Raw genomic sequence first — 55,446 nt, 5'->3', positions numbered from 1 at the left:
CGGCGGGGATGCGGAAGAACAGGTTGGCCTTCGCCACCACCGCATCCGGCCGCAGCACGAAGCGCCAGATCTCGCAGGACCGCGTCATCGCCACCATGAGATGCGTGCCGGCGCGGTTCATCACCAGCCCGTTCGGGCTCGGCCCGTTGCCGATCAGCTTGTCCATCCGCCCATCCGGATGCAGCCGCCAGACGCGGCCCGTCGGGTCCTGCAGCCCGGTCTGCCCCTGGTCCGTGAAGACCACGCCGCCATCCGGCAGCAGGATCAGGTCATTGATGCCCCGCAGCCCCTCGCTGAGGATCGTCTCCAGCAGCGGCGCCATGGCGCCCGTCACGGGATCGAGCGTCAGCAGCCCGTGGCGGTAATCCGCCACCAGCAGGTCCTCGCCGCGCGCCGCCAGCCCGTTCGGCCAACCCTCGTATTCCGCCACCACCTCCCAGTGCGAACCGGCCACGCGGAAGACGCGGCCATGCGGGATATCGGTGCAGTAGAGGTTCCCCGCCGCATCGAAGCAGGGCCCCTCGAGGAAGCTGTCCACCGCCTGGCCGGCGCGGTTGGCATCCGCCCAGGCGGTCGGCCGCAGGCGGCGCAGCGCCTCCGGCAGGCGGGAGAGGAGGGAGGGCTGGATGAGGCGGGGCGGGTCGGTCCACATGCCGCGCACCCTGCCCCGCACCCCTCTTGCCGTCCAGCGGGGCCGGGGCCAAGGTCCGGCCATGGGAAGAACGCTGTTTCAGAAGATCTGGGATGCCCATCTCGTGCATGCGCGCGATGACGGGCTCGTGCTGCTCTACATCGACCGGCACTATTTCCACGAAGGCAGCTTCCACGCCTTCAACATGCTCCGCGCCCGCGGCATTCCCGTGCGGCGCCCGGACCTGACCTTCGGCTTCGGGGACCACTACGTCCCCACCAATGCGCGGCGCACCGACGCGGTGCAGGACCCCGAGATCCGCGGCATCATCGAGACCTTCGAGCAGAATGCCCGCGCCAACCGCATCCGCGCCTTCGACCTCGCCGATCCCGACCAGGGCATCGTCCATGTCGCCGGCCCCGAACAGGGCCTGACCCTGCCGGGCATGACGGTGGTGTGCGGGGACAGCCACACCTCGACGCATGGTGCCCTCGGCGCGCTGGCCTTCGGCATCGGCGCCAGCGAGGTCGCGCATGTGCTGGCGACGCAGACCATCTGGCAGTCCCAGCCCCGCCAGATCCGCGCACGCTTCGAAGGCCAGCTTCCCGCCGGCACCACGGCCAAGGACATGGCGCTGGCCCTGATCGCGACGATCGGCACCGGCGGCGGCCTTGGCGGCGCCATCGAATTCGCGGGCAGCGCCGTCCGCGCGCTGTCCGTCGAGGGCCGCCTCACCCTCTGCAACATGGCGATCGAGGCCGGCGCCCGCACCGGCATGGTGGCGCCGGATGCCATCACCGCCGCCTGGCTCGCCGGCCGGCCGCACGCCCCCGCGCAGCCCGACCCGGCCTGGGCGACGCTCGCCAGCGATGCGGACGCCGCCTTCGACCGGGAGGTGATGCTCGACGCCGCCGCCATCACCCCCATGGCGACCTGGGGCACCAGCCCCGAGGAAGCCGTGCCGCTCGCCGCCCGCGTCCCCCGGCTGGAGGAGGCCCCCGACGAGGCCCGCGCCCGCGCCTGGAAGCGGAGCCTCGACTACATGGGCCTGCAGGGGGGCGAGGCGATGGCGGATGTCCGCGTCGATCGCGTCTTCCTGGGTTCCTGCACCAATTCGCGGCTGGAGGACCTGCGCGCCGCCGCCGCCGTGCTGAAGGGGCGGAAGATCGCCGTGCCGATGCTGGTCTCCCCGGGTTCGTCGGCCACCAAGCGCGCGGCGGAGGCCGAGGGGCTGGACCGCATCTTCCTGGAAGCCGGCGCGCGGTGGGAGGAGAGCGGCTGCTCGCTCTGCGTTTCCATGAACGGGGAAAGCGTCGGCGAGGGCGAGCGCTGCGCCTCCACCTCCAACCGCAATTTCGCCGGCCGCCAGGGGCGCGGGGCGCGGACGCATCTGGTGTCTCCCGCCTCCGCCGCGGCGTCGGCGCTCGCCGGGCGCCTCATGCAGGCGGAAGGGTGATCCACCATGCCTGAGCCCTTCACGACCCTGACGGCCATCGCCGCGCCGCTCGACATGCCGAATGTCGATACGGACCAGATCATGCCCGCCCGCTTCATGCGGCGGCCGCGGGATGAACGCTACGTCGCCTATGGCTTCCACGACCTCCGCTTCACCCCGGAAGGTGCGACGCGGCCCGACTTCATCCTCAACCAGCCCCCCTTCAACGGGGCCGGCATCCTGGTGGCCAGCCGCAACTTCGGCGTGGGGTCGTCGCGCGAAGCGGCGGTCTATGCGCTGCTCGCCATGGGCTTCCGCGCCGTGGTGGCGGAGAGCTTCGGCGACATCTTCTTCAGCAACGCGCTGAAGAACGGGCTGCTGCCGGTGAAGCTGCCGGAGTCGATCGTGAACGCGCTGCGCCAGGCCGTGGCCGCCGCCCCCGGCGCCACCATCACGGTGGACCTGCAGCGCCAGGTGCTGACCGCGCCGGACGGCGCGGAGCACCCCTTCACCGTGCCGCCCTTCGCGCGGGACTGCCTGCTGCGGGGCCTCGACGAGATCGGGCTGACGCTGACGCTTGCCGACCAGATCACGACCTTTGAGAATGCAAGGGCGCCACTCGCCGCCGGGTAGTAACATTCACGAAACTTGACGCGCGGATGGCGAGGCGCCCAGAACCGATCCAATCGTCGGATGGTGCCCATGCGTCTTGCCCGCCTCGCCGCGCCCAGCGCGGCCCTCCTGCTTCTCCTCTCCGGCGCGCCCGCGCTGGCGCAGCCCGGGCCGGGCGGGCCGCCCGCGGTCGGCGTCGTCACGGTCGAGCGGCGGCCGGTGACGGAAAGCACCGAATTCGTCGGCCGGGTGGAGGCGCCGGAGCGCGTGGAACTCCGCGCTCGCGTCACCGGCTTCCTGCAGGAGCGCCTGTTCCGCGAGGGCCAGGAGGTGAAGGCCGGGGAGGTGCTGTTCCGCCTGGAACGCGCGCCCTTCGAGGCCGAGGTCGCCCGCGCCCAGGCCACCGTCGCCTCCGCCGAGGCCGAGCTGCAGAACGCCAACATCGCCCTGGCCCGCGCGCGGGAGCTGGTCCGCACCTCCGCCGGCACGCAGGTGCGCGTGGATGACGCGACGGCGGCGCAGCGTTCCGCCCAGGCCTCCCTGCTCGGCGCCCAGGCGCAGCTGCGCGTCGCGCAGATCAACCTCGGCTACACGGAAATCGCCGCGCCGATCGATGGCAAGATCGGCCGCTCCACCTTCTCCGTCGGCTCCGTCGTCGGCCCCAGCAGCGACCCGCTGGCGACCATCGTCAGCCAGGATCCGATGCGCATCGCCTTCCCCGTCAACCTCCGCACCGGCACCGAATTGCGCGACCGCTACGCCAGCCGCGGCGGCGCGGATGCCACGCGGGTGCGCATCCGCCTGGTGACGGGCGCCATCTACGGCCAGGTCGGGCGCATCGACTTCATCGACCCGCAGGTGGACCGCAACACGGATACCGTGCTGGTCCGCGCCGTGATGCCGAACCCCGCGCGCGGCGCCTCCCCCGGGCCGGAAGGCGGGGTGGACCGCGAATTGATCGACGGCATGTTCGTGAACGTCTTCGTGGAGGGCGCGGAGCCCGTGCCCACCGTGGTGATCCCGCGCAGCGCCGTGCTGCAGGACCAGCAGGGCAACTACGTCTTCGCCCTCGACGCGGAAAACAAGGCCGCCCGCCGCCCCGTGACGCTCGGCCGCAGCATCGCCGACCAGGTGGTGATCGAGCGCGGGCTCGAGGGTGGGGAGCGCGTGGTGGTGGAGGGCGTGCAGCGCGTGCGCCCGGGCCAGCCCGTGCAGCCCGGACCGGCCAACGCGCCGCTGCGCAGCCCCGGCCGGGGCTGATCCGCCATGATCTCTTCCGTCTTCGTCGACCGGCCCCGGCTGGCGATCGTCATCTCCATCGTGATGACGCTGGCCGGCGCGCTGGCCATGCTGCGCATCCCCGTGGCGCAGTTCCCGGACATCGTGCCGCCGCAGGTGCAGGTCAGCACCTCCTACCCCGGCGCCTCCGCCACCGTCGTGGAATCGACGGTCGCGCAGGTGATCGAAAGTGCCGTGAACGGCGTGGAGGGCATGATCTACATGTCCTCCAACAGCGCCAATGACGGCACCTATGCGCTGAACGTCTCCTTCGCCCTCGGCACCAATGCCGACATCGCGACGGTGAACGTGAACAACCGCGTGCAATCCGCGCTGGCCCGCCTGCCGCAGGAAGTGCAGCGCCAGGGCGTGACCGTGCGCAAGCAATCCTCCGCCGTGCTGCAGTTCCTGACCGTGACGTCGTCCAACGCGGCGCATGACCCGCTCTATCTCTCGAACTACGTCACCATCAACATGCTGGACCGGCTGGCGCGCGTGCCCGGCATCGGCCAGGTCTCCATGTTCGGCGCCATGGACTACTCCATGCGCATCTGGTTCGAGGTGGACAAGCTCATCAGCCTGAACCTGACGCCGTCCGACGTGGTGGCGGCGATCCAGGCGCAGAACGTGCAGGCCGCGGTCGGCCGCATCGGCGCGCGGCCGATCAGCGACGACCAGCAGTTCCAGTTCAACCTGCAGACCCAGGGCCGGCTTTCGACGGCCGAGGAATTCGGCAACATCGTCATCCGCGCCAATGCGCAGGGGTCGCTGCTGCGGCTGCGGGACGTGGCGCGGGTGGAACTGGGCGCGGCGCGGATGGACACGGAAAGCCGCCTCAACGGCCAGCCCGCCATCACGCTCGGCACCTACCTGGCACCCGGCGCCAATGCGGTGGCGGCGGCGTCGGCACTGAAGGCGACGCTGGAGGAGATGAACCGCCGCTTCCCCGAGGGGATGCGGACGGACGTGTTCTACGACACCTCCACCTTCGTCACCGACACGATGCATGAGGTGATCAAGACGCTGCTGGAGGCCTTCGTCCTGGTGGTGATCGTGGTGCTGCTGTTCCTCGGCAGCTTCCGCGCCACCATCATCCCGGTCATCGCCGTGCCGGTCAGCCTGATCGCGACCTTCGCGGTGCTGCTGGTGGTGGGCTTCTCCGCCAATACCGTCTCGCTGCTCGCCATGGTGCTGGCCATCGGCATCGTCGTCGATGACGCGATCGTGGTGGTGGAGAATGTCGAGCGGGTGATGGAGGAGGAGCCGCACCTGACCCCCGCCGAGGCCACGAAGAAGGCCATGGCGGAGATCACGGCGCCGATCATCGCCATCACCCTGGTCCTGCTCTCGGTCTTCGTGCCCGTGGGCTTCATCCCCGGCCTGTCCGGCGCGCTCTTCGCGCAATTCGCGGTGACGGTCTCCGTCGCCATGGTGATCTCCGCCATCAATGCGCTGACGCTCTCCCCCGCGCTCTGCGCCGTCTTCCTGCGGCCGCATCACGGGCCGCGGAAGGGCGTGCTGGCCGCGGTGATGCGCGGCATCGACTGGGTGCGGGACGGCTATGGCAACATCGTCGCGCGCCTGGTGCGGCTTTCCATCCTCTCGCTGCTGCTGACCGCGGTCTTCATGGGCGGCATCGCCTTCCTCGCCGGCCGCACGCCGCAGGGCTTCCTGCCGGAGGAAGACCAGGGCGCCTTCTTCGTGCAGATGCAGCTGCCCCAGGGCGCCTCCCTGTCCCGCACCCGCGCGGCGGTGGAGCAGGTGGAGCAGATCATCCGCCCGGTGCCGGGGGTGGAGCGCGTGCTGGCCATCGTCGGCTTCAGCCTGATCGATGGCGGCGCGCAGTCCAACGCCGCCTTCATCGTCGTGCGCATGAAGCCCTTCGCGGACCGCACCACGGCGCAGGAAAGCGTCTTCAGCGCCATCCGCACCGTCTTCGGCGCGACGCAGCAGGTGCGGGCGGCCAACACCTTCGCCTTCAACATCCCGCCCATCATCGGCCTCGGCACCGGTGCCGGCTTCCAGTACCAGCTGCAGAATTTGGAAGGCCGCCCGCCGGAGGAGATGGCGAGCGCCATGCTGGGCGTCGTCGTCGCCGCCAACCAGGATCCGCGCCTGCAGGCGGTGTTCTCCACCTTCGCGGCCAACAACCCGTCGCTCTTCCTCGATGTGGACCGCGACAAGGCGCAGGCGCTGGGCGTGCGCATCAGCGACATCTTCACCGCGCTGCAGACCACGCTGGGCGGCTTCTACGTCAACGACTTCAACTATTTCGGCCGGTCCTGGCAGGTGAACATCCAGGCGGAATCGACGGACCGCGACGACATCCCCGACATCTGGCGCATCCATGTCCGCAACGCGGCCGGGGAGATGGTGCCCCTGCGCAGCGTCGCCGATATCCGCGTGGTGCTCGGCCCGCAGACCATCAGCCGCTACAACAATGTCCGCACCGTCTCCATCAACGGCGCGCCGCGGCCGGGCATCTCCTCCGGCGATGCGCTGGTCGCGATGGAGCAGCTCTCGGAGCGGGTGCTGCCGCAGGGCTATGGCTATGAATGGACCGGCACCGCCTTCCAGGAGCGGCTGGCGAGCGGGCAGACGGGCGTCATCCTCGCCCTCGCGCTGCTCTTCGCCTACCTCTTCCTGGTGGCGCTGTATGAGAGCTGGGTGATCCCGATCCCGGTGCTGACCTCCATCGCGGTCGGCGTGCTGGGGTCCTTCGCGGCGATCGGCATCGCGGGCCTCTCGCTCGACGTCTATGCGCAGATCGGGCTCGTGGTGCTGATCGCCCTCGCCGCCAAGAACGGCATCCTGATCATCGAATTCGCGAAGGAGAAGCGCGAGGCCGGGATGTCGATCCAGGAAGCGGCGGTGATGGGGGCGCGGCTGCGCTTCCGCGCCGTGATGATGACCTCCATCGCCTTCGTGCTCGGCCTGGTGCCACTGATCATCGCGACGGGCGCGGCCAGCGCGTCCCGCCGCGCGGTCGGCATGCCGGTCTTCGGCGGCATGCTCGCGGCCTCCATCATCGGCATCTTCATGATCCCGATGCTCTACGTCGTGTTCCAGACCATGCGGGAATGGGTGAAGGCGCGCTTCGCGGGCACGCCGAAGCCGGCGCCGCATGGCCGCTGATCCCGACGGCATGATGGCGTGACCTGCGGCCGGCGAAGCCGGCCGAGGCCGCGGACGCGGCCCGCCGGCAGTCCGGCGAGCCAAGGCCGCGGATGCGGCCGCCCGGCGATTGAGGGCGGTAAACGCATACCAACGAGCCGCTGCAAGCGGCCGTTGGTATGGGGCTACCGGCGGTAGCCCCAGATCGCGAAGACGCGGTGCGGGACCGGAAGCGGGTCCTGCCCGAAGCGCTGGTCGAGCAGCGTGGCGAGTTCCTGATCGAAGCGCGCCACCGCATCGCCCCCCAGCGCGCCGCCCACGCCGGCGGAGGCGCGGATGCGGCCGCGCCAATCCTCCCGGCTGTAGAGCGCGTCATGGTCGAAGCCCGCGAAGCCGATGTCGCGGAAGCCAGCCAGGGAGAGGTCGCCCGCCCAGGCCGGGTAGAAACCCGTGCTGCGGCCCATGCGCCAGCGGGGGTTATGCGCCTCGATCAGCCATTCGGTGGCATGCGCCACGCTGCCGGGCAGCGGCAGCCAGTCATAGTGGCAGATCACCAGCGCGCCGCCGGGCTTCAGCACGCGCCAGGCCTCCGCCGCCGCCAGGCCGCGGTCGAACCAGTGCCAGGACTGTCCGGCGATCACCATCTCGAAGGCCTCGCCCGGCTGGCCCGTGCGCTCCGCCAGGCCTTCCTCGAAGCGCGCGCGGCCGGTGAGGCCTTCCTCCGCCGCCAGGCGCCGGGCCTGCGTGATCTGGCCGGGGGCGGGGTCCAGCCCGAGCACGGTGGCGCCCCGCGCCGCCAGGCCGCGCGCCAGCGTGCCCGTCCCGGTGCCGAGGTCGAGCACCGCCATGCCCGGCGCCAGCAACCCGTCGCGTTCCAGCTGGTCCAGGAAGCGCGGCGGGAATCCCTGGCGGTGCCGGGCATAGTCGGCGCTGGTGCGGCTCCAGTCGGGGCTTGTCATCGATGATGCTTCCTGAGGGCCGCCAGGTCGGCGGCGGTATCGACGTCTCGCAGCGTGCGGAGCCGGGCCAGCCGGCGCCCGGCGAAGTTCCGTTCCGTATCGGCCAGCGCATGGCGGCTGGACCAGCGCACGGCGGCGAAGGGGGTGGCGGGGCGGCGCGGGCCCAGGCCCACCAGCCAGTAGCCGCCATCCATGGCCGGGCCGAAGACGGCATCCGCGCGGCCGAGTGCCCGGAAGGCCGCCGCGATGTCGCGGGCGGCGATGCCGGGGATGTCGCTGCCCACCAGCACGCAGCGGCGATGCGGCCGCATGGCGCGCAGCATCCGCTGGCCGAGGTCGCCCCGCCCCTGCCCGATTCGCGGCGCGGCCACCGGCCAGCGCGCCGGCGCCTGGTCCGGCGTCACGGCCAGCACGGTGCGCCAGCGTCGGTCCCGCGCCGTGGCGCGCAGCACGGCGGAAAGCTGGCCGCGATAGAAGCGCAATGCCGCCAGGGCACCGATTCCCTTCGCCAGCCGCCGCTTCACCGCGCCGAGCCTCGGCGCGCGCGCGAAGACCACCAGCGTGTCGCCCCTCATCCCCGTCCCCGATAGATCCGCTGGATGGTGGCGGGGCTGACGCCGGCGAACCAGAGGGCGAGGCAGGTCAGGTTGCGGGCGGAACGACGGAGATAGCCTTCCCGCCGGAAGCGCGCGGCACTCGTCACCGCCGGGACGTCCAGCGCGCCGATCCGCGCGCGGCCGAGGCGGCGGACCAGATCCACATCCTCCATCAGCGGCAGGGGGCGCATGCCGCCGACGGCGTCCAGCAGGTCCCGGTGGATCAGCAGCCCCTGGTCGCCATAGGGCAGGCCGAGGATCCGGCAGCGCCAGGCGACGGCGCGTTCCAGCCGCCGCGCGGCGGCCGATCCGTCATCGAGCGCGAAGCGGAAATGCCAGGCGCGGGAGGCGTCGCGCATCGCGCCGCGGACAGCGTCCTGCCACCCCGGCGCCAGGCGGGTGTCGGCGTGCAGCAGCAGCAGCCAGGGGCCGGCGGCTGCCTCGATCCCCGCGGCGATCTGGCTGCCCCGGCCGCGCGGCGCCTGCACCACCTGGGCGCCGGCGGCCACCGCCACAGCCACGGTGCCATCCGCGCTGCCGGCATCGGCGACGACGATGTCCTGCGGGCCGAGCGCCGCCAGCGTGCCGGGCAGCGTCGCCGCGGCCTCCAGCACGGGGATGACGATGGAGAGGCCCTCAATTCGCATTTTGTTCTTGACGCACTGCCCGGGGATACCCCACCTTCCGTGAGAACAAACCAGGAAATCGAAGGACCGGACGATGCCTGATGGGGGAGCCTCCGCGATGCCCTCCCTGGCCCGCAAGGGCCGGGGCGCCGTCACCAATCCCGGCGTGCGCTATGAAAGCACGCGGACCGAGGCGTGGGATGATGGCTGGGGCACGCTGGCCGCGGAATTCGCGGAAATGCCGCCGCTGCCGACGACGCTGACGCGGGATCACGCGAAATCCGCGCTGTCCTGGAACGACAGCCCGGATATCGGCTTCGACCGCTCGCTGAACCCCTATCGCGGCTGCGAGCATGGCTGCGTCTACTGCTATGCCCGCCCGGCCCACGCCTATGTCGGCATGTCCCCCGGCCTCGATTTCGAGACCCGGCTGATGTTCAAGCCGAACCTGCCCGAGTTGCTGGAGAAGGAGCTTTCCAAGCCAGGCTATGAGCCGAAGCCGGTGGCGCTGGGGGCGAATACCGACCCCTACCAGCCGGTGGAGCGCACGCTCGGCATCACGCGGCGCACGCTGGAGGTGCTGGAGAAATTCGGCCATCCCGTGACCATCGTGACCAAGGGCGCGGGCGTGGTGCGGGATATCGACATCCTCCAGCGCCTGGCGGCGCGGAACCTGGTGCATGTCTGCCTCTCCGTCACCACGCTCGACATGAAGCTGGCGCGGGTGATGGAGCCGCGGGCGGCCTCGCCCCTCAAGCGTCTCGGCGCCATCACGGAGCTGGCGAAGGCCGGCATTCCCGTGGGCGTGCTGGCGGCGCCGATGATCCCGGGGCTGAACGACGCGGAGATGGAGCGCATCCTGGAAGCCAGCGCCCGCGCCGGCGCGACCCGGGCGGGTTATGTGCTGCTGCGCCTGCCGCTCGAGATCAAGGCGATGTTCGAGGCCTGGTTGGCGGAGCACCACCCGGAACGCGCCGCCCGCGTGCTCGCCTTGGTGCGGGAGACGCGCGGTGGGCAGCTCTATGACAGCCGCTTCGGCGCGCGGCAGACCGGTACCGGCCCCTATGCGGAGCTGCTGGCGCAGCGCTTCAAGCTGGCGCTGCGGCGCTTCGGGCTGGATGGCCGCGGCTATACCGGCCGCGGCGTCCAGAACAGCTTCAGCGCCTCGCTCGACTGCACGCAGTTCAAGGTGCCGGGCGCGATGGCCGCGCGGCAGCTGGAGCTGCTGTAGGGGTCACGCCTTCCGGCGCCGGAAGGCCGTGACCTGCAGGGCGGAGGCATGGACATGCACCACCGCCGGCACGGACCTCGGCGCCAGGGCAGCGTCGAGGACCGGGGCGATGTCGTCCTCCGTCCGGATGGTGAATCCCTCCGCCCCGAAGGCGCGGCCCCAGGCGGCGAAATCGGGGTTCACCAGGTCCGCGGCATTGGCGAAGGGCCGGCCCGGGTAGCGGTTCTCGTGGTGCATGCCGATGGAGCCATAGGTCCGGTTGTCCGGGATCAGCAGCACCGGCGCGGCGCCATGGCGCATGGCGGTGGCGATCTCGTTCCCCGTCATCAGCGCGCCGCCATCGCCCGCCACCGCGATCACCTGGCGGCCGGGGTGGCGGATGCTGGCGGCGACCGCCATCGGCATGCCCGCCCCCATGCCGCCGACGGCGGAGCCCAGGAAGATCTGCCCCGGTTTGAAGGGGATGTGCCGGTGCACGAAACTCGTGAAATTGCCGGCATCCGTCGTCAGCACGGCATCGGCGGCCATGCGTTCCGCGACGCCCACGCAGACGGCGGCGAAGTTCACCCCATCCGGCGCGGCCTCCCAGCTCGGCACCGTCAGCTCCCGGTGGATGGCGTGCAGCCGCGCGATCCAGGCGCAGCGGCCGGAGGGATGCGCCGGCTTGCGTTCCAGCAGCGCCGCCACCACCGCGGCGGGATCGGCGCAGATGGCGAGGTCCGCGCGCCAGACGCGGTTCAGCTCGCTCGGGTCCGGCCAGACATGCACGAAGGGCATCTGCGGGTCGGGCGCGGTCGGCCAGGTCCAGGACTGGCTGACCACATCGGTCATGCGCTCGCCCAGCGCCACCAGCAGGTCAGCCTCCCGCATCTCCGCCATCAGCCGCGGCTGAACCCGGTTGCCGACATAGCCGGCATAGTGCGGGTGGTGGCTGTCGAAGAGGTGCGGCCGGCGATGGGTGGGGGAGACGGGAAGGCTCCAGGCCTCCGCGAAGCGCTTCAGCGCGGCCAGGGTCTCCGGCGGGCCATCCATCGCGCCGCCCACCAGCACCAGCGGGCGCTGCGCGGCGGCGAGGCGCCGCGCGAGTTCATCCATCTGCGCGGGTGAGGGTCCGGGCGTGGCGCGGGGGCGGGGCCTGGCCAGCGGCAGGTCATCCGCGGCCTCGTCCAGCACATCCTCCGGGAAGACGACGGCGACGGGGCCGGGCGTGCCGGATTCGGCGAGGTGGAAGGCGCGCGCGACGGCCTCGCTGGCCTGGGATGGCAGGTCCACATTGATGACGGCCTTGGTGATGTCGGCCAGCAGCTTGCCGTAGTCATGTTCCTGCAGCGCCTGGCGGCCGCGCTCGCGGCGCTCCACCTGGCCGATCAGCAGCACCATCGGCACCGCGTCGTGATGCGCCGTGTGCAGCCCGATCATGGCGTTGGAGACGCCGGGCCCGCGGGAGACGAGGCAGACGCCCGCGCGCCCCGCCCGCATGCGCCCATCCGCCACCGCCATGTACGCCGCGCCGCCCTCATGCCGGCAGACGACGAGACGCAATTGCGGCACATCGACCAGCGCATCCGTGAGCCCAAGAAAACTTTCGCCCGGCACGCAATACATCAGGTCGACGCCCTGGGCGGCGAGGCTTTCGGCGACAAGGCGCCCGACGCTGCGCCCCATCACTCCGCCGCCTGGCGCGTGGCCTCGGCGCCATAGACCGGCGTCAGCCAGTGCCTGTACTTCTCGACCTTGCCGCGCACCACGTCGAAGTAGAGCTTCTGCAACTGCTTCGTGATGGCGCCGGGCTTGCCATCCCCGATCGCGTAATGGTCGATGGAGGCGATGGGCAGCACCTCCGCGCCGCTGCCGCAGAAGAAGGCTTCCTCGCAGACATAGAGTTCGGAGCGGTCAATGTCGCGCTCCACCACCGTCAGGCCGAGTTCGCGCTCCGCCAGCTCCATCACCGTCTCCCGCGTGATGCTCTCCAGGATATCGGCGGTGACGGGCGGCGTGATGAGCTTGCCGCGGCGGACGATCATGATGCAGGCGCCGGGGCCTTCCGCCACCTTGCCCGCGGCGTTGAGCATGACGGGCGGGCCGAAGCCGTTCAGCCGCGCCTCCACATAGGCCAGGCGCGAATTGTGGTAGTTGCTGCCGGCCTTGATGCGGGATGGCGACGCCATGTCGCTGTTGCGCCGCCAGGTGCTGACGCAGGATTTCACGCCCGTCTCGATGGTCGGCTTGGACGGCATCGGGAAGGCGAGGATGAAGAAGCCCGTGCGGATCTCGCTCGGCAGGTAATGCGTCAGCTCGCCTTCCGCGAAATAGACGACGGGGCGGTAGTGGATCGTCTCCCGGTAGCCGCAGGCGCGGATGAGGTCGAGGGACGCGGCCTCGATCTGCGCATCCGTGTAGGGCACTTCCATGCGCATGATATGGGCGCCCTGGCGCAGCCTAGCGATGTGGTCGGCGTGTCGGAAGGTGTAGAGCTGGCCTTCCTCGGCGTTCCAATAGGCGCGGATGCCTTCGAAGACATTCTCGCCGCGCAGCACCGCCTCGGTCGAGATATGGATGGTGGCCTCGGCCCAGGGGACCAGCCTGCCATCGAGCCATGCGTGGCTGGCGGATTTGGTCATGCGGCGTCTCCTGCGAGGTCGATGATGATGTTGCCGTGGCTGTCGGCCATGAAGGTCGCGTCGGGGCCGATGACGATGGTGGATTCGCGTTCCTCCACCACCGCCGGTCCTGCATGGCGTTCTCCCGGGCGCAGCCGGTAGCGGTCATGCACCCGGCAGGGCGCCATGCCGGTCTCGGGGAACCAGACGGGGCGCTCGCCCTTCAGCGACTGGCCGTCGCCTGCCGCGCTGGATTCGGGCACGGAGGGGCGGGAGGCGGTGGCGTTGAGGCGCCAGGACAGCACCTCCATCGGCACGCCCGTGATGCGCCGGTCGAAGAGGCGCTGATAGGTATCGAGGAAGGCGGCCTCGACGCTGGCGGCATCGATGGCGTCGGGCAGTGGCACGGCGATGTCGAAGCCCTGGCCGGCATAGCGCATGTCCACGCTGCGGCGGAACGTCACGTCACCGGGCGCGGCGCCCGCATCCTCCAGCATCGACCGCGCCTCCGCCTCCATCGCCGCGAATTTTTGCGCGACGCCAGACCACTCCACGGCGTTCAAGCGCTGCACGCCGCTTCGCACCAGGTCGATCGCCGGCGCGGCGACCAGGAAGCCGAGCGCGGAGGCGACGCCAGCCCCCGCTGGCACGATCACGCGCGGCAGCTTCAAGAGCTTCGCCAACCCATAGGCATGCACGGGCCCCGCCCCGCCGAAGGCGAGCATGGCGTAGCGGCGGGGGTCGCGCCCCTTCTCCGCCACATACATGCGCGTCGCGGCCGCCATGTTCTCGTTCACGATGGCATGGATGCCGGCCGCGGCCTCCAGCACCGTGATGCCGAGCGGCTTCGCCAGGTGCTCCTCCATCGCGCGTTCCACCGCGCCACGGTCCAGCGCCATCTCGCCGCCGAGGAAGTATTCCGGCGAAAGGTAGCCGAGCAGCAGGTCCGCATCCGTCACGGTGGGGTGCGTGCCGCCGCGGGCGTAGCAGACCGGGCCGGGGACGGAGCCCGCGCTTTCCGGCCCCACCGTCAGCAGCCCCATGGCGCTGACCTGCGCGATGGAGCCGCCACCGGCGCCGATCTCGATGAGGTCGATCACCGGCACCTTCAGCGGCAGGCCCGATCCCTTGCGGAAGCGGCGCACGCGGGCGGCTTCGAAGACCGAGGCATGCTCGGCCTCCCCCTTCTCGATCAGGCACATCTTCGCGGTGGTGCCGCCCATGTCGAAGGAGATCATGTCGGCCACACCAGCGATGCGGCCGTGATGCATGGCCGCCGTGGCGCCGGCCGCGGGGCCGCTTTCGATCAGCTGCACGGGGTTGGCGCGGGAATAGCCGACCGTCGCGATGCCGCCGGCGGAGAGCATGAGATGCAGCGGGCCGCCGAGGCCCTTCGCCTTCAGCGCGGCCTCCAGCACCGCGAGGTAGCGGTCCATCAGCGGCGTGACATAGGCGTTCACGCAGGCGGTGTTGGCGCGTTCGTATTCGCGGATCTCCGGCGCCACGTCGGAGGAGAGCGTGACGGGCAGGCCGGGCAACTCCTCGGCCAGGATCGCGGCAGCGCGGCGTTCATGGCTGGCATCGAGGTAGCTGTGCAGGAAGCACACCGCCACCGCCTCCACCCCCTGCGCCTTCAGCGCGCGGGCGGCGTCGCGCACCTCATGCTCCGCCAGCGCCAGGCGTTCCGTGCCATGGGCATCGTGGCGCTGCGTCACCGCGTGGCGGCGCGGGCGCGGCACCAGCGGCTCCGGCTTCTCCAGGAACAGGTCATAGAGGTCGTAGCGCATCTCCCGCCCCATCTCGAGGCTGTCGCGGAAGCCGCGCGTGGTGATCAGGCCGATCCTCGCGCCCTTGCGCTCGATCACGATGTTGGTGACGAGCGTCGTGCCGTGGACGATCTGCCGGACATCGCCGATGCCGACACCGGCTTCCGCCAGCAGCCGGTCGAGCCCTTCCAGGATGGCGCGGCCGGGATCGTCGGGGGTGGTCAGGCGCTTGCCGGTCAGGACGCGCGATCGCGCCTCATCCACCAGCACGAAGTCGGTGAAGGTGCCGCCGACATCGACGCCGATGCGAACCGAAGGCGAGCTCATTCAGGCTTGATCCCCGCGGCCTGCACCACCTCACCCCATCGGCGCGTCTCGGATGCCAGCAGGGCACGGAACTCGGCGGGGCCAAGAGCGAGGCGGTTAAGGCCAAGGGAGGGCAGCCGCGCCGCCATCGCCTCGCTGGCCATGGAGGCGTCGATCGCGGCGACGAGTTGCGCCAGCACCGGCTCCGGGATGCCAAGCGGGCCGAGCACGCCCCACCAGAAGCCGGAGACGAGGTCGATGCCCTGCTCCTTCAGCGTCGGCACATCGGGCATGGCGGCGATGCGCTGTTCGGACGCGACGCCCACCACGCGGATCTGCCCGGACTGCACGAGGGGCGCCGCCGTCGCCAGCGCCATGATCGTCGCCTGCACGGTGCCCGAGAGCACGTCCTGCACCGCCGGCGCCGCGCCGCGATAGGGCACATGCGTGACGCGCACGCCGGACCGCATCTGCAGCAGTTCCAGGATGAGATGCGTGGAGCTGGCGACACCCGCCGAGGCGAAGTCGATCGCCGCCGGATTGGCGCGTGCAGCGGCCAGCAATTCGCCGAGCGTGCGATAGCGGGACTGCCCGCCGACCACGACCAGCGCCGGCGCGATGGCGAGCGCGGACACCGCCGTGAAATCCCGCGCCGCGTCGAAGGGCGCGGGGCGTCCGCCCGCGACCTGCACGGCGGGAATGGTGGCGAGCGGCGTATCGCCCAGCAGCAGCGTCGTGCCATCCGGCGCGCTGCGCATCACCGCCTCCGCCCCGATCTGGCTGCCCGCGCCGGCGCGGTTCTCCACCACCACGGGCTGGCCGAGACGCTCGCTCAGCGGCACGGAGAGCAGGCGCGCCAGCGTGTCCGATCCGCCGCCAGCGGCGAAGGGGACAATGAGGCGCACGGGCCGCGTGATCTGCGCCCGCGCCACGGCGGGCGCGGCCAGCACCAGGGCGGCGAAGGCACGGCGCGTGATGGTCATCATGGCGTCACCCCGTAATCCCGTTGCGCCCCCTCGGGCGAGACATAGCCATCCTCGACATCGCGCCGCACCGCGGCCGGATCGCGCGCCCGCGGGTCGCCATAGCCGCCACCGCCGCCGAGATGCATCAGCAGCCGGTCGCCGGGCTGCAGCGTGCTGCGCGACTTCGGATGCGGCTTGCGGCCATCCTGCAACTGCACCAGTGCCGGCGCGCCCGCCTGGCCGCCATCGAGGCCCCCGGCCGGATGCTTCATGCGGTCGGCGATCAGGGAGAGGCGCACGCTTTCCTGCGTCATCACCTCCAGCTCGATCTCCTGGCCCAACCCGCCGCGGAACTGCCCGGGCCCGCCGCTGTCCGGCATCAGGTCCTTCTTCCACACCAGGATCGGTGCCGAAGCCTCGAAGGCCTCGATGGAGCCGGAGCCGGAATTGGTCGGGAAGGCGGTGGTGTTGAGGCCATCGCGATGCGCCGCGGCGCCCATGCCGCCGCTGCCGAACAGCACCTGGCTGAAGCGGTCGCCATTGTTGTCACGGCCCGTATAGACCGGCCGCGGCGCGGGGCTCGCGCTATCCGCCACCACGATGCCGGGCACGATCTGCGCCAGGCACTGGTAGAGCGCGCCGGAGAGGAACAGCCCCGTCAGGTGCCGCGCATTCACCGCCGCCGGCCAGCGCGGGTTGAGGATGCTGCCCTCCGGCGCCGTGACCTCCACCGCGCGATAGCTGCCCTCGTTCCGCGGTGTCAGCGGATCCAGCGCGCATTTCAGCGGATAGACGGTGTAGGCGTAGGTGTAGTTCATCACGCTGTTGAGGCCGCGCGCGATCTGCGGCGAGGTGCCGGCATAGTCCACCGAAAGCCGGTCGCCCGCGATGGTCAGCGCGCATTGGATGCGCGTCTCCTGATCCTCGTAGCCATCCGCGTAGACCGTGCCGTGCCAGGTGCCGTCCGGCAGCGCCGCGATCGCCTTGCGCATCGCCGCATCGGCGCGGGATTGCAGCGTGGCCGACAGCGCGCGCAGGTCCTGCAGGCCGGTGTCATCGAGGAATTCCAGCACGCGCCGCGCGCAGACGCTGGTCGCCGTCACCTGCGCCTGGATGTCGCCCATCACCTGGTCGGGCACGCGGACATTGCCGCGGATGATGCGGGCGAGTTCGCGATTCTCCCGCCCCTCGATCAGGAACTTCGCGGGCGGGATGCGAAGGCCTTCCTCAAACACCTCCGTGCAATCCGCCGACCACAAGGTGCCGCCGATATCGGGCATGTGGGAGGTGGCGCCGGCGAAGCCCACCAGCGTGTCGCCCCGGAAGATCGGCTGGGCCATGGTGATGTCCAGCAGATGGCCCGTGCCCATCCAGGGATCGTTGGTGATGAGGCAGTCGCCGGGCCGCAGCTCCTCGCGGGGGATTTCCGCCAGCATGTGGCGCAGCGTCTTCGGCAGCAGGCCGACGAAGCTCGGGATGCCGATGCTGTTCTCCGCCAGGCTGTTGCCCTCCGCATCCATCAGCACCGTCGCGAAATCGTTGGATTCGCGGACGATGGTGGAGAAGGAGGTGCGCAGCAGCGCGGCCGCGGCCTCATCGGCGATGGAGATCAGCCGGCTCCAGAGGATCTGGAGCGTGACGGGATCGAAGCCGGGGGCCGGGGCGGTCATGCGGCGTCCTTCGTGGTTGGGCGCAGTCTGGGGCGGGGATGGCGGGGCGGAAAGGCGCGGGATAGGCTCGCCAGCCATGAGTTCAGCTCAAGGCATGGCCGGGTTGCCGCTGCAGGCGCTGCGGGCCTTCGATGCGGCGGCGCGGCACCTCAACATGGCGCGCGCGGCGGCGGAGCTTGGCGTGACGCAGGGCGCCATCAGCCGCCAGGTGAAGGCGCTGGAGGAGCGGCTGGCCGAGCCCCTCTTCACCCGCGGGCCGCGCGGCTTGCGGCTGACGGAGGCCGGCGATGTGCTGGCGGATTACGCCAGGCGGGGGCTGGAGACGCTGGAGAGCGGGCTGTTCCGCATCGGCCAGCCGCGCAGCCGCACGACCCTCGTCGTGAACGCCGCGCGCAGCTTCGCCATGCGCGTGCTGGCGCCGCGCATCGGCGATTTCGCCCGCGCCCATCCCTGGATCGACCTGCGGCTGGAGACGCATCGCTACTTCGCGCAGCTGCATGGCGCGGATGTCGATGTCGCGATCCGCACGGGGAATGGCGACTGGCCGGACTATGTCGTGCGGCGCCTGACGCGGGAGCAGATGCTGCCGGTCTGCACGCCCGCCTTGCGCGCCACCCTGCCCGACTCCGCCGCCGCCGCCCTGCCCCGCGCGACGCTGCTGCACTATGCGGAACGCCCCTATTGGCGCGCCTGGGCGGAGGCCGTGGGGATCGACCCTGCCCTCGTCGCGCCCGGCCCGCGCTTCGACGAGACGGCGATGGCGCTGGCGGCGGCGGAGGCCGGCCAGGGCATCGGCATCGGCTGGGGCGTGCTGGTGCGGGACGCCATCGCGGAAGGGCGCCTGGTGCGCGCCTTCGATGGCGTGATGGAGGACGGCACGGGCTACCACCTGGTGATGACGGAAATGGCGGCGCGGCGATCCACCGTGCAGGCGTTTTCGGAATGGCTGGCAAAGGCTCTCACGGCCTAGCGCAGCGCCGTATTCGCCGGCGCCTCCGCCGGCCAGAGATGCCGGCGCCAATGCAGCGCGATCGCCCCCGTGCAGATCAACCCAAGACTCGCATACATCGTGATGGTGCGGGCAAAACCCATCCATTCGATCAGCGGCCCCGCCACCAGCAGCCCGAGTGGCAGCCCATAGACGGCCAGGATGCGCAGCCCCATCACCCGCCCGCGGAACCGTTCCTCCGCGCAGCGCAGCAGGATCACGGACATCGGCACCAGGGCGAAACTCTGCACGAAGCCCGCCAGGCCCATCAGCACCAGCCCGGCGCGGGGATCGGTCACGGCGGCGAAGGCGATCAGCAGCGGGAACCAGATGGCGCAGGCCACCAGCATCACCCGTCCCGGAAAGGCCACGCCGCCGCGCCCGATCATCACCAGCGACCCCAGCAGCCCGCCCCCCGCGAAGCAGGCGATGAGGTAGCCGAGCACGGTGCGGTCCACGCCATAGACCTCCCGCGCCACATAGGGCAGCAGCCCGCCGGAGACGGGATAGGCCAGCAGGTTGACGAGGAAGGCGAGCAGGATCGCCGCCATCAGCGGCGGCGTGTCGCGCAGATGGCCGAAGCCGTCGCGCAATTCCCGCAGCGGCGAGGCCGGCGCCGCCGCGACGCGACGCACCGCGGGCACCGCCAGCGTCAGGCCGAGGCTGACCAGGTACAGCAGCACCACGATGGCATAGGTCGCGCCGATGCCGAGCGCCGCGACCAGCCCCGCCCCCGCCAGCGCGCCCATCACGCGGGCCGTATCGGCGGTGGTGCGAGAGATGCCCATCGCCGCCGGCATCTGCGGCGCCGGCACGCTGGCCGCAATCAGCGCGTTGCGCATGCCCATGTCGGAAGGCCGCACCAGCCCCGCCACGGCCGCCACTGCCATCACGGCCAGCGGCGACATGGTTCCCGTCAGCGCCATCACGCCGATGACGGAGGCCAGCACCGCATAGAGCCCGCGCATCACGCAGAGCACGCCGCGATGGCCGAGCCGGTCGCCCATCACGCCGAACATGGGCGAGACCAGCGTGCCGAGATACTGGACGGAGGCGAAGGCCGTCAGCCAGACGACCGATCCCGTGCTGACCAGGATGTACCAGCCCAGCACCAGGGTCTCCATCTCGAAGCCCCAGGAGGTCGCGATATCGGCGGGAAACTGCCGCCGGAAGCCCTTCTGGCGGAAGGGCGCAAGGCCGGCCAGGCGCCTCATGCGCGCGCGGCGCCGCTGGCGCGCCCTGCCCTATCCGTTTCCTCCGTCATTCCGCGCAGTATGCGGGAATGGCGGCGCGCGCCTACCCCCCGAGGAAGTCGCGGATCGCCGCGTCGTAATGGGGCTCCCGCTGCAGCCGCTTCATCGTCGCGGCATCGGGCAGGCCCGGCAGGTCCTTCGGCGCCACGCCATCGCGCAGCGCCTGCAGCGTGTCCCGCATGGCCTTCACCGCGGCGGGGAAGGTGTGGTGGCCCTGCAACGCCACGCGCGCGCCATGCGCGGCCAGCACCGGGGCACCACCGATCCCCGCCCTGGCGCTGCCGACCAGCAGCGGCAGGCCCGTGGCGTCCCGCAACGCATCCAGCTGCGCCAGGTCCGACAGCCCCGTGACGAAGATGCCGTCCGCGCCCGCCTGCGCATAGGCCCGCGCGCGGGCGATCGCGTCAGCGGTCGAGGTGACGCCGAGCGCGCCGGTGCGCGCCACCACCACCAGGGATGGATCGCTCCGCGCCGCCAGCGCCGCGCGGATTTTTCCGAGCCCCTCCTCCAGCGGCAGCAGCGCGGTGGCGTCGGGCCCGTAGGGGCGGGGCAGCAGCGTGTCCTCGATGGTCAGCGCGGCGACGCCCGCGGCCTCCAGCTCCTCCACCGTGCGCATGACGTTCAGCGCATTGCCGAAGCCGTGGTCCGCATCCACCAGCAGCGGCGGCGCGCCCGCCCGCGTGATGCGCCGCACCAGGTCGGCCAGTTCCGTCAGCGTCAGGATGATGTGGTCCGGCGCGCCGAGCACCGCCTGGGAGGCGACGGAGCCGCCGAGGATCGCCGTCTCGAACCCGATCTCGGCGGCGATGCGGCCGGAGATGGCATCGAAGACGGAGGCCGGGTGCACGCAGGAATCACCCGCCAGGATGGCGCGGAAGGCCTGGCGGCGTGCTGTGGCATTCATGGTGGTGGACATTCCCTGCATCGCGTTCGGGGCGGGGCGGCGGCAGGTCGGAAACGGCGCGAGGGGGCCGCGCAGGATCGCCGCGCCCCCCTCACCCGATCCTCTCCCCCTCCCCGGGGGGAGAGGGCTCATCGATCTGTCGCGGTCACCCTGCCATTCGACGGCCAGGGTAGCGGCGAAGACCGCGCGGCCGGAACCCCATCAGCCCGCGTTCAGCGGCAGGGCGATGAAGGCGCGGCCGCCGTCCCGCGCCACCTGCAGCGCGATGGCCGGGCGCCCCGCGCTGCGGGCCGCGGCGACGGCCTGGCTGACATCCTCCGGCCGGCGCACCTCGCGCTCACCCGCCCGCAGGATCACGTCGCCCGCCTGCAGGCCCCGCGTGGCGGCGATGCTGCCGGGCTCCACCGCGGCCACCGTCACGCCATCGCCCGCCTTGCCGGTGGACAGGCGCAGGCCGAGCGAGGCCTGGCGCGGCGCCTCCGCCCCGCCGGCGCGGGCCTCCTGCCGCGGGGCCTCCCGCTGGCCGAGCGTCACGGCCTGCTCCACCCGCTGGCCGTCGCGCAGCAGGGTGAGCGTGGCCGTGGAACGCGGCGAGGCCTCCGCCACCGCCACCGCCAGGTCCCGCGCCACGGCGACCGGGCGGCCATCGATGCCGACCACCACGTCCCCCGCCTTCACGCCGGCGGCGGCGGCGGGGCTGCCGGGCTCCACCCCCGCCACCAGCACGCCCCGCGTATCCGGCAGGCGCAGCGCGCTGGCCAGTTCCGCGTTCAGCGGCTGCATGGAGACGCCGAGCCAGCCGCGGGCCACGCGGCCATCCTGCTGCAGGTCCGTGATGACATGGCGCGCCATCCGCGCCGGCACCGCGAAGCCGATGCCGACATTGCCGCCCGCCGGCGCATAGATGGCGGTGTTGATGCCGACCACCTCACCATTCGCATTGAACAGTGGGCCGCCCGAATTGCCCGGGTTGATCGGGGCATCGGTCTGGATGAAGTCGTCATAGGGCCCGGCGCCGATCTGCCGGCCGCGGGCGGAGACGATGCCCGCCGTCACGCTGCCGCCCAGGCCGAAGGGATTGCCCATGGCCACCACCCAGTCGCCGACGCGGAGCTGGTCGCTATCGCCCCAGGTCACGGCGGGCAGCGGGCCGCCCGCTTCCACCTTCAGCAGCGCCAGATCCGTCTGCGGGTCCGTGCCGATGACACGGGCGGGCAGTTCGCGTCCATCGGTCAGCTCCACCTTCACGGCGGAGGCCTCCCCCACCACGTGGTTGTTGGTGACGATGTAGCCGGCGGCATCGATGATGAAGCCGCTGCCCTGGCCGACGCTGCGGCGTTGTTCGCCCCGCTGTTCGCCGCGCGGCGCGCGCTGGCCACGCTCGAACTGGCGGAAGAACTGTTCCAGCGGCGTGCCGCGCAGCTCCGGCGGGATCTCGACGGAGGCTGGCGTCGCCTCCACCTGGCCGGTCACGGTCACGCGCACCACGGAGGGCGCGACGCGGGCGGCGAGGTCCGCGAAGCCCTGTGGGCCGCGCTGATGCGGCAGCACCACGGCCGGGGCGCCCGGCGCCGTCGTCTGGGCGCTGCCGGCCATCGGCAGCGTCGTCAGCGCCGTGGTGCCCAAGGCCAGGGCCAGGAAACCGGCGGCCCAGAAATGCCGCTTCCCGCCGGGGGCCTTGCGGGCGGGCTGGGACTTGTCGCTCATGGTGTATCCCTCTGCGAAGCGTCCCTCCCTGAACGGGAAGGCGTGTCGTGGAGGTAGCGGGCCGCCCTCTCGGGCTGCTCGCGGCAGGCATACGGATCGGTAAGGTCGAAGGGGGCGCGGGTTGCGGATCCTGCTGGTGGAGGATGATGCGGGCACGGCCGCCGACATCGCCCGCGCGCTGGGTGCGGCGGGGCACCTGGTCAGCCATGTCGCCGATGGCAGGCAGGGGCTGATGGAGGCGATCGGCGGGGGGTTCGAGGTGCTGGTGGTGGACCGCATGCTGCCGGGCCTGGATGGGCTCGGCCTGGTCCGCGCGCTGCGCGCCGCCGGCATCGCCACCCCCGCCCTGATGCTGACCGCCCGAGGATCGTTGAACGACCGCGTGGAAGGCCTGGATGCCGGCGCGGATGACTACCTCGCGAAACCCTTCGCGCTGCCGGAGCTGCTGGCGCGCGTGCACGCGCTGGGCCGCCGCCCCGCCGCCATGGCGCAGGAGGCGACGGCGCTGCGCGTGGCCGACCTGGAGATGGACCTGCTGCGCCGCACCGTCACGCGCGCGGGCCAGCGGATCGACCTGCAGCCGCGCGAATGGCGGCTGCTCGAATACCTGCTGCGCCATGCCGGGCGCGTGGTCACGCGCAGCATGCTGCTGGAAGGCGTCTGGGACATCCATTTCGACCCGCGCACCTCCGTGGTGGAGACGCATGTCAGCCGGCTGCGCGCCAAGCTCGGGGAGCCGCATCTGATCCAGACGCTGCGCGGCGCGGGCTACACCATCCGGCCGCCCGATCCATGACCGCGCTGCGCCGCTGGGCCGGCACCACGGGCTTCCGCATCACGCTGCTGCACCTGGCCCTCACGCTGCTCGGCACGGCGCTGCTCGCGGGCATCGGCTACTGGGCGACCTCGCGCTTCGCCGTGCGGCAGATCGCGGCCGAGATCGAGCGCGATGTCGGCGTGCTGCTGAACGCCGCGCGGCTTGGCGGCGTGCCCTCCCTCGCGCTGTCGATCGAGGCGCGGATCGCCGCCGACCGGGGCGGCACGCAGTTCTTCCTGCTGTCGGGCCCCGATGGCGGGCGCATCGCCGGCAACCTCGCCGTGGCACCTCGCCAGGCCGGCTGGTCGAGCATCGAGGTCGATACGGCGCGGGAGGACAGCGTGATGCTGGCCTTCGGCACCGCGCTCCCCGCCAACCACTTTCTTCTGGTGGGCCGCGACCTGGCGCCGGTCAGGGCTCTGGAGGCGCAATTGCTGGGCGCCGCCGGCTGGGTGGGCGGCGCGGCCATCCTGCTGGCGCTGGGCGGCGGGCTGCTGGTGGGCCGCGGCGTCGCCCGCCGCGCCGCCAGCATGGAACGCGCCCTGGCGCAGGTGGAGGAGGGGCGGATGGAGGTGCGGCTCGCGGCCCGCCCCGGCGGCGACGAGTTCGACCAGCTGGCGCGGCGCGTGAACGCGACGCTGGACCGCCTGCAGCTCACCATGGCCGCGCTGCGGCAGGTCAGCGACGACATCGCGCATGACCTGCGCACGCCCCTCACCCGCCTGCGCCGCCGGCTGGAATCGATGGAGGGGGCGGAGGAAGCCGTCGCGGAATGCGACCGCATCCTCGACATCTTCGCCGCCCTGCTGCGCATCGCGGAGGTCGAGAGCGGCGCCCGCCGCGCGGCCTTCGCGCCGGTGGCGCTGGATGAGGTCTGCGCCACCGTCGCCGAACTCTACGCCCCCGCGGCGCAGGAGCGCGGGCAGATCCTGGTGGCGCGGATCGACCATGGCGCGGTCATCCAGGGCGACCGTGAATTGCTGGTGCAGATGCTGGCCAACCTGGTGGAGAACGCCATCCGCCACGGCCGCGCGGATGGCACGGTGCGCCTGGCGCTGGAGGATCGCGCGATCACCATCGCCGATGACGGGCCGGGCATCCCGGCGGAGGCGCGCGGCCAGGTGTTCCGCCGCTTCCATCGCCTGGATGCCGCGCGGGCCACGCCGGGCACGGGGCTCGGCCTTGCGCTGGTGGCGGCGGTGGCGGAGCTGCACGGGATGCGCATCGCGCTCGAGGATGCGGCCCCGGGCCTGCGCGTGCGCCTTACGTGGTGAGCGGCGGGTCCTGCTGCGCCTGCGCCAGCCGCAGCAGGTTGCGGTTTTCCGCCGGCACCGCCAGGAAGTCGAAGACGCCGGGCAGGCGATCCGCGCGCAGGAAGCGGTCCTTCACCCGCAGCGGGTTGCCGATGATGTCGAACAGCGCGTAGCGCCGCGCCTCGAACCAGTCGAAGACCGCGGCGGGATCGACGCCATAGGCGCCATAGGCGCGGCGGCCGAATTCGAAGCTGATGGCGGGGCGGTGGCGGTCCAGCAGCCCCTGCGCCCCCCGCAGCGCGTCGAACTCGCCGCCCTCGATGTCGAGCTTGATGTAGGCGAGGCCCGGCAGGTGCGGCAGCAGCCAGTCGAGCCGCACGGTGTGCACGCCGATGCGCCGCGTGGTGACATCGGGCTGGTCGTAGTCCCGCTGGCGCAGGCCGCTATAGCCCGGCGTTTCCACCGCGATGATGAATTCGGCGATGCCGTTCTCCGCCGCCGCCGCGCATTCATGCAGCATGACGAAGGACAGCGCGGGGTCGGCGGCGATGCGCGCGCGCAGCCCGGCCGCCATGTCCGGGTTGGGCTCGATCGCGTGCAGCGCGGCACCGGGGCCGGCGATGGCGGCGGCGATGGGGAAGGTGTGCTTGCCCTTGAAGGCGCCGACATCGATGGCCGTGTCGCCCGGCTTCAGGAAGCCGGTGTAGAAGCGGCGCAGCAGCGCCTCGAAATCCGGCGGATCGCCGGCCTGGCGCCGGTCCCGCAGCGCGCGGTACTGCTCCGCCAGCGACGCCATCAGGGGAAGACCACGTTCACCAGCTGGCAGGTGTCCACGGCGCGGCGTTCCTCCGGCCGGCCATCCATCCAGACGATGCGGATATCGTTCACGCAATCGCCCTGCGGCAGCTGCACGGGCAGGTGCTGGCCGATGGGCAGCGTGTTCTGGCCCAGGCGATCCGGCCCCCAGTCATTGTCCCGGGCGGAGGAGACGTAGATCTCCCGGATCGCGGCCCGGCCGCGATTCACCAGGTTGAAGGACGGGTTGCCCCCCGGGTTCGGCGATGCGCCCGCCTGGGGCGCGCGCGGCGCGGCGGTGCCGAAGACCATCTCCGTGATCGCGCAGGTATCCTGGTTGCGCCGTTCCTCCGGCCGGCCATCCGCATAGACCACGCGGATATCCTGCCGGCAGCCGGCGGAGGGCGCGATGCGCACGGGGAAGCTCCGCCCATTCGCCAGGGTGGACTGGCCCAGCAGGTCGCGGCCCCAGTTCGGCTCCCGCGTCGGGGAGACGTAGATCTCGTTGATCACCTGGCCGCTGCGGTTGACCAGGGTGAAGGACGGGTCGCCCTGCTGCGCCTGCGCCTGCGCCGGCGGCACGGCCAGCAGCAGCAGCGGCAGCAGGGCGGCCAGTCGGCGCAGCAGGGACGGCATCATGGTCGGCATCCGGAGCGGTCTCGGGCCGGAAAGCTAGCCCGGCCGCCCCTCACACCGCCAGGGTGCGCGCCAGCATGCCGGGCTGCGCGGGGCCCGACCAGCCGGCCATGTCCTCCAGCGCCTCCCGGTCCAGGATCTCGAGCCGCCCCTTGTTCAGCGTCGCGATCCCGTCCTTCCGCATGGCGGCCAGCGCCCGGTTGGCGTGTTCCACCGAGAGGCCCAGCGCATCCGCCAGATGCGCCTGCTTCAGCGGCACGGCGGCGCCGCGGGCATCCGCCCCGCCGCGGCGCGCCAGCCGCCCGTGCAGTTCCAGCAGCAGATGCGCGACGCGCCCCGCCGCATCCCGCCGGCCGAGGCTGGTCAGGCGTTCGCGCATCCGGGCGCGGTCGCGCGTCAGCCCCTCGGCGTAGGACAGGGCGAGGCCCGGGTCGCGGCCCATGAACTCGCACAGCCGGTCGCGCGCGAGGATGCAGAAGGAGGCATCGGTCAGCGCCTCCACCTCCGCGCCATCCTCGCTGCGCTCCACCAGGTCGCCGGGCAGGTGGAAGTCCAGCACCTGGCGGCGGCCATCGGGCGTCGCGGTCCAGGAGAAGGCCCAGCCGGCATAGAGGGTGAAGACGCTGTCATGGATCGCTTCCCCGGCCCGCACCAGGCGCACGCCCGACCGGACCTTCGCGATCTCACCGACCCGGGCCTGCGGCACAACCCTGAACAGGGCGAAGGGTCGCACGGCACAGGCGGCGCAGGAGCCAGGCAGAGGCGTCAGGCTCGCATTTCTGGTCATTGTTCCCCGTCGATCAGGCACCCCGCCGGCGCCATCCAACGCTTGCAGGGTAGCCGCGCGGGAACTTGATTGGAATGGTGATTTACTTCATGCAGAACGCTCCCGGAATGGGAAAGTCGTTGCCATGGCTCAGGCTTGCGCTTGATCCGCGCCGGGCCCATGCCACCCTTGCAAGCACCGCGGAGGAAGCCCCATGTCCGGATTCGCATCGGCGAACGACCTGGCCGAGAAGACCGTCTCATTCGACGAGCTGGGCCCGGGCCTCTTCGCCTATACCGCCGAGGGCGATCCCAATTCCGGCGTGATCGTGGGGCCCGACGGCGTGGTGGTGGTGGATGCGCAGGCAACGCCCGCCATGGCGCAGGACGTGATGGCCCGCATCGCCACCGTCACGCCGCGCCATGTCGGCCAGGTGGTGCTGACGCATTACCACGCGGTCCGCGTGCTCGGCGCCTCCGGCTACGGCAACCCCGTCATCATCGCCAGCGAGGCGACGCGCGACCTGATCGTGGAACGCGGCCGGCAGGACATGGACAGCGAGATCGGCCGCTTCCCCCGCCTGTTCCGGGGGAAGGAGAGCATCCCCGGCCTCACCTGGCCGACGCACAGCTTCGACAAGCGCATGACCCTGTGGCTGGGCGACCGGGAAGCGCAGATCATCCATGTCGGCCGCAGCCACACCGCCGGCGACACGGTGGTCTGGCTGCCGAAGGAGAAGGTGCTCTTCGCCGGGGATACGGTGGAGTTCGGCGCCACCCCCTATTGCGGCGACGCGCATTTCGCGGACTGGTCGAGGACGCTCGATGCGGTCGCGGCGCTGGGGGCGGAGCGGATGGTGCCCGGCCGCGGCCGCGCGCTGATGACGAAGGATGATTGCCGCGACGCGATCGAGGGCACGCGGTCCTTCACCACGGACCTCTTCACCCGGGTGCGCGAAGGCGTGGCCAAGGGCTGGGGGCTGAAGGAGATCTACGACGACACCATGGGCTTCATGCGCCCGAAATACGGGTCCTGGGTGATCTTCGAGCACTGCATGCCCTTCAACGTGACCCGCGCCTTCGACGAGGCGAAGGGCCTGGACCATCCGCGCATCTGGACGGCGGAACGCGACGTGGAGATGTGGCGCGCGCTGGAACACGGCACGGCGATGAAGAGCGCGGAGGTGCATGGCTGAGGCGCCATGCCCACCCACGCCAACCCCCGCTACGCCGCGCCGCCGCCGCCCGCCGGCCCCGAAGCCCGCGGCGTCGTCGTGGTGGGCGCCGGGCTGGTCGGGCTGACGCTGGCGCTGGACCTGGCGCGCCACGGCATCCCCGTGACGGTGCTGGATGATGACGACACCGTCTCCACCGGCTCCCGCGCCATCTGCTTCGCCAAGCGGACGCTGGAGATCTATGGCCGGCTCGGGCTCGGCGAGAAGCTCCGCGCCAAGGGCGTGACCTGGAAGACCGGCCGCGTCTTCCACCGCGACCAGGAAGCCTATGAATTCGACCTGCTGCCGGAGCAGGGCCATGAATACCCGGCCTTCGTGAACCTGCAGCAGTACTACGTCGAGGAATGGCTGGTGGAGGCCTGCGTGGAGGCGGGCGTCGATCTCCGCTGGAAGCACCGCGTGGCCGGCATCGAGCCCGGCGCGGACCGCGTCGCGCTCTCGGTCGAGGCGCCCGGCGGCGCCTACACCCTCACGACCGATTGGCTGCTGGCCTGCGACGGCGCCCGCTCCCCGCTGCGGGAGGCGATGGGCCTGCCCTTCACCGGCCAGGTCTTCCGCGACCGCTTCCTGATCGCGGACGTGGTGATCAAGGGCGACGTGGCCTTCCCGACCGAACGCTGGTTCTGGTTCGACCCGCCCTTCCATCCCGGGCAGTCCGTGCTTCTGCATAAGCAGCCCGACGATGTCTGGCGCATCGATTTCCAGCTGGGCTGGGATGCCGATCCGGAGGCCGAGAAGCATCCCGACCGCGTCATCCCCCGCGTCCGCGCCATGCTGGGCCCCGACGTGCCCTTCGAGCTGGAATGGGTCAGCGTCTATACCTTCCGCTGCCGGCGCCTCGAGAAATTCCGGCATGGCCGCGTGATCTTCGCCGGCGACAGCGCGCACCAGGTCAGCCCCTTCGGCGCGCGTGGCGGCAATGGCGGGGTGCAGGATGCCGACAACCTCGCCTGGAAGCTCGCCGCCGTGCTGCGGGGGGCGGCGCCGGAGCGGCTGCTCGACAGCTACGATGCCGAACGCGTGCCCGCGACGGACGAGAACATCCTCAACTCCACCCGCAGCACCGACTTCATCACGCCGAAATCGGAGGGCGCGCGCGCCTGGCGGGACGCCGTGCTGGAACTGGCGCGGGACCACGCCTTCGCCCGCCCGCTGGTGAATTCCGGCCGCCTGTCCCGCCCCGCGACGCTGGCGGGCAGCCCGCTGAACAGCGCGGATTCCGGGCATTGGGGCGGCGGCGCGGTGCCGGGCGCGCCGGCGCCGGATGCGCCGGTGATGCGGGACGGCCAGCCGGACTGGCTGCTGCGCCATCTCGGCCGCGATTTCTGCCTGGTGGTCTTCGATGCCGTCTGGGCACCGACGCTGCCCGGGCTGCGCACCCTGTTCGTGACGGCGGAGGAGACGCCCGGCGCGCTCTGGGACCATAGCGGCCTGGCCGCCGCGCGCTACGGCGCGCCGCCCGGCGGCGCCGTGCTGCTGCGGCCGGACCAGCACATCGCGGCCCGCTTCGCCGCGCTCGACGAGGCCTCGGTCAGCGCCGCGATCGACCGCGCGATGGGGAGATCACCATGAGCCTCGACACCTCACCCCGGCTCCAGGACCCGGACGGCTTCCTCGCCCTGGTCATGGAGGCGCATCGCGGCCTGGATGCCGAGGCCGCGCGGCGCTTCGATGCGCGCCTCGCCCTCATCCTCGCCAACCATGTCGGCGACATGGCGGTGCTGCGGGAGGCGATCGCCCTCGCCCGCGGGATGCGCTGAGCCGCCCATCCGCCGCAGCCAGGCGGGCCAGAGGGGCGGCGGCAGGGTCATTGCCGCCATGGTCAGCGCATCGCGCTCAGGCGCAGCGCCGGGCCGGGGCCGATGGCGGGGGCCGCCTGGTCCAGCCGCACGCCCGTCACCTGCCAGCGCGGGGCCAGCCCCTCCTGCTTCAGCTCCAGCTGCAGCGTGATGGGGGAGGCCGCGCCATGCAGCGGCATCTCGAACCGGGTCAGGCCGACCGGCGCGGCGCGGCGCAGGCCCTCCGCCGTGGTGCCGGGGCGGACGCCGCGGGCGCGCGCCACCTCGGTCAGCGCGGCGGGGGTGGCCCAGCCGGCGGCGATGTCATCGGCCATGGCGGTGAGGAAGGCGTGCGCCTGCTCGCCTTCCGCCACCGCGGGGTTCAGGGCGGCGCGCACCGCGCCCTGCAGGGCGACGGGGTCCAGGTGGCGCGCCAGGCCGGCATGGTCCCGCCCCTCCAGCGCCGCGGCCAGGTGCCAGGCGGTGGCATAGGGGGCGCCGAGCCAGGCCAGCGCCGCCAGGGGCAGCACGGCCCAGGCCATGGCGCGGCCGAGCCGGGCGCCGATCCGCGGGCCGGCGGAAGCCGGGGCGGGGTCCGCGCCGAAGGAGGGGCGCGGGGGCAGGGAAGCGGGCGCAGGCGGGGGCGGCGGCGCGGGGTTGCGCGCGTCATACTCCCTCCAGACCTGGTCCCACTCGGTGTCCGACATCATGGCCCGCCGCCGCGTGTTCATCGCCCGATCCGCACGTTAAAGTTGTGCTAACGGCAATCAAGGCCATTAACGCAACTTTTTGGTGTAGTTCCCGGCGCGATACATCCCGTGGCGATCCGCGGGGCGGGTCGCGCAGGGGGCCGTTCTGGCGGCGTCAGGAACGAGACAGGACGCGGTCCTGTTTCTCGACCTGAGATTGCGCAGCGATTTCTGGGAAAACCGTTAACGCGAGATGGCGGACCGTCTCAAAGTCGAGAATCACGCCATTTCGCGAAACCACGTCTCACGAGGCGCCGGGCCGCCTGGCCGCGACCCGCGCGATCACAGATTCGGGAGCGCTCAGCGCGGCAGGACCAGCCGCGCCTCCAGCTCGGCGAAGGCCCGGCCCAGCGCCACCTCCATCGCCTGCGCCTGCTGCGGCGGCGTCGCACCGGCCGGCACGGGCGCTGTGCCGGTCGCCTCCAGCGTGGCGAGGACGCGGGAAGCCAGGCGTTCCTCCCGCAGCAGTACCGCGGCGATGGCGGCGCGCGCCTCCCCGGCCTGGCCGGCCTGGGCGGGGGGTGCGGTCTCCAGCACCGTGAGCTGCGATTCCAGCACGAAATCCGCATCCGCCCGCGTGCCCGCCTGCACCACCGCGGCGAAGCGGCCGCTGGCCTGCAGCCAGGCGCGCAGCGCGGCATCGGCCAGGTCGGCCGGCGGCGCGATCCATTCCTCATAGGGCAGGAATTCGTAGGCGCCGTCCGGCCGGGCGCGCCGCAGGCCGAGGTCCTGCAACCCCGGCACCGCCCGCATCCGCCGCTGCAGCAGCACCGGCGCACCGCGCGGGGCATCGAGCGTGGCCGGGCGGCGCGGCGCCAGCGCGTAGCGGCGGACCGGCACGTTGGGCCGTTCCGGCAGGATGCTGCACGCGCCCAGCAGGACGGGGGCAGCCAGCAGGAGGCGCCGCCTCATCGCCGGCGCAGCGGCGTGGACGCTCATCGCCGGCGATCCGGCGTCGGCGGCGCGCCGAACAGCGCCTGGGAGGGCGAGGCCCGCAGCTGGTCCGCCATGGCCCGCAGGCTGGCCGTGGTGGCCCGAAGGTCGATCAGGATCGGCAGCAATTCGGCCTGCACATCCACCGTGGTCTCCCGCGCCGCGCGCATCGTCCGTTCCATTCCCTCCACCGCGCCGGGCAGGCGCTGGGCGCTGCGGCGCAGCTCCACCGCGGCCGCGCCGGCATTGGCGACGGCGCCGCGCAGCTCCGGCCCCGCCAGCAGGTTGCGCGCATCGGTCGCCGCGGCGCGCAGCTCGCCCAGCGCGCCGGCGAGGTCGCTCTCCTCCAGCGCGCCGCGCACCAGCGTCATGGACCGCGCGAATTCGCGCAGCGCCGTCGCGGCATCGCCATCCCCGGTCTGCCGGTTGAGGTTGGCGAGCAGCGCGGCCAGGTCCGCCGCCATCTGTTCGATCGGCAGCCCCTGCAGGCGCTGCACCATGAATTCCGCCGCGCTCGTCACCTGCGCGACGGTGGAGGGGATGGCCGGCAGCACCGGGTTGCGGGGCTGCCAGGGCAGGTCGGGCACCGGGTAGCGCTGCGGGTTGGCGAAATCGAGCTCCACGTAGTTCACCCCCGTGATGCCCTGCGCCCGGATGCGCGCGCGCAGGCCGAGCCGCACGGCATCCGCCAGCGACGGCGTCTCCCCCACCAGGTTGGGGTCGATGCCGAAGCGGACGAAGACCAGCTGGAAGCCGCTGCCGTATTCGACGCCGGGCGGCCGCCGGTATTCCGCCGCCACCAGGCCGATCTGCGTCACGCGCCCGACCGGCACGCCGCGGTAGCGCACGGGGGCGCCGACATCGAGGCCCTGCACCGATTCCTCGATATAGGTCTCGAACACCTCGGTCGCCTGCAGGCCGCGCCCGCCGGCCAGGAAGATGACGAAGCCGACCGCCAGCGCGATACCCGCGATGGCCAGCACGCCGACGCCCAGATAGAGCCCCCGCGCCGCCATCACGCGGCTTCCCGGCGGAAGAAGGCGCGCACCGTGGGATGCGTGCTGTGGTCCCGCAGCTCGCGCGGGTCGCCCTCCGCGATCATTCCCTTGGCCTCCCGGTCCAGCATGATGCAGCGGTCTCCGATGGCGAGGATCGAGGCCAATTCGTGCGTCACCACGACGAAGGTGGTGCCGAGCGAGCGCGACAGGTCCCGGATCAGCTCATCGAGCCCCGCCGAGGTGATGGGATCGAGCCCGGCCGAGGGCTCGTCCAGGAACAGGATGGCGGGATCGAGAGCCAGGGCGCGGGCGATCCCCGCCCGCTTCAGCATGCCGCCCGAGACCTCCGACGGCAGCCGCGCCGCGGCTTCCGAGAGGCCGACCAGGCCGAGCTTGGCGCGGGCCACCTCCTCCCGCGCCGCTTGCGGCAGGGTGGTGTGCTCCGCCAGCGGCATCATCACGTTCTCCAGCAGGGTCTGGGAGCCGAACAGCGCGCCCTGCTGCCACATGACGCCGATGCGCTTCAGCAGCGCGAGCCGCGCCGCGCCCTCGGTGGACCAGACATCGGTGCCGAGGATGGAGACGGTGCCCTCGGCCGGCGGCACCAGGCCGATCATCAGCTTGAGAAGGCTCGACTTGCCGCAGCCCGAGCCGCCGAGGATGACGAAGACCTCGCCCCGCTTCACCTCGAAGCTGACGTCGCGGAACAGCGTGTTGGTGCCGAAGCGCGCGGTCAGGTGCGCCGCCACGATGACGGCGGGGCCGAAGGCGGGCGCTTCCGGCTTGGGCGCTTCCGGCTTGGGCGCTTCAGGCGTGGGGGCCTCCCCGGGGCGGCGCAGCAGGGTGGGCGGCGGGTCCGTCACAGGCCGAGCTTCTCGTAGATCACGGCGAAGGCGCCATCCAGCAGCACGATGGCGACGATGCCGCCCACCACCGCCGCCGTCGCGGCATCGCCCACCGCCCGCGGCCCCCGCCCGGCGCCGAGCCCCGCGCGGCAGCCGATGGCGGCGATGGCGAGGCCGAAGAACAGCGCCTTGAACAGCCCGCCCAGCAAATCGCCGAGCGTGATGGTCGAGGTCAGCTGCTGCGTCACCGTCGTCAGCGGGAAGCCCAGCATGCCCATGATCAGCGCCATGCCGATGAGGCCCGCGAGCGTCAGCAGCAGGGAGAGCACCGGCATCACCAGCATCCCCGCCAGCACGCGGGGCAGCACCAGCAGCGCCATGGGATCGATGCCCATGATGCGCAGCGCGGCCACTTCCTCATTCACCGTCATGGTGCCGAGCTCGGCGGCATAGGCGGAGCCCGTGCGCCCGGCCAGCACCACCCCCGCCATCAGCGGGCCGAGCTCCCGCAGCAGCGAGATGCCGACGAGGTTGGGGACGAAGATCTCCGCCCCGAAGCGGCGGAGCGGGATGGCCGACTGGAAGGCCAGGATGACGCCGAGCAGCGAGCCCAGCAGCACCGCGAGGCCGAAGGCGCGCGTGCCGGCCTCATCCAGGTGGCGCAGCAATTCGCGCAGGCGCAGACGGTGCGGGCGGATGATCGTCGCCAGCAGCACCACCAGCAATTCGCCGACGAAGCCCACCGCGTCCAGCGCGGTATGGCCCGCATTCACCACCCGCCGGCCGATGCCGCTGATGGGGGAGAAGCTGTAGGCCGCGGGCTTCGGCCGCGGCGCGGCCAGCGCCGCCCGCACCCGGTCCAGCACGGCCACGACCGGCGGGCTCGCGCCCTCGATCCGCGCGCCGGCGGCGGATTCCGCGCTCAGCACCAGCGTCGCGCCGGTGGTGTCCACCGCCTCCACGCCCGAGAGGTCCAGCACCAGGCCCTCTCCCTTCCGGGCCTCCGCCATCAGCGGTTCCCAGAGGCGCGCGGCGGCTTCCGTATCGACGCGGCCGGAGAGCAGGGCGGCGCGGCCCGCGCCATCCCCCCGCATCTCCAGCCCTGCCGCCGCCTGCTTCGCCATCACCCCGCCAATGCCGCCATCGCGCGCCGACCCGCCCCCACCCCGGACCGCCAAGCCCCGCCGACGGTGCCGGCCATGCCCTGGTCCGTGGCCTCTCCCGCCAGGCAGAGCCGGCCGTCCGCGAGCGGCTCGGCCAGGATGGCGCGCGCGGCGGCGCGACCGATTCGCGCATAGCTGTACACGCCGCGCGACCACGGGTCCCGTCCCCATTCCGAGACGATCGGGCCGGGCACGAGACAGCGCAGCGCATCCGCGCCGAAGCGGGTGGCGATCTCCGCGCGCATGAAGGCCGCGACCGCCGCATCGCCCTCGGCCTCCAGCGCCGCCGCCGCATCGCCGCCGACATGGCAGGAGATGACGGGCCGCCCGAAGGGGAAGAGGCTCATCGCCACCAGCGGCTCGCCCGGCGCGACCAGGCGGTCCACGGAGCTGAAGGGCGGCAGGCCGAAGCGCTCCCCGCCCGCCACCCGGAATCCCGCCTTCACCACCTGGCCCAGCGGCAGGTCGTGCGCGGCCTGCAGCACCGCCGCCGGCAGGGGCGGGTCGAAGCGGATCGCCTCCGCGGCCAGCAGGCTGGCCGGGATGGTCACGACCACGGCGCGGGCGCGCAGCGTGCCGAAGGGGCCTTCCGCCACCGCCTGCCGCCCGCCCCAGGCGAGGCGCGTGACGGGGGCATCCAGCACCACCGGCAGGCCCTCCGCCAGCCGCGCCACCAGCGCGCCGAAGCCGCCTTCCGGCAGGCGGTTGCCGCCTTCCAGCGCATTGGCGTGGAAGTCGTGCAGGCTGACGCGCCCGGCCGGGGCGGCGGAGATGATGTCGCCCTGCCAGCCCTCGATCGCCGGTGCCCAGGGGCCGGTCGCCCCCATGCCCTCCGCCAGGCTGCGGTCGGGGCCGCCATCCGTCGCGGCGGCCTCGATCCGCGCCTCCGCCGCGGTCCAGGCGGCGGCATAGGCGGCATCCTCCTCCGCCGTCAGGGCGCGGGCGCCGACCTGGCTGCGTTCGCGCCGCAGCGCGTCCGAATCATGCAGCGTGACGCCAAGCGCCTGCGCCAGCGGCACCAGCGGGTTGGTGGCGGCCTGGTGCAGCCAGGTGGCGCCGAGGTCATAGGGCAGGCCGAGCCGCGCGGTATCCGTCACCGCCCGCCCGCCGACCCGGCCGCGGGCTTCCAGCACCACCACGCGGTGGCCGGCTTCGAGGGCGGTGCGGGCTGCGGCGATGCCGGCGGCACCGGCGCCGATGACGAGGAGGTCGGGATCAGCGGGGAGGCGAGGCATTCAGGGTCCATGTAGGCGGGGCGGCGGCGCGGCCACCGACGCGTGACGCAGGCGTGATCGTCTTGCCCGCCCCGGCGGCCGGAACAAGGCGCCGGCCCGTGACATTGAGGCCACTAACCCCTTTTAGCCGTTTATGCCGATTTAGGCGATTTAGCACCGTTTTCGCGGGGTGCCGGACACGCAAGGGGCGGCGGCAGACTGAACATAGCAGGAACGGAGGCCCGATCGCCAGCCCTCAATCGAGGCGCGCGCCGCTGATCTCCACCAGCCGGCGCCATTGCGGGCGCTCCCGCTCCACCAGCTCCGTCAGCGCGGCGGGGGTGGGGCTGGTGACGGTGCCGTAGCCGAGCGGCCGCAGCCGGTCCCGGAAGGCGGCATCGGCGGCGACGGCCTGGATGGCCTGGTGCAGCCGCGCCACCACCGGGGCGGGGGTGCCGCCCGCCGTCATGATGGCGTTCCAGTTGACCAGGTTGTGCCCGCCCAGGCCGAGATCGGCGAAATCGCCCATCCCCGGTACCTCCGGCAGGATGCCGAGCCGCGCCTGGCTGCTGACGGCGAAGGCCAGGAACTTGCCGCTTTCGACATGCGGCATGAGGGCGGGCATGACGTCGAACATCATGTCGATGGTGCCGGCCAGCAGGTCGTTGATGGCGGGGCCGCCGCCGCGATAGGGCACGTGCAGGATCTTCGCCTGGGCGAAGCGGTTGATGGCCTCGATGTTCAGGTGGCTGTTCGTGCCGGGGCCGGAGGAGCCCATCTTCACCTGCTCGGGGTTGGCGCGGCTCCATTCGATGAGCTTGCGGAAATCGGTCCAGCCGTTCCGCCGCGCCGTCTCCGCATTCACCACGCAGAGCAGCGCGCCATCGGTGATCTGGCTGACCGGCGCCAGGTCCCGCGCCGGGTCGAAGGGCATGCGCGCCGTCATGTACTGCACGGCGCAAAGGGTGGTGACGCTGATGACGCCGAGCACGGTGCCGTCCCGGTCCCCCTTCGCCACCGCATCGGCGCCGAGCAGCCCGCCCGCGCCGCCGCGGTTGTCCACCACCACGGCCTGGCCGAGCACGGGGGCGAGGCGTTCGGCGATGAGGCGGGCGAGGATGTCCACCGCGCCGCCCGGCGGGAAGGGCACGATGAGCCGCACGGTGCGCCCGCCCGCCACGGGCTGCGCCAGCGCCGGGGCGGCGAGCAGCGCGCCGGTGGAAGCGAGGATGGTGCGTCGGTTCAGCATGTTGGTGCCCCTGCCCTGCCCGGTTTCGGAAAGGGTGCGCCGGTTGGGCAGGGGCGGGCAAGTCACGCGGGCGGGGTTGGCGATGCCTCCGCCTTCGCCGCCGCCTCGGCCTTCGGCATCCCCATCGCATGGATCAGCACCGCCGCCGCGACCGAGACGTTCAGGCTCTGCACATGGCCGCTGCCCGGCAGGGTCACGCGGTGGGCGCAGGCGGCGATGGTGAGGCCGGGGAGGCCCCGTTCCTCATTGCCCAGCACCAGCACGAACGGCTTGTTGCGGGGCAGGTCCGCGGGGGCCATGCCGCCGGCGGCGACCGCGGCCACCGTCGTGAATTTCGGCGCCAGCGCCCGCAGCGCGATGGCGGGGTTGGCCAGCTTCATCAGCGCCAGGTGCTCCAGCCCCCCCTCCGCCGTGCGATAGGCGGCGTCCGACAGCCCCGCCTGGCGCGGGTCCCCCGACAGCAGCATGCCCGTGCAGCCGAAGAAGGCGGCGGAGCGCGCGATGGCGCCGAGGTTGTGCGGGTTGCCGATGCCGTCCAGCAGCGGCAGCACCGGCGCGGCCAGCAGGGCCGGGGGGAAGGGCCCGGCGCCGAGTTCCGGCACCGCCCGCGGCACGGCGATGGCGCAGATGCCGCCATGATGCTCCGTGCCGGCGATGCGGATCATCTCCTCCGGCGAGACCTCCCGGTAGGGGCGGCGGTTCTTCGCCATGATGGCGCAGACCGGCCCGGCCTCCCGCTTGCGCGTCTCCGTGTAGAACAGCCGCAGCACGGCATCGGGCCGCACGGCGAAGGCGGCCGTGACGGCGGCGGGGCCGCAGAGGCGGTCGAGGTCGCTGTCCCGCCAGCCACCCTCCGGCGGGCCGCCGGGGTTGGGGCGCGGGCGGGGCGTCAGGCCGGCGGCGGGGCCGCCGGGGCCGTAGCCGCGGCCGCTGGCATGGCTGCCCTCCGGCGGCAGGCGGCGTTCGGCCCAGCCCTCCGGGCCGCGCTCGTCACGCTCGAAATCGCCCCTCACGCCACGGGAGAAGGAGCCTCGGCTGCCTCGGCCAGGGGGGGACCCGGGCGGGCCGCGTCGTTCGTCACCAGGAATTTTGCACCCTCCTCGCGGATCGCCGCGGCCTCGTCATCATACAGGAAAGGCAGGAAGGCGTATCGCCGCCCCGCCGTCACCGGCCGGGCCTCATGCAGCAGGGAGCAGGAAAACACCACAGCCCCGCCCGCCGGGGCCACATAGGTCTTCGGCCCGAATTCGGGGAAGGACAGCTCGCCCCCCTCATACTCCCCGGTGTTCAGGTTGATGGTGACGGCGAAGCGGCGATGGGCGGTGGCCCTGGTGGTGTTGTCCCGGTGCGCGCGGAAGAAGCCTTTGTCGGCGCTGTCGTAGCAGGCGACGATGTAGCGTTCGAGGCGCGTGACCTTGTACTGGAAGGCGCGCTGGATCTCCGGCACCAGGCGGGCGGTGAGCCGGGCGCGGATGGCGGCCTTCAGGGCCTCATCCTCGATGACCGCATCCTTGCGGCGCTTGTGGCCGGGATCCATCACGCCGACCGTCTTGCCGCCCTCGTCGCGCATGAAGCCGCTCTCGCCCCCGCCCTGCGTCTCGTAGAGGTCGATGAGGCGGCGGCAGAAGGCGGGCTCGAACAGGCGGGGGACGATCAGGACGGGCGCGTGCAGGGGCACGCCGGCGTGGTCGGCCGGGTCCGGCAGGGCGGCGAGCGTGGCCATCGCCTCCGCCCCCTTCTCCAGCGGCCAGAGGGCGAAGACGCGGAGGCCGGGGTCCAGCAGCACCCAGCCGGTGCGGAGGGTGCCGTCGGGCTCCGTGGCGCGGAAGGCGCGGCGGGCGGCGCCGTCATCATCCCACAGCACGCGGCGGCCGGTGCCATCGCGCAGCCGGCCCAGCCGCTCATCCTCCGGATCCGTGCCGATGACGAGCATGTAGGCGCGCACCGCGTCCAGCACCCTGGCATGGGGGCCGACCATGGCGGCCAGGCGATCCGCCAGGCCGGGCTGCCCGAGCGAGCCCGGGATCAGCACCATCATCCAGCGCCCCGCGGTGGTGTCGAAGGCGAAGCGGGGATTGGTGCTGGACCGCGCATGGAAGGCGGGGATGGGCTCGCCCGGTGTATAGGCGGGGGGGGTATAGGCGGGGATCGGCATGGCGGGTCCTCGTCTCGTCAGCCGGGGGATGCCGCATCGGCGGCCTGGCCGGCAAGGCCGCGCAGCGTGGCGAGCAGCGCCTCCGGCACCTCCACCCCCTCATCCCCCGCCCGGGCGGCGAGTGCGGCGCGGCGGCTGCCGGGCAGGCGGACGCCGGGATCGGCCTGCATGGCGGCCAGCAGGAACTCCACCCGGTCGAGAAAGGCCCCCTGCCCCGCCAGGGCGCCGGGGTCGATGGCGATGAAGGCCTGGCCGAGGCGGGGGCGGTTGCCCTCATCCTCGAAGAAGCCATCGGCCTCGAAGCCGAAGGCGCTGCCGGTCAGGGCGCAGCAGAGGAGTTCGACGATCAGCGCCAGCAGCGCGCCCTTGGTGCCGCCCATGGCCAGCATGGCGCCACCCAGCGCGGCCTTGGCGTCCGTGGTGGGGTTGCCTTCCGCGTCCAGCGCCCAGCCCAGGGGGATGGGCTTGCCCGCCTTGGCGGCGACCATGATCTTGCCGCGCGCCACTTCCGACAGCGCCATGTCGATGACCAGCGGCGCGGCATCCCGGCGCGGGAAGGCGGCGGCGACGGGGTTGGTGCCCATGAGGGGACGCCGGCCGCCCGGCACCGGCATGGCGGCGGGGGAATTGGTGAAGGCCAGCGCCACCAGCCCCTGCCGGGCCAGCGCGGCCACGGGCAGGCCCATGGCGCCGGCATGGTGGCTGTTGGTGATGCCGGCGAAGGCGATGCCGTGGGACCGGGCCCGCGCCGCCGCCTGCTCCACCGCCAGCGCCACGGCGGGATAGGCCAGGCCGTGGCGCGCATCGATCAGCACGGCGCCGCCGCGTTCCGCCACCACCGCGGGCTCCGCCGCGCCATCCGCCCGGCCATTGGCCAGGAAGGCGGCGTATTGCGGCACGCGGGAGAGGCCGTGCCCCGCCTGGCCCTCGGCCTCCCCGCCCGTGAGCGCCTCCGCGGTCAGCCGCGCCATGGCGGGGCTGGCGCCGGCGCGGGACAGGGCGGCTTCGGCCAGGGTGCGGGCTTCGGCGAGGCTCAGGCGGGGCATGGCGGACCTTCAGTCGGTTTCAGGCATCGGGCCTGATCTGCGCCTCCGTCACAAGACTGGCCCAGCGATCCGTCTCCGATTGCACGAAACGGGTGGACCGGTTGCTGTCCCAGCCCAGCACCTGGAAGCCCGCCTCCTCCGCCCGGCGGACCATGTCGGGGTCGCGCATCACGGCCAGCACGTCCTGCTCCAGCCGCGCCTTGAGGGGGGCGGGGACGGCGGCCTGGGTCAGCACCGCGGTCCAGTTGGTGATCTCGAGCTGCGGCATGCCGAGTTCGCGTACCGTCGGCACCTCCGGCACCAGCTTGTGGCGCTCCGCGCTGGTGATGGCCAGCGCGCGGAGGCGGCCGCCGCGGATCTGCGCCAGGCATTCCGGCAGGTTGGAGACCATGACATCCAGCGTCCCGCCCGCGAGGTCCGTGACCGAGGGCGCGCCGCCGCGATAGGGCACATGGGTCAGCCGTTCCCCGGCGCCGGAGACGCGGCGCAGCAATTCCAGGCCGAGATGCGGCGGTGATCCGTTGCCGGAGGAGCCGCCGCTCATCGGCGTGGTCCGCATCAGGGCGAGGAGCCCGGCGAGGTCGCGGGCCGGCGATTTCTCCGCGTTCACCACCACGACCAGCGGCAGCGAGCCCAGCATCGAGATGACGTGGAAGTCGCGCCGGAAATCATAGGGCGCGTTGGGGAAGAGCGTGGCGTTGACCGCATGGGTCAGCGTGATGGCGAGCAGCGTGTGGCCATCGGGTGGGGCCTTGGCGGCGATGTCGGCGCCGATCAGCGCATTGCCGCCCGCGCGGTTGTCGATGACCACCGCCCTGCCCCAGGCCTCCGACAGCTTCTGCGCGACGAAGCGCGCCATGATGTCGGTCAGGCCCCCCGGCGGGAAGGGCACGACGTAGCGCGGGTTGCGGTCCGGGAAGGGCGCCGGGGGGGCGCCCTGGGCCCGGGCCAGGCCGGGCAGGAGGAGTGCGGGCACGGCCAGGGCCGAGCGGCGGCGGATCATGGAACCTCCCCATCCTTCTTCGATCTTGGGGGAAGTCTGGCGCCTGCGGGCTTCGCGCGTCCAGCACGCGATGGGGCGGGTGAACCACAACGGTGCGGGCGCGTTCCGGATGGCGCAGCGCTGCCCAAGGATCGTCCAAGCCCCGATGCCCGAATTTCCCGCCTCCGCCCGCCGTCGAATTCCCGCGGCCGGCGTGCCGACGGATGGGGCTGCCATCGCGCAGGCCGCCCTCGTCATCATCGCGGTGCTCTATTTCGCGCGGGACCTGCTGGTGCCGCTGGCCCTGGCCATCCTGCTGTCCTTCATCCTGGCGCCGATCGCCCGCGCGCTGCGGCGCTGGGGCATGCCGCGGGTGCCGGGCGTCATCCTCTCCGTGCTCGCGGCGGTGATGGTGCTGGCCTCGCTCGGCCTGGTGATGGGGCGGCAGCTGGCGGACCTCGCGGCGGAACTGCCGGCCTACCAGGCGGAGGTGACGCGCAAGCTCTCCTCCATCCATGCCAGCGGCGGGCTGGTGGAACGCGCGCAGGAGATGCTGCGCGGCCTGTCCAACGGCGTGGCGCGGGAGCCGCGGGAGGTGCCGCCGCGCGGGTTGCAGGCGGAGGCGGTGGCGCCCATCCCGGTGGAGATCCGCCAGCCCGACCCGGCGGCGCTGGAGACGCTGCAGGGCGTGCTGGCGCCCATGCTGCATCCGCTGGCCACCATCGGCATCGTCATCGTGCTGGTGGTCTTCGTGCTGCTGTACCGGGAGGATCTGCGCGACCGCGTGATCCGCCTGGTCGGCGCGCGGGATCTGCACCGCACCGTGGCCGCGATGGATGACGCGGCCTACCGGCTTTCGCGCTTCTTCCTGGCGCAGACGGCGCTGAACGCGGCCTTCGGCGCCTTCATGGGCATGGCGCTGTTCGTGATCGGCGTGCCGCAGCCGATCCTCTGGGGAATCCTGACGGGGCTGATGCGCTTCGTGCCCTTCGTCGGCACCTTCGTCGCCGTCGCCTTCCCGCTGCTGCTGGCGCTGGCCACCGATCCCGGCTGGACCATGCCGATCCTGGTGCTGGTGCTGTTCGCGGTGGGCGAAGGCGCGATGGGGCAGGTGGTGGAGCCGATGGTCTTCGGCCATTCCACCGGGCTCTCGCCCATCGCCGTCATCGCGGCCGCCACCTTCTGGACCTGGCTCTGGGGCCCCGTCGGCCTGCTGGTGGCGGTGCCGCTGACGGTCTGCCTGGTGGTGCTCGGCCGGCATGTGGACCGGCTGGAATTCCTGGAGGTGGCGCTGGGGGACAGGCCGCCGCTCGACCCACCGGAGACCTTCTACCAGCGCGCGCTGATGGGCGATGCCGATGGGCTGGAGGAGCAGGCAGAGGCGCTGCTGCGGGATGCCCCGCTGTCCGCCTACTACGACAGCGTGGCGCTGCCGGCGCTCGCCCTGGCGCAGGATGACGCGCTGCGCGGCGGCGTGGCGGAGGAACGGGTGCAGGCCGTGCATGCGCGCGTCGCGGGCTTGCTGGAGGATCTGGAGGAGGAGGAGGAGGAAGCGCCGGGCAGGCCGATGACGGACCCCGACGCCGATGCGCCCCGCGCGCTGGAGGCGCCGGCGCCGGCCGCGCTGGCGGGGCCGGGCAGCGTGCTGTGCCTGCCCGGCCGCGGGCCCTTCGACGATGCGGCGGCGATGATGCTGGCGCAGGTGCTGCGCAAGCGGGGCATCGGCGCGGTGGTGGCGCCGCCGGACCTGCTGCGCGGCGACGTGACGGGCTTCGACCTCGGCCTGGTGCGCCAGGCCTGGCTCTGCGCGGTGGAGGGCGGCTCCTCCACCGCCGCGGCGCGCTACCTGCTGCGGCGGCTGCGGCGGCGGATGCCGGCGGCGGAGGTCTGCGCCATGGTGGCCTGCGCGGGGCCGGAGGCCCGGCTGCCGGCGGCGCTGCGGGCGGAGGAGGCGGTGGCGGTGGAGCCCGGGATCGCCGCGGCGGTGAAGGCGGCGATGCGGCTGGGCCGGGCTAGCGGCGCGGAGACCGGTTGAACACCAGCGCCCCCGCCGCCGCCGCGGCTTCCCGCGTGCAGACCGCCGGGCCGGAAAGCGCCGCCAGCCGGGGATGGGCGGCCAGCACGGCGGCGAGGTCGCCATTCTCCGGCACCCGGACATGGGCGAGGCAGGCGGCGCCATCCGGGCGCCAGCCGGCCTCGAAGGCATCGCCCGGGTCGTTGTCCGGCGACTGGATGCCGACCTCGTCGAAGACGTCGATGCGCATGCCGTTGCGCGTCCAGGCGCCCCCCGCCTCGCCCTCGGCCGGCCCGCCATAGGCGGCGCGCACCATGTTGGTGCAGGCGGCGTGGAAGGGGGCGAGCGGGCGGCCATCCGGCAGGCTCGCCCAGGGGCGGTAGCCGAAGCGGATGCATTTGCCGATGGCGCCGGCGGAACAGGTGAGGCGGAGCGCGCCATCCTCCCCCGGATAGGGCATGGCGAGGCTTTCCCCGGCCGGGTCCGGCGCGCAGAGGGGCTGCCACCCGCCGCCCTGCGCGCGGGCCGAGATGCCGAAGAGCCAGACATCGCCGGCCCGCGGCACCGTGGCATCGCGCCGGGCGCTGTCGATGCGCAGCTCCGCACCCGCGAGGTGCAGCACGGCGCCCACCAGGTCCGCGCCCCGCAGATGGGTGCCGTCGGAGAGATCGGCCCGGAAATCCCCACCCTCCGCCACCAGGCCGAGCAGCCTGGGGCGGTCCTGCGCCTGCGCGGGGCCGGCGAGCAGCAGCAGGAGGGCGAGGAGGCGGCGCATCTCAATCGGCCAGCGGGACGGTGGCGCCGCCGCCGGCGGGGGTGATGCCGCGCAGGACCAGGCCCTGGAGGTCGAGGCCGGTGGCGGGCCCATTGATGCTCAGGCCGTTGATGCTCAGGCCGTTGATGCTCAGGCCGTTCAGCGTCAGGGCGTTTGCCTTGACGCCGGCTTCGGCGGTGCCGGCGAGGCCGGCGGCGAGGAGGGCGGCGAGCCCGAGGCTGCGGATCATGGTCGTCTCCGGTGGCATGGCCCGCCGGCCGATCCGGCGGGGCGGGCGCAGCCTCCTCCTGCCGCCTGCGTAACGACAGCAGCATTTGCTGATCGAATCATAAGCCCTGCTTGGGGTCGTATCCGCTACGGTGACATCCCTGGCAGGGGAGCCCGACCATGGAGATGCATCAGGCCCGCTACTTCCTGGCGGTGAGCGAGACGCTCAACTTCACCCGCGCGGCGGAACAGTGCCACGTCTCCCAGCCCGCGCTGACGCTGGCCATGAAGAAGCTGGAGGAGGAGTTCGGCGGCCCGCTGTTCCACCGCGAGGGCAAGCGCATCCTGCTGACTGAGCTGGGCCAGCGGCTGCGCCCCTTCGTCGGGCAGATGCTGGACCAGGCGGAGGCGGCGAAGCAGGCGGCGACGGAATTCCGCCTGCTGCGCCAGGCGCCGCTGTCCATCGGCGTGATGAACACCATCGGGCCGACCCGGCTGGCGAACCTGCTGGCCCGCTTCAAGCGCGACCATCCGGGGGTGGAGCTGTCGGTGGCGGAAGGCGGCCTGGCCGAGCTGCTGGGGCGGCTGGAGGCGGGGCATCTCGACATGGCGGTGCTGCACGCGCCGCGGGGCTATCCCTCCGCGGTGCGCGACGTGCCGCTCTACCGCGAACGCTATGTCGTGATCTGCCCGCCAGGCCATGAGTTCGAGCGGCTGGACGTGGTGCGGCTGGGCGACGTGACGCGCCACGCCTATGTCGATCGCCTGGCCTGCGAGATGCGGGAGATGGTGATGGCGGTCTGCGGCGAACGCCGCATCGAGCTCTACGCCACCTTCCGCAGCGAGCGGGAGGACTGGATCCAGGGCATGGTGATGGCGGGGATGGGCTTCGCCTTCATGCCCGAATACTCCGTCACGGCGGCGGGGCTGCTGCGGCGGCCACTGGTAGAGCCGGCGGTGGACCGGGCCGTCTCCCTCACCCACATGGCGGGGCGGGCGCTGACGCCGGCGGGGATGGCCTTCCTGCGCGCGGCGCAGGGGCATCGCTGGGGCGAATAGGCGGTTCGGAGGGAGCGTCGCAGCTACGGCGATTCCAGCCGGCGCAGCGTCGCCTCGATGTTGCGGCGCGCGCGCTTCTCCCGGTCCAGGTAGAAGCGGTCGGTGCGGTAGATGCGGTCCCGCCACAGCAGCATGCGCAGCGCGGCGATGCGGCCGAACTCGTAGCGGTCATCCGGCAGATGGGCGAATTCGCGGCGGATCGCGGCTTCATAGGCATCGTAGCGCGCCGGCGGCTCGCCCAGGATGGCGTTGTCCATGTCGAGCAGCAGGCAGGCATCGCCGCGGAGCGAGGGGTCTTCCGTCTCCGGCAGTTCCTGGCGCGTGACGGCGTGGATCAGCGCCTCCGCCCGGTCCAGCATGTGCGGCGGCATGAGAGGCGCCAGGTGGCGGCGCATCAGGGCGATGGAGGCCTCCGCCTGGCCGGGCACGGCGCGGTCGAAGACGGCGCTGTGGAACATGGTGGCGATGATGAAGGCGGGCTTGTCGGCGATGGCGGCGGCGATGTCCTCCGCCATGGCGAGGATGCCGGCCACGCGGTTCCAGTCATGCCAGGCGCGGTGCGGCTCCGCATGGCGGTGCCGGAGATCGGCGAGGATGGCGGGGGTCATGGCGCCGGTATAGCGCGGCGCAGGGGGCGGGGCACGCGGGTGGCGTAGCCCCCCTCACCCAACCCTCTCCCCCCAGAGCGGGGGGAGAGGGCTTGAGGCATGCCGCCGGCCGCCGCTGGCGGCCGAGGCCGCGAATGCGGCCCGCCGGAAGTCCGTCACGCCGAAGGCGTGCCTTCGGCACGGTCACGGCACTGCCGTGACGCCAAGCGGCCGGAGGCCGCGCCCGGCGCTTGAGGGCAAGAAAAAATTCAACGAGTCGCCGAAGGCGACCGTTGAAGGTCAGGCGCTTTCGTAGATGCGGGTCAGGCTGAATTCGCGGTGGCCGAGGAGTTCGGCCGCCGTGAGTTCGCCATCCGCGGTGCGCAGCATGCAGTCCAGCAGCGCCTCCCCGGCATCGTCCATGTTCATCCGCTTCTGCAGCAGGCCCGTCACGTCCACGTCGATGTGTTCCGACATGGTGCGCTGGGTCCGCGGGTTGGCGGTGATCTTGATGACGGGGACGATGGGGTTGCCGATGACGTTGCCCTGGCCCGTCGGGAAGAAATGCACCGCGTAGCCGGAAGCGGCGCAGAGCGTCACCATCTCGGCGGCCGCGGAGCTGCTGTCCATGAACCAGAGGCCGCTATGGGTCGGGGCCTCCGCCTTGTCCAGCACGCCATCGACCAGGCACTTCTTGCCGATCTTCTGGATGTTGCCGAGGGCCTTCTCCTCGATGGTGGTGAGGCCACCCTCGATGTTGCCCTTGGTGGGCTGGCTCTCCGACAGGTCGGAGGTCTTGTTCGCCTCCACCACGCGCTGGTAGCGGTCGAACATCGCCTGGAACTGCGTGCGGATCTCGGGCGTGCGGCAGCGCGCCGCGACCAGGTGCTCGCCGCCCGTCAGCTCCGTCGTCTCACCAAACACGAGCGTGTTGCCATTCTCCCAGAGCTTGTCGAAGGCATTGCCGTTGGTGGGGCAGGAGGCGAGGCCGGAGGTGGTGTCGCTCTCGCCGCACTTGGTCGAGACCCAGAGATCGACCACCGGCGCCTTGGTCTTCTTCAGCTTGGAGGCGTGCTTCACCATGCGGTAGGCGGCGCGGGAGGCGCGGGCGATGGTGTTGATGTCGCCATGCTGCTCGATGCCGAAGAATTCCACCGGCTTGCCGGTGGCGGCGATGCCTTCCGCGATCTTGCCGGCCCAGCCCGGCTCGATGCCGATCACGACGACGCCGGCGACATTCGGGTTGGAGCCCGTGCCGATCAGCGTGCGGAAATGAAGCTCGAGGTCGTAGCCGAACTGCAGCCGCCCATAGGCGTGCGGGATCGCCATGCAGCCCTTGATGTTGTGCGCCACCGCCTCGCACGCCGCGTTGGACAGGTCGTCCACCGGCAGGATGATGACGTGGTTGCGCACGCCCATGCGGCCATTCTCGCGCCGCCAGCCTTCGAAGGACGCGCCCTTCAGGTCGATGCCCATGATGCCGCCCCCCTTACCAGCGCTTCGTCTTCACATTGTGGACATGGGCGTGTTCGCCCGGGCCGATATCCGCCACCGCACGGCCGATATCGATGCCGTACTTGATGATGGTGTCGCCCTTGGCGATGGACCGGATCGCCAGCTTGTGGCCGATCGGGATGTCGTTCCTCGCCTGGAACTCGATCATCTTGTCCTGGTCCATGATCCAGCCCGTCAGCGGCGTGCCGGCCGTCAGGCCCTCCACCACCACCACGCCCACGCTGTCACCCTCGTCATGGACGACGAAATGTATCGTCACCGCGCTCCCCCCGGGAAAATTCGTGCTCCGGCGAGCCTAGGCGGGAGACCGCCCCCCTTCAACCCGCCCCCCTTCTACGAACCCCGGGGGATGTGCGATGCAGGGGCCAGGGAAACTCAGTCACAAGGGATCGGACGCCATGGCGGGCGTATACTGGTACGGCGGCACCTGGTTCACCGAGGAGCCGAAGGTCATCGGCCCCATGGACCATGCCTTCTGGCTCGGCTCCGTGATCTTCGATGGCGGGCGGTCCTTCGGCGGCGTGGCGCCGGACCTCGACAGGCATTCGGCCCGCGCCGTGCAGTCCGCCCGCAACATGCTGATGAAGCCGACCATGACGGCCGAGCAGATCGAGGAATTGTGCCGGGAGGGCATCCGCCGCATGGGGCCGGAGGCGGAGCTCTACATCCGCCCCATGTTCTTCGTGCGCAAGGGGCTCGGCGCCGCGCGGCCCGACCCCGACAGCACGGATTTCATCCTGGCGATCTATGACAGCCCGCTGCCGCCCTACAAGGGCTTCAGCGCCTGCCTGGCGCCGCAGCGCCGCCCCGCCCCCGACCAGGCGCCGACGGATGCCAAGGCCGCGGCGCTCTATCCCAACGGGTCCCGCGCCGCGCTCTTCGCCATGCAGAAGGGCTTCGAGAATGCGGTGGTCTGCGACCCCATCGGCAATGTCGCGGAATTCGCCAGCGCGAACCTGATGTTCGCGAAGGACGGCAAGGTAATCACCCCCGCCGCCAACGGCACCTTCCTGGCGGGCATCACGCGGTCCCGCGTCATCGCCCTGCTGCGGGACGCCGGCGTCACGGTGGAGGAACGCGCGGTGCGGCCGGAGGAGCTGCTGGAGGCGGACGAGATCTTCTCCACCGGCAACTACGGCAAGGTGCTGCCCTGCACCAACTACGAAGGCCGCGCCATGCAGCCCGGGCCGCTCGCCCAGAAGGCGAGGACGCTCTACTTCGACTGGGCGGAACAGCACTGGCGCGTGCTGCCGAAGGCCGGCTGACCGACCGAACGATGACGCGGGGATGAACGCTTCACCCCCGCGTTAAGACGACAGTTACGGGCGTCCCCGATCTCTGCCGGGGGACGCCAGCCTGGCCGCGCCATGCCCGAGGCGTCCCCGACCCAACCCCGCGCACCGCCCCCCGGGCGCGCGGGACCGCCAGGGACCGCCGCCTGATGGACCGCCATGCCGTCTGAATTCGCCCGCCTCACGATCCTCGTGGTGGATGACGACCCGACGATGCGGTCCGTCATCACCTCCGCGCTGCGTGCCGCCGGCTGCAACCAGGTGCGCCAGGCTTCCAACGGGGAGCAGGCGCTGAACATCGTCCGCCAGTCGCAGATCGACCTGATCACCTGCGATTGCCAGATGGCGCCGGTGGATGGGCTGACCTTCGTGAAGCGGCTGCGGGAGCTGCCGGAAGGCGCCAGCAAGCCCGTGGTGATGCTGACGGCCAACAACCGGCCGGAGGATGCCTGGGCGGGGCGGGAGCTGAAGGTCTCCGCCTGGCTGGTGAAGCCGATCACGCCGCAGGCCGTCATCAAGCGCGTCGCCGGCGTGCTGGGGCTGAATGTCGGCACCACGGCGATGCCGGAGGATGTGCTGACCGAACTGGCCGATGCCTATGAGAAGCGGCTGCCGAACGAGATCCAGACGCTGGAGAGCATCGCCGCGCGCCTGCCCGCGCGGCCGGAGCATTTCAACCTGACCATCCAGGACCTGGTGAAGCGCCTGCATGTGGTGAAGGGCCAGGCGGGGACGCTGGGCTACGCGCTGCTGGGCTCCGTGGCCGGGGAGGTGCATGACGTGCTGCAGGAGGCCGAGCGCATCCTGGACGAGGACCAGGGCTTCCGCCCCGACCTGATCCGGCTGGTGGAAAGCGGCTTCAAGGTGATGCGGCTGATCGTGGACCGCAACGTGCGCGGCAGCGCGGGGGCCGTCGGCGCCAAGGTGCTGGCGGATATCGCCGCCTTCGCGCGGCCGCTGCATGCGCGGATCGTGGCGGCGGCGGAGGCGGCGGAAGCGGCGGAGCGCCAGCGCCGCAGCCACCATGCCGACGTGCTGCTGGCCACCGAGCAGAACCGCCTGATCGTGGAGCGGCGCATCCGGCTGACGCAGGCGGAACTCGCCGAGAAGGACCGGTAGGGAAGACCGCCATGGACACGCTTCCCCAGGCCTCGCGCCGCGGCATCCGCTTCGCCCTGCTCCGCCCCTGGCTGGCGCTGCCGCTGGTGCTGGCGCTGATGTGGGCCGGCATCGGGCTGCAGCTGAGGGAGATGGGGCGCCAGACCGAGGCGGCGGCGGAGCGCGATACCGCGAACCTGGCCCGCAGCGTGGAGCAGCACATCATCCGCAGCATCGACCAGCTGGACCAGGCGCTGCGCTTCGTGCAATCCGCCTACCGGCACGATCCCGCGGGCTTCAACCTGCTGGAATGGACCGACGCCTATTTCGCCGGCGGCGGGCCCACGGTGCAGATCGCGATGATCGGCGCCGATGGGCGGCTGATGGCATCGGGCCTGAACGGCGCCACGGTGACGACGCCGATCGACCTGTCGGACCGCGAGCATTTCCGCGTCCATCTGGGCGCCACGGAGGACCGGCTGTTCATCAGCCGCCCGGTGCTGGGCCGCGTCAGCCAGCGGCAGACCATCCAGTTCACCCGCGCGCTGCGCGGCCGCGACGGGCGCTTCGGCGGCGTCATCGTCATCTCGCTGGATCCCGAGCTGCTCTCTGCGCCCTATGACCTGCTGGAGCTGGGCGCGGGCGGGCTGCTGCTGGCGGGGACGGATGGCGTGATCCGCGCCTGGGCGCCGCGCGGGTCCCTGCCGCAGAGCCAGCTGATCGGCCAGACCCTGCCATCCCCGATGGCGCGGGCCTTCGCGGCCTCCGCCCAGGGCAGCATCCGCGACGAGGGGCAGCTGGATGGCGTGAAGCGGCTGATGAGCTTCCGGCAGGTGGATGAGCACCCGCTGGTGGTGGCGGTGGGCGTGGACCTCGATTCCGCCTTCGCGGATTACCGCAGCCTGCGCGGCCGCTTCGTGGTGGCGGGCCTGCTGCTGAGCCTGGCGGTGCTGCTGGTGGGGCCCTTCCTGCTGGTGCAGCGGGCGCGGCGCATCCGGTCCGAGCACGCGCTGCGGGACACGCTGCGGGGCATGGACCAGGGCGTGGTCATGGCGGGGCTGGATGGCCGCGTGCTGGTGGCCAATCTGCGCGCGGCGGAGCTGCTGGACCTCGACCCGAAGCTGCTGGAACGGGGGCGGCGCATCAAGCCGATCCTGCGCCTGCTGGGCCAGGCGGATGTCAGCCACCGCAAGGGGCATCGCAGCCGCGTCTATCTGCGCACCCGCGCCGATGGCAGCCGGGTGGAGACCAAGGCGATCCGCACCGAACAGGGCGCGCTGCTGCTGACCTGCACGGATGTGACCGAACAGCAGGCGGCGATCGCCGCCCAGGCCGCGGCGCGCGCGGCGGCGGAGGCGGCGAGCCGCACCAAATCCGAATTCCTGGCCAATATGAGCCACGAGATCCGCACGCCGATGAACGGCGTGATCGGCATGATCCAGGTGCTGCGCCATTCCGGCCTGAACCAGCACCAGCGCGACATGTGCGAGGTGATCACGCGGTCCGCCAATTCGCTGCTGACGGTGCTGAACGACATCCTGGACTATTCGAAGCTGGAGGCCGGGCGGCTGGAGCTGGAGCTGAAGCCGGCGCGGCTGGAGGTGCTGGCCCGCGACGTGGCGGAGCTGATGCGCCACGCGGCGGAGGCGAAGTCCATCGGCCTCTGGTTCCAGAACTGGTCGGCGCTGCCGCCGGTGATGATCGACCCGACGCGCATGCGCCAGATCATGACCAACCTCCTCTCCAACGCCATCAAGTTCAGCGACAAGGGCGAGATCGCCGTGACGCTGGAGGCGGAGCCCGACCCCGCGGCGCCGGAGGCCCGCGTGCTGGTCCGGCTTTGCGTCGAGGACCAGGGCATCGGCATGTCGGAGGAGGAGGTCTCCCGCCTCTTCGTCCGCTTCACGCAGGTGGACAGCTCCTCCACCCGGCGCTTCGGCGGCACGGGGCTCGGCCTCGCGATCACGCGGGACCTGGTGAAGATGATGGGCGGGCATATCGAGGTGAGCAGCCGCCCGGGCCTCGGCAGCGAATTCGTCGTGCACCTGTCGCTGCCGATCAGCGCGGCGGAGCCGAAGCCGGAGCGGGAGGCGACGGAGGAGGCGGCGGTGGAAGGGCCGCTGCACCACCTCAGCATCCTGGTGGCGGAGGATGACGAGGTGAACCGCGTGGTCATCCGGTCCCTGCTGGCGCCGGGCGGGCATGAGGTGACCTTCGCGGAGAACGGGTCGAAGGCCGTGCATGCGGCGCAGGGGGAGCCCTTCGACCTGATCCTGATGGATGTGATGATGCCGGAGATGGACGGGCCGACTGCCACGCGCTGGATCCGGGAGAATCCGGGCCCGAACCGGGAGACGCCGATCATCGCGCTGACCGCCAATGCGATGTCGGGGGACCGGGAGAAGTATCTCGGCCTTGGCATGACGGCCTATGTCAGCAAGCCGATCTCGCGGCGGGAGCTTTATGCGACGGTGGAGGCGACGCTGGGTTTCCGCGCGTTCCCGCGCAACGACCCGCAGCCCGAGCGGGTGGAGCCGGAGCCCGCGCTGGCGGATGATCTCGGCGACGCCTTCGCCGACCTGCTGGCGGATCTGAAGACCTAGCCGGGCGGAACCAAGCCGTTCAGCCGGGCTGAACGCAAGCGTTCAGCCGGGCTGCTGGACCAGCAATTCCTCCAGCATCGCGCGGTCCGGCGTCGCGCCATCCCGCGCGCGCAGCGCGCCGGCGGCGGAGGCGAAGCGCATGGCGCGGTCGATGGGCTGGCCCTCCGCCACCGCCAGCGCATAGGCGCCGTGGAAGACATCGCCGGCGCCGGTGGTGTTCGTCGCCATGACGCGAAAGGCGGGGGTGACGCGGGGCGTCGGGTCCTCCGCCGTCAGCCACAGCGTCCCCTTCTCCCCCCGCGTCACGGCCGCGACCTTGCAGCCCTCCGCGATCGCCTTGCGCAGCGCCTCCGCCGGCTTCACGCCCGGCGCGTAGTTGCCGAGGCCGGGCTGGGAGAAGACGGCGTGGTCCACGCGGGGGATGAGGTCGCGCAGCAGGCGCGTCTCGCTCTTCTCCCCGTCGATCACGGTCGGGATGCCGCGGGCCCGCGCGTAGTCCAGCGCCGCGGCGCTGCCTTCCGGCCAGCGGGGATCGCAGAGGAAGGCCTGCGCCGTGTCCAGCCGGTGCAGCGGCAGCCAGGCGGGATCGGTGCCGAGGTTGTCGCCGCGATAGGCGAAGATGCTGCGTTCGCCGACGGGATCCACCAGCACGGCGGAGACGGGGGTGCGGGCATTGGGCGCGCGACGGCATTCGGAGACATCGACGCCCTGCGCGGCCAGCGCCTCCAGCAGCGGCGTGCCGTTGAGGTCATCGCCCACGCGGCCCCAGAAGACGCAATGGCCGCCGAGCCGGCTGACGGCGATGGAGGCATTGGCGGCGAGCCCGCCGGCGCCGAGCGCGTAGGAGGTGGCGCGATTCTTCGAGGGCGGCTGCACCACCTCCTGGACATGGAAGGTGTGGTCCATCACGACGGAGCCGAGGCAGACCACGATGGGTCGGAGTGCGGGGAGGGTCATGGCGCCCAGGGTTCCATCGCGAGGGGGTTCGCGCCAAGCGGAGATTGCGCCGCCCGACTGGTTGCGCGCGCGCATCCTGCATCTGGGGCCGGAGGTGATGGTGCTGGACAAGCCGCATGGCCTGCCGGTCTCGGCCCGCGGCGGGGAGAGCCTGGAGGCGTGGCTGCCGGCGCTCAGGCTCGGCAAGCGGCGGGACCCGCAGCCGGCGCATCGGCTGGACCAGGATACGGCGGGCTGCCTGGTGCTGGGGCGGACGGCGCCGATGCTGGCGCGGATCAACGCGCTGTTCGCGGAGCGCCGCGTGGGCAAGACCTACTGGGCGGTGGTGCGCGGCGGGCCGCGCGAGGATGCCGGCGTGATCGACGCGCGGCTGATGAAGGTCAGCAGCGCGGCCAAGGGCTGGCGGATGGTGGTGGATGCAAAGGGCGATCCCGCGCGCACCGCCTGGCGGGTGCTCGGCCGGGGCGAGGGCGTGGCGCTGCTGGAGATGGCGCCGGAGACGGGGCGGACGCACCAGCTGCGGGTGCATTGCGCGCATCTCGGCTGCCCGATCCTGGGCGATGCGATGTATGGCGGCGGCCCGGGCGCGCTGCATCTGCTGGCGCGGGCGATCGAATTGCCGCTCGATCCCCCTCTGCGGGTGGAGGCGCCGGTGCCCGACCACATGCGCGCGGCAGTGGCGCGCTGCCGGGGTTAGGCTGGCGGGAAGAGCGCGCTTTCGAGGTCCTCGATGGTGAAGTCGGGGTTCGCCAGGGCGTCGAGGGGAATGGCCCCGCCCTCCGGCAGCGGCTGCGGCGGTGTCGTGAAGCGCTGCCAGGGCAGGCGCTTCCGCGCATAGGCCAGCGCACCCGGCAGGTCGATCACCTGCGCCATGGAGGGGCGATACGCCTCCTGCGCCTGGATCAGGAAATCCGCGGCATCGACGCGCCATTTCCGCGTCGCCGGATGCCCCGGCCAGGCCCGGCACTTCATGAGGTGCAGGACGGATTGCACGAGCAGCGACCGTGCCGCTTCCAGCTGGCTGCGCCCCACGCTCTCGATCTCCTCGATCACCTTCTCCCAATCGAGGTCGTTGACGCGCTCCCCCGCGCGCAGGCGGCGCAGGCGGTCGGCCTGTTGCAGGGACCAGGTGTAGGTATCGGTGCGCCAGAGGTCGTCGGGCATGGCTGCCTCCTGCCCCCGAATGTAGGGGCGCCGGCGCGCTACCGCACGCGCAATTCGGCCCGCGGGCTACCGCACGCGCAATTCGGACCTTGCGGCGACGCCATCCGCATCCAGCACCGTGATGCGGTAGAAGCCGGGGCCGGGGGGGGTCCAGGCGGCCTCCCGCCTTGCCCGCTCATGCGCCAGGGGCGCGCCATCGACCAGGAAGGTCAGCGGGCGGCGGCCGCCGGTGGCGCGCAAGGTCACGGGCCCGGCCCCTTCGGCCAGCACGGCGCCGGGCATGGGGAAGAGCAGGCGCAGCCGGTCCGCGGCCTCCGCAAAGGGCTGCGCGGCGGGGCGGATATGGAGGGGCTGGCGCGGTGCCGCGGGCAGCAGGGCGAAGGTGCGGGCCAGCACCGGCAGGGCGGCGGCGCGCCCGGTCAGGCCGGGGATGGGCGTGCCATCCGGCCGCCCCACCCAGACCCCCGCGACATGGCGCTGGTCGAGCCCGAGCGCCCAGGCATCCCGCCCGCCCCAGCTGGTGCCGGTCTTCCAGGCCACCCCCTCCGGCCCGCCGCCCGGGAAGGGCTGCACCAATATGCCCGCCACGGCGGCGGCGGCGTGGGGGACCAGCACCTCGGTCCGCGGCGCCGGCGGGCCGGGCAGCGCGGTCAGGGGGGCGGCGCGGCCGGCATCGCCCAGCACGGCGTGCAGCGCCACCAGCTCCCGCAGCGTCGTGCCGGCGCCGCCCAGTGCCAGGGGCAGGCTCGGCTCCGCACCGGGCGGCAGGCGGGGCGGGCTGCCGGCGGCCTTCAGCGCGGCGGCGTAGCGCAGCGCGCCCAATTCCTGCAGCAGCGCCACCGCGGGCAGGTTGAGGGACTGGCGCAGCGCATCGGCGGCGGTCACGCGCCCTGTGAATTCGCGGGCGAAATTCTCCGGCGC

At 72.2% G+C, this 55,446-nt stretch carries 51 protein-coding genes (2 of these 51 only partly in view); 17 read left to right on the top strand and 34 right to left on the bottom strand.

The genetic code is table 11. From position 1 onward, the window contains the following. A protein-coding gene (locus tag JJI54_RS08580; protein WP_203072550.1) for an SMP-30/gluconolactonase/LRE family protein crosses the window boundary here: on the bottom strand, positions 1 to 652 show its 5' portion. The gene continues 239 nt to the left of window position 1, outside the view; only the first 652 of its 891 coding nucleotides appear in the window; it begins with the start codon at positions 650 to 652; the stop codon falls past the left edge of the window. Between JJI54_RS08580 and leuC the strand changes: the two genes are divergently transcribed. The 4 genes from leuC to JJI54_RS08560 all read left to right on the top strand — a co-directional run bounded on the left by leuC (position 627) and on the right by JJI54_RS08560 (position 7,091). After that, positions 627 to 2,087: a 3-isopropylmalate dehydratase large subunit gene (gene leuC / locus JJI54_RS08575; RefSeq protein ID WP_456305581.1), complete on the top strand. Its 1,461-nt coding sequence runs from the start codon at positions 627 to 629 to the stop codon at positions 2,085 to 2,087. The two genes, JJI54_RS08580 and leuC, sit on opposite strands and share 26 nt — an antisense overlap. 6 nt (positions 2,088 to 2,093) lie before the next feature. Next, the gene (leuD, locus tag JJI54_RS08570) at positions 2,094 to 2,699 is read left to right on the top strand and encodes a 3-isopropylmalate dehydratase small subunit (RefSeq protein WP_203072548.1); all 606 of its coding nucleotides are present in this window, start codon (positions 2,094 to 2,096) and stop codon (positions 2,697 to 2,699) included. 69 nt (positions 2,700 to 2,768) lie between these two features. Continuing rightward, positions 2,769 to 3,938, top strand: coding sequence for an efflux RND transporter periplasmic adaptor subunit (locus tag JJI54_RS08565; protein ID WP_203072547.1), 1,170 nt, complete (start codon positions 2,769 to 2,771; stop codon positions 3,936 to 3,938). 6 nt (positions 3,939 to 3,944) lie between these two features. Continuing rightward, positions 3,945 to 7,091: an efflux RND transporter permease subunit gene (locus JJI54_RS08560; RefSeq protein WP_203072546.1), complete on the top strand. Its 3,147-nt coding sequence runs from the start codon at positions 3,945 to 3,947 to the stop codon at positions 7,089 to 7,091. A 164-nt stretch (positions 7,092 to 7,255) separates the two neighbouring features. Here the strand turns inward: JJI54_RS08560 and JJI54_RS08555 are convergent, their stop codons facing one another. The 3 genes from JJI54_RS08555 to JJI54_RS08545 are packed head-to-tail and all read right to left on the bottom strand — an operon-like array spanning position 7,256 to position 9,272. Then, positions 7,256 to 8,029: a class I SAM-dependent methyltransferase gene (locus JJI54_RS08555; RefSeq protein WP_203072545.1), complete on the bottom strand. Its 774-nt coding sequence runs from the start codon at positions 8,027 to 8,029 to the stop codon at positions 7,256 to 7,258. Continuing rightward, the gene (locus JJI54_RS08550; protein ID WP_203072544.1) at positions 8,026 to 8,604 is read right to left on the bottom strand and encodes a TIGR04282 family arsenosugar biosynthesis glycosyltransferase; all 579 of its coding nucleotides are present in this window, start codon (positions 8,602 to 8,604) and stop codon (positions 8,026 to 8,028) included. Before JJI54_RS08550 ends, JJI54_RS08555 begins: the two co-directional genes overlap by 4 nt. Beyond that, positions 8,601 to 9,272, bottom strand: coding sequence for a TIGR04283 family arsenosugar biosynthesis glycosyltransferase (locus tag JJI54_RS08545; RefSeq protein WP_203072543.1), 672 nt, complete (start codon positions 9,270 to 9,272; stop codon positions 8,601 to 8,603). The genes JJI54_RS08550 and JJI54_RS08545 overlap by 4 nt, the downstream gene beginning before the upstream one ends. 97 nt (positions 9,273 to 9,369) lie before the next feature. Between JJI54_RS08545 and JJI54_RS08540 the strand changes: the two genes are divergently transcribed. Beyond that, positions 9,370 to 10,482 (top strand): PA0069 family radical SAM protein, encoded by a 1,113-nt coding sequence (locus JJI54_RS08540; protein ID WP_226381571.1) that lies wholly within the window; start codon positions 9,370 to 9,372, stop codon positions 10,480 to 10,482. 3 nt (positions 10,483 to 10,485) lie between these two features. On the opposite strand, the gene JJI54_RS08535 is transcribed toward JJI54_RS08540, so the two are convergent. The 5 genes from JJI54_RS08535 to JJI54_RS08515 are packed head-to-tail and all read right to left on the bottom strand — an operon-like array spanning position 10,486 to position 17,789. Further along, positions 10,486 to 12,147, bottom strand: a complete 1,662-nt coding sequence (locus tag JJI54_RS08535) for a thiamine pyrophosphate-dependent enzyme (RefSeq protein ID WP_203072541.1) — start codon at positions 12,145 to 12,147, stop codon at positions 10,486 to 10,488. Next, the gene (locus tag JJI54_RS08530) at positions 12,147 to 13,103 is read right to left on the bottom strand and encodes a branched-chain amino acid transaminase (protein ID WP_203072540.1); all 957 of its coding nucleotides are present in this window, start codon (positions 13,101 to 13,103) and stop codon (positions 12,147 to 12,149) included. The genes JJI54_RS08535 and JJI54_RS08530 overlap by 1 nt, the downstream gene beginning before the upstream one ends. Next, entirely contained in the window at positions 13,100 to 15,175 is a 2,076-nt protein-coding gene (locus JJI54_RS08525; RefSeq protein WP_203072539.1) for a hydantoinase/oxoprolinase family protein, read from the bottom strand. The genes JJI54_RS08530 and JJI54_RS08525 overlap by 4 nt, the downstream gene beginning before the upstream one ends. Then, positions 15,172 to 16,140 carry a Bug family tripartite tricarboxylate transporter substrate binding protein gene (locus JJI54_RS08520; RefSeq protein WP_203072538.1) on the bottom strand — a complete coding sequence of 323 codons (969 nt, stop codon included), beginning with the start codon at positions 16,138 to 16,140 and terminating at the stop codon, positions 15,172 to 15,174. Before JJI54_RS08520 ends, JJI54_RS08525 begins: the two co-directional genes overlap by 4 nt. After that, on the bottom strand, positions 16,137 to 17,789 hold the full coding sequence (locus JJI54_RS08515) for a hydantoinase B/oxoprolinase family protein (RefSeq protein WP_203072537.1): 1,653 nt from the start codon (positions 17,787 to 17,789) through the stop codon (positions 16,137 to 16,139). The genes JJI54_RS08520 and JJI54_RS08515 overlap by 4 nt, the downstream gene beginning before the upstream one ends. A gap of 76 nt (positions 17,790 to 17,865) precedes the next feature. Here JJI54_RS08515 and JJI54_RS08510 point away from each other — a divergent pair, with 76 nt between their 5' ends. Continuing rightward, entirely contained in the window at positions 17,866 to 18,759 is an 894-nt protein-coding gene (locus tag JJI54_RS08510; RefSeq protein ID WP_203072536.1) for a LysR substrate-binding domain-containing protein, read from the top strand. Here JJI54_RS08510 and JJI54_RS08505 read toward each other — a convergent pair. The 3 genes from JJI54_RS08505 to JJI54_RS08495 all read right to left on the bottom strand — a co-directional run bounded on the left by JJI54_RS08505 (position 18,756) and on the right by JJI54_RS08495 (position 22,641). After that, positions 18,756 to 19,991: an MFS transporter gene (locus JJI54_RS08505; RefSeq protein WP_203072535.1), complete on the bottom strand. Its 1,236-nt coding sequence runs from the start codon at positions 19,989 to 19,991 to the stop codon at positions 18,756 to 18,758. The two genes, JJI54_RS08510 and JJI54_RS08505, sit on opposite strands and share 4 nt — an antisense overlap. A gap of 82 nt (positions 19,992 to 20,073) precedes the next feature. After that, a complete protein-coding gene (locus JJI54_RS08500) occupies positions 20,074 to 20,946 on the bottom strand; it encodes an isocitrate lyase/PEP mutase family protein (protein WP_203072534.1) in 873 nt (290 codons plus the stop codon). Positions 20,947 to 21,135: 189 nt separating this feature from the next. Further along, complete coding sequence (locus JJI54_RS08495) at positions 21,136 to 22,641, bottom strand: Do family serine endopeptidase (protein ID WP_203072533.1); 1,506 nt, start codon at positions 22,639 to 22,641, stop codon at positions 21,136 to 21,138. Between the two features lie 121 nt (positions 22,642 to 22,762). On the opposite strand from JJI54_RS08495, the gene JJI54_RS08490 reads away from it, so the two are divergent. Both JJI54_RS08490 and JJI54_RS08485 read left to right on the top strand, forming a co-directional pair. Further along, positions 22,763 to 23,437, top strand: coding sequence for a response regulator transcription factor (locus tag JJI54_RS08490; RefSeq protein ID WP_203072532.1), 675 nt, complete (start codon positions 22,763 to 22,765; stop codon positions 23,435 to 23,437). Further along, a complete protein-coding gene (locus JJI54_RS08485) occupies positions 23,434 to 24,732 on the top strand; it encodes a sensor histidine kinase (protein WP_203072531.1) in 1,299 nt (432 codons plus the stop codon). Before JJI54_RS08490 ends, JJI54_RS08485 begins: the two co-directional genes overlap by 4 nt. Here JJI54_RS08485 and JJI54_RS08480 read toward each other — a convergent pair. The 3 genes from JJI54_RS08480 to JJI54_RS32945 are packed head-to-tail and all read right to left on the bottom strand — an operon-like array spanning position 24,722 to position 26,875. After that, positions 24,722 to 25,507 (bottom strand): FkbM family methyltransferase, encoded by a 786-nt coding sequence (locus JJI54_RS08480; protein WP_203072530.1) that lies wholly within the window; start codon positions 25,505 to 25,507, stop codon positions 24,722 to 24,724. The genes JJI54_RS08485 and JJI54_RS08480 overlap by 11 nt on opposite strands. Continuing rightward, positions 25,507 to 26,145: a hypothetical protein gene (locus tag JJI54_RS08475; RefSeq protein WP_203072529.1), complete on the bottom strand. Its 639-nt coding sequence runs from the start codon at positions 26,143 to 26,145 to the stop codon at positions 25,507 to 25,509. The genes JJI54_RS08480 and JJI54_RS08475 overlap by 1 nt, the downstream gene beginning before the upstream one ends. Positions 26,146 to 26,194: 49 nt before the next feature. Beyond that, positions 26,195 to 26,875: a Crp/Fnr family transcriptional regulator gene (locus tag JJI54_RS32945; RefSeq protein WP_203072528.1), complete on the bottom strand. Its 681-nt coding sequence runs from the start codon at positions 26,873 to 26,875 to the stop codon at positions 26,195 to 26,197. Positions 26,876 to 27,122: 247 nt separating this feature from the next. On the opposite strand from JJI54_RS32945, the gene JJI54_RS08465 reads away from it, so the two are divergent. Genes JJI54_RS08465 through JJI54_RS08455 form a run of 3 tightly spaced genes read left to right on the top strand, consistent with a single transcriptional unit; the run spans position 27,123 to position 29,902 of the window. After that, a complete protein-coding gene (locus tag JJI54_RS08465; RefSeq protein WP_203072527.1) occupies positions 27,123 to 28,103 on the top strand; it encodes an MBL fold metallo-hydrolase in 981 nt (326 codons plus the stop codon). Positions 28,104 to 28,109: 6 nt separating this feature from the next. Next, positions 28,110 to 29,714, top strand: a complete 1,605-nt coding sequence (locus JJI54_RS08460) for an FAD-dependent oxidoreductase (RefSeq protein ID WP_203072526.1) — start codon at positions 28,110 to 28,112, stop codon at positions 29,712 to 29,714. Beyond that, positions 29,711 to 29,902, top strand: coding sequence for a DUF2783 domain-containing protein (locus tag JJI54_RS08455; protein WP_203072525.1), 192 nt, complete (start codon positions 29,711 to 29,713; stop codon positions 29,900 to 29,902). Before JJI54_RS08460 ends, JJI54_RS08455 begins: the two co-directional genes overlap by 4 nt. A gap of 62 nt (positions 29,903 to 29,964) precedes the next feature. On the opposite strand, the gene JJI54_RS08450 is transcribed toward JJI54_RS08455, so the two are convergent. The 11 genes from JJI54_RS08450 to JJI54_RS08400 all read right to left on the bottom strand — a co-directional run bounded on the left by JJI54_RS08450 (position 29,965) and on the right by JJI54_RS08400 (position 41,275). Continuing rightward, on the bottom strand, positions 29,965 to 30,651 hold the full coding sequence (locus JJI54_RS08450) for a DUF2939 domain-containing protein (protein ID WP_203072524.1): 687 nt from the start codon (positions 30,649 to 30,651) through the stop codon (positions 29,965 to 29,967). A gap of 318 nt (positions 30,652 to 30,969) precedes the next feature. Further along, positions 30,970 to 31,581, bottom strand: coding sequence for a hypothetical protein (locus JJI54_RS08445; RefSeq protein WP_203072523.1), 612 nt, complete (start codon positions 31,579 to 31,581; stop codon positions 30,970 to 30,972). A gap of 23 nt (positions 31,582 to 31,604) precedes the next feature. Beyond that, positions 31,605 to 32,618, bottom strand: coding sequence for an MlaD family protein (locus JJI54_RS08440; protein WP_203072522.1), 1,014 nt, complete (start codon positions 32,616 to 32,618; stop codon positions 31,605 to 31,607). Further along, a complete protein-coding gene (locus tag JJI54_RS08435) occupies positions 32,618 to 33,352 on the bottom strand; it encodes an ABC transporter ATP-binding protein (protein WP_203072919.1) in 735 nt (244 codons plus the stop codon). Before JJI54_RS08435 ends, JJI54_RS08440 begins: the two co-directional genes overlap by 1 nt. Positions 33,353 to 33,459: 107 nt before the next feature. Then, positions 33,460 to 34,569 (bottom strand): ABC transporter permease, encoded by a 1,110-nt coding sequence (locus JJI54_RS08430; protein ID WP_203072521.1) that lies wholly within the window; start codon positions 34,567 to 34,569, stop codon positions 33,460 to 33,462. Further along, complete coding sequence (locus JJI54_RS08425; RefSeq protein WP_203072520.1) at positions 34,569 to 35,843, bottom strand: flavin monoamine oxidase family protein; 1,275 nt, start codon at positions 35,841 to 35,843, stop codon at positions 34,569 to 34,571. The genes JJI54_RS08430 and JJI54_RS08425 overlap by 1 nt, the downstream gene beginning before the upstream one ends. Positions 35,844 to 36,078: 235 nt before the next feature. After that, positions 36,079 to 37,071, bottom strand: coding sequence for a Bug family tripartite tricarboxylate transporter substrate binding protein (locus tag JJI54_RS08420; protein ID WP_203072519.1), 993 nt, complete (start codon positions 37,069 to 37,071; stop codon positions 36,079 to 36,081). Positions 37,072 to 37,133: 62 nt separating this feature from the next. Continuing rightward, positions 37,134 to 38,084, bottom strand: a complete 951-nt coding sequence (locus JJI54_RS08415) for a TrmH family RNA methyltransferase (RefSeq protein ID WP_318987467.1) — start codon at positions 38,082 to 38,084, stop codon at positions 37,134 to 37,136. Next, complete coding sequence (locus JJI54_RS08410; RefSeq protein ID WP_203072518.1) at positions 38,081 to 39,226, bottom strand: 2OG-Fe(II) oxygenase family protein; 1,146 nt, start codon at positions 39,224 to 39,226, stop codon at positions 38,081 to 38,083. The genes JJI54_RS08415 and JJI54_RS08410 overlap by 4 nt, the downstream gene beginning before the upstream one ends. A 17-nt stretch (positions 39,227 to 39,243) precedes the next feature. Further along, a complete protein-coding gene (locus JJI54_RS08405; protein WP_203072517.1) occupies positions 39,244 to 40,272 on the bottom strand; it encodes an Ldh family oxidoreductase in 1,029 nt (342 codons plus the stop codon). 19 nt (positions 40,273 to 40,291) lie between these two features. Beyond that, positions 40,292 to 41,275 carry a Bug family tripartite tricarboxylate transporter substrate binding protein gene (locus JJI54_RS08400; protein ID WP_203072516.1) on the bottom strand — a complete coding sequence of 328 codons (984 nt, stop codon included), beginning with the start codon at positions 41,273 to 41,275 and terminating at the stop codon, positions 40,292 to 40,294. A 145-nt stretch (positions 41,276 to 41,420) separates the two neighbouring features. On the opposite strand from JJI54_RS08400, the gene JJI54_RS32620 reads away from it, so the two are divergent. Next, positions 41,421 to 43,289, top strand: a complete 1,869-nt coding sequence (locus JJI54_RS32620; protein WP_203072515.1) for an AI-2E family transporter — start codon at positions 41,421 to 41,423, stop codon at positions 43,287 to 43,289. Here the strand turns inward: JJI54_RS32620 and JJI54_RS08390 are convergent. After that, on the bottom strand, positions 43,267 to 44,043 hold the full coding sequence (locus JJI54_RS08390; RefSeq protein ID WP_203072514.1) for an ADYC domain-containing protein: 777 nt from the start codon (positions 44,041 to 44,043) through the stop codon (positions 43,267 to 43,269). The genes JJI54_RS32620 and JJI54_RS08390 overlap by 23 nt on opposite strands. Position 44,044: 1 nt before the next feature. Beyond that, complete coding sequence (locus JJI54_RS08385; RefSeq protein WP_203072513.1) at positions 44,045 to 44,272, bottom strand: hypothetical protein; 228 nt, start codon at positions 44,270 to 44,272, stop codon at positions 44,045 to 44,047. A 158-nt stretch (positions 44,273 to 44,430) separates the two neighbouring features. Here JJI54_RS08385 and JJI54_RS08380 point away from each other — a divergent pair, with 158 nt between their 5' ends. Further along, complete coding sequence (locus tag JJI54_RS08380; protein WP_203072512.1) at positions 44,431 to 45,309, top strand: LysR family transcriptional regulator; 879 nt, start codon at positions 44,431 to 44,433, stop codon at positions 45,307 to 45,309. A gap of 23 nt (positions 45,310 to 45,332) precedes the next feature. On the opposite strand, the gene JJI54_RS08375 is transcribed toward JJI54_RS08380, so the two are convergent. From JJI54_RS08375 to JJI54_RS08365, 3 genes are all read right to left on the bottom strand, one after another. Beyond that, entirely contained in the window at positions 45,333 to 45,917 is a 585-nt protein-coding gene (locus JJI54_RS08375; protein WP_203072511.1) for an HD domain-containing protein, read from the bottom strand. A gap of 279 nt (positions 45,918 to 46,196) precedes the next feature. Further along, entirely contained in the window at positions 46,197 to 47,372 is a 1,176-nt protein-coding gene (locus JJI54_RS08370; protein WP_226381570.1) for a UxaA family hydrolase, read from the bottom strand. Positions 47,373 to 47,385: 13 nt separating this feature from the next. Then, a complete protein-coding gene (locus JJI54_RS08365; protein ID WP_164695038.1) occupies positions 47,386 to 47,670 on the bottom strand; it encodes a UxaA family hydrolase in 285 nt (94 codons plus the stop codon). 139 nt (positions 47,671 to 47,809) lie between these two features. Here JJI54_RS08365 and JJI54_RS08360 point away from each other — a divergent pair, with 139 nt between their 5' ends. The 3 genes from JJI54_RS08360 (at position 47,810) to JJI54_RS08350 (ending at position 52,404) form a co-directional block, all read left to right on the top strand. Next, positions 47,810 to 48,676, top strand: a complete 867-nt coding sequence (locus JJI54_RS08360) for a branched-chain amino acid aminotransferase (RefSeq protein ID WP_203072510.1) — start codon at positions 47,810 to 47,812, stop codon at positions 48,674 to 48,676. Between the two features lie 186 nt (positions 48,677 to 48,862). After that, positions 48,863 to 49,822: a response regulator gene (locus JJI54_RS08355; protein ID WP_203072509.1), complete on the top strand. Its 960-nt coding sequence runs from the start codon at positions 48,863 to 48,865 to the stop codon at positions 49,820 to 49,822. 11 nt (positions 49,823 to 49,833) lie between these two features. After that, positions 49,834 to 52,404 carry an ATP-binding protein gene (locus JJI54_RS08350; protein ID WP_203072508.1) on the top strand — a complete coding sequence of 857 codons (2,571 nt, stop codon included), beginning with the start codon at positions 49,834 to 49,836 and terminating at the stop codon, positions 52,402 to 52,404. Between the two features lie 42 nt (positions 52,405 to 52,446). Here JJI54_RS08350 and JJI54_RS08345 read toward each other — a convergent pair whose 3' ends face one another. Next, positions 52,447 to 53,361, bottom strand: coding sequence for a PfkB family carbohydrate kinase (locus JJI54_RS08345; protein WP_203072507.1), 915 nt, complete (start codon positions 53,359 to 53,361; stop codon positions 52,447 to 52,449). Positions 53,362 to 53,422: 61 nt separating this feature from the next. Here JJI54_RS08345 and JJI54_RS08340 point away from each other — a divergent pair, with 61 nt between their 5' ends. Then, positions 53,423 to 54,058, top strand: a complete 636-nt coding sequence (locus tag JJI54_RS08340; RefSeq protein WP_226381569.1) for an RluA family pseudouridine synthase — start codon at positions 53,423 to 53,425, stop codon at positions 54,056 to 54,058. On the opposite strand, the gene JJI54_RS08335 is transcribed toward JJI54_RS08340, so the two are convergent. Continuing rightward, a complete protein-coding gene (locus JJI54_RS08335; protein WP_203072505.1) occupies positions 54,055 to 54,525 on the bottom strand; it encodes a DUF29 family protein in 471 nt (156 codons plus the stop codon). The two genes, JJI54_RS08340 and JJI54_RS08335, sit on opposite strands and share 4 nt — an antisense overlap. 66 nt (positions 54,526 to 54,591) lie before the next feature. Then, positions 54,592 to 55,446, bottom strand: the 3' portion of a protein-coding gene (gene pbpC, locus JJI54_RS08330; protein WP_203072504.1) for a penicillin-binding protein 1C. The gene runs 1,095 nt beyond the window's last position; only the last 855 of its 1,950 coding nucleotides appear in the window; the start codon falls outside the window, past its right edge; it ends in the stop codon at positions 54,592 to 54,594.

Origin of the sequence: Falsiroseomonas ponticola, from assembly GCF_016805305.1 — a bacterium.
Classification (GTDB): Bacteria; Pseudomonadota; Alphaproteobacteria; order Acetobacterales; family Acetobacteraceae; genus Falsiroseomonas; species Falsiroseomonas ponticola.
Note: the sequence above shows the minus strand (reverse complement) of the source record. Positions and strands in the feature narration are given on the sequence as shown.

Coding starts and splice junctions, on each gene's coding strand:
- JJI54_RS08475 (WP_203072529.1), bottom strand. CDS start 26,145: ATGATGCCGTCCCTGCTGCGCCGACTGGCCGCCCTGCTGCCGCTGCTG.
- JJI54_RS08555 (WP_203072545.1), bottom strand. CDS start 8,029: ATGACAAGCCCCGACTGGAGCCGCACCAGCGCCGACTATGCCCGGCAC.
- leuC (WP_456305581.1), top strand. CDS start 627: ATGAGGCGGGGCGGGTCGGTCCACATGCCGCGCACCCTGCCCCGCACC.
- JJI54_RS08405 (WP_203072517.1), bottom strand. CDS start 40,272: ATGCCCCGCCTGAGCCTCGCCGAAGCCCGCACCCTGGCCGAAGCCGCC.
- JJI54_RS08385 (WP_203072513.1), bottom strand. CDS start 44,272: ATGATCCGCAGCCTCGGGCTCGCCGCCCTCCTCGCCGCCGGCCTCGCC.
- JJI54_RS32620 (WP_203072515.1), top strand. CDS start 41,421: ATGCCCGAATTTCCCGCCTCCGCCCGCCGTCGAATTCCCGCGGCCGGC.
- JJI54_RS08420 (WP_203072519.1), bottom strand. CDS start 37,071: ATGCTGAACCGACGCACCATCCTCGCTTCCACCGGCGCGCTGCTCGCC.
- JJI54_RS08400 (WP_203072516.1), bottom strand. CDS start 41,275: ATGATCCGCCGCCGCTCGGCCCTGGCCGTGCCCGCACTCCTCCTGCCC.
- JJI54_RS08505 (WP_203072535.1), bottom strand. CDS start 19,991: ATGAGGCGCCTGGCCGGCCTTGCGCCCTTCCGCCAGAAGGGCTTCCGG.
- JJI54_RS08510 (WP_203072536.1), top strand. CDS start 17,866: ATGAGTTCAGCTCAAGGCATGGCCGGGTTGCCGCTGCAGGCGCTGCGG.
- JJI54_RS08530 (WP_203072540.1), bottom strand. CDS start 13,103: ATGACCAAATCCGCCAGCCACGCATGGCTCGATGGCAGGCTGGTCCCC.
- JJI54_RS08440 (WP_203072522.1), bottom strand. CDS start 32,618: ATGGCGGCGCGGGGGCTCTATCTGGGCGTCGGCGTGCTGGCCATCGCG.
- JJI54_RS08445 (WP_203072523.1), bottom strand. CDS start 31,581: ATGAGGCGGCGCCTCCTGCTGGCTGCCCCCGTCCTGCTGGGCGCGTGC.
- JJI54_RS08335 (WP_203072505.1), bottom strand. CDS start 54,525: ATGCCCGACGACCTCTGGCGCACCGATACCTACACCTGGTCCCTGCAA.
- JJI54_RS08485 (WP_203072531.1), top strand. CDS start 23,434: ATGACCGCGCTGCGCCGCTGGGCCGGCACCACGGGCTTCCGCATCACG.
- JJI54_RS08355 (WP_203072509.1), top strand. CDS start 48,863: ATGCCGTCTGAATTCGCCCGCCTCACGATCCTCGTGGTGGATGACGAC.
- JJI54_RS08565 (WP_203072547.1), top strand. CDS start 2,769: ATGCGTCTTGCCCGCCTCGCCGCGCCCAGCGCGGCCCTCCTGCTTCTC.
- JJI54_RS08495 (WP_203072533.1), bottom strand. CDS start 22,641: ATGAGCGACAAGTCCCAGCCCGCCCGCAAGGCCCCCGGCGGGAAGCGG.
- JJI54_RS08550 (WP_203072544.1), bottom strand. CDS start 8,604: ATGAGGGGCGACACGCTGGTGGTCTTCGCGCGCGCGCCGAGGCTCGGC.
- JJI54_RS08540 (WP_226381571.1), top strand. CDS start 9,370: ATGCCCTCCCTGGCCCGCAAGGGCCGGGGCGCCGTCACCAATCCCGGC.
- JJI54_RS08460 (WP_203072526.1), top strand. CDS start 28,110: ATGCCCACCCACGCCAACCCCCGCTACGCCGCGCCGCCGCCGCCCGCC.
- JJI54_RS08430 (WP_203072521.1), bottom strand. CDS start 34,569: ATGGCGAAGCAGGCGGCGGCAGGGCTGGAGATGCGGGGGGATGGCGCG.
- JJI54_RS08350 (WP_203072508.1), top strand. CDS start 49,834: ATGGACACGCTTCCCCAGGCCTCGCGCCGCGGCATCCGCTTCGCCCTG.
- JJI54_RS08535 (WP_203072541.1), bottom strand. CDS start 12,147: ATGGGGCGCAGCGTCGGGCGCCTTGTCGCCGAAAGCCTCGCCGCCCAG.
- JJI54_RS08515 (WP_203072537.1), bottom strand. CDS start 17,789: ATGACCGCCCCGGCCCCCGGCTTCGATCCCGTCACGCTCCAGATCCTC.
- JJI54_RS08525 (WP_203072539.1), bottom strand. CDS start 15,175: ATGAGCTCGCCTTCGGTTCGCATCGGCGTCGATGTCGGCGGCACCTTC.
- JJI54_RS08560 (WP_203072546.1), top strand. CDS start 3,945: ATGATCTCTTCCGTCTTCGTCGACCGGCCCCGGCTGGCGATCGTCATC.
- leuD (WP_203072548.1), top strand. CDS start 2,094: ATGCCTGAGCCCTTCACGACCCTGACGGCCATCGCCGCGCCGCTCGAC.
- JJI54_RS08455 (WP_203072525.1), top strand. CDS start 29,711: ATGAGCCTCGACACCTCACCCCGGCTCCAGGACCCGGACGGCTTCCTC.
- JJI54_RS08375 (WP_203072511.1), bottom strand. CDS start 45,917: ATGACCCCCGCCATCCTCGCCGATCTCCGGCACCGCCATGCGGAGCCG.
- JJI54_RS08545 (WP_203072543.1), bottom strand. CDS start 9,272: ATGCGAATTGAGGGCCTCTCCATCGTCATCCCCGTGCTGGAGGCCGCG.
- JJI54_RS08500 (WP_203072534.1), bottom strand. CDS start 20,946: ATGTCCACCACCATGAATGCCACAGCACGCCGCCAGGCCTTCCGCGCC.
- JJI54_RS08390 (WP_203072514.1), bottom strand. CDS start 44,043: ATGCGCCGCCTCCTCGCCCTCCTGCTGCTGCTCGCCGGCCCCGCGCAG.
- JJI54_RS08425 (WP_203072520.1), bottom strand. CDS start 35,843: ATGCCTCGCCTCCCCGCTGATCCCGACCTCCTCGTCATCGGCGCCGGT.
- JJI54_RS08380 (WP_203072512.1), top strand. CDS start 44,431: ATGGAGATGCATCAGGCCCGCTACTTCCTGGCGGTGAGCGAGACGCTC.
- JJI54_RS08465 (WP_203072527.1), top strand. CDS start 27,123: ATGTCCGGATTCGCATCGGCGAACGACCTGGCCGAGAAGACCGTCTCA.
- JJI54_RS08410 (WP_203072518.1), bottom strand. CDS start 39,226: ATGCCGATCCCCGCCTATACCCCCCCCGCCTATACACCGGGCGAGCCC.
- JJI54_RS08450 (WP_203072524.1), bottom strand. CDS start 30,651: ATGAACACGCGGCGGCGGGCCATGATGTCGGACACCGAGTGGGACCAG.
- JJI54_RS08345 (WP_203072507.1), bottom strand. CDS start 53,361: ATGACCCTCCCCGCACTCCGACCCATCGTGGTCTGCCTCGGCTCCGTC.
- JJI54_RS08520 (WP_203072538.1), bottom strand. CDS start 16,140: ATGATGACCATCACGCGCCGTGCCTTCGCCGCCCTGGTGCTGGCCGCG.
- JJI54_RS08480 (WP_203072530.1), bottom strand. CDS start 25,507: ATGGCGTCGCTGGCGGAGCAGTACCGCGCGCTGCGGGACCGGCGCCAG.
- JJI54_RS08370 (WP_226381570.1), bottom strand. CDS start 47,372: ATGGGCATCGACCTGAAGGGCGCGTCCTTCGAAGGCTGGCGGCGCGAG.
- JJI54_RS08360 (WP_203072510.1), top strand. CDS start 47,810: ATGGCGGGCGTATACTGGTACGGCGGCACCTGGTTCACCGAGGAGCCG.